The organism is Acinetobacter sp. TY1 (genome assembly GCF_048551395.1).
Lineage (GTDB): Bacteria > Pseudomonadota > Gammaproteobacteria > Pseudomonadales > Moraxellaceae > Acinetobacter.
The window spans coordinates 1-51558 of sequence record NZ_JBLYZK010000022.1; the positions used below are offsets into that span (position 1 = coordinate 1).

A 51558-nucleotide genomic window follows, 5' to 3' on the forward strand; every position below is an offset into this window, starting at 1 on the left:
ACTATGATAAGATTAACCCGTTAGGTCAGGTGGCCTAACTTAAATAAAAAAGTCTCCGACAAACCCGGTACGGTTCATCTTTTAAAATGCCCTCATTGAAAGTACAATCTTGGCATGATCCTGTACAACAAAATCGTTCTAAAGCAACTAAAGTATTTGCATGGCTAAGCATTTTGTTCATGGGCACATTGGCGGGAGGTTATTATACTTGGAATATATTTCAGGATTATCAGGCTGAGCAAAGCTTTAAACTAGATTTATATACACAACAACAAAATGATATCGTGATTGAACAGCGCAAAGCTGTTGGACATGTAAAACAAGTTTATTTTTCACAAAAGTCACGTGAAGCATTGAATGAAACAACTTCTAATCAGACTGAAACAAGGCAAATGACAGCAAAAGTGATTGCGCCTTCACTAGAAAAAAATGAACAAGCATTACAGAAGTCGGAACAGAAAGAAAGACCCGCCGCTGATGTTCGTGTCACAAGTGATTTAATAAAGCGTAGTCAGATCATTGATGAAGGTAGCAATCAAAATTAATAAAAAACGCCATTAAGATGGCGTTTTTTAATTTGATATTGAGAATTCAAGAAAAATTATCTTAAGTCACAGAATTGCATAAAGGCTTTCAGACCTGGTCCTTGATATTTTTGACGATGTACAAGCATGAACAATGGGCGCGCTAATTGCCAAAAAGGCGTATCGAGAATTACCAATTGATTTTTTTCAAGTAAGGGTTCAATCGCAAGTTTCGAAATACATGATATGCCTAAGCCACCAGCAACAATTTTTAAAATAGCTTCATTGTGTCCAAGTGTGAGGCGAATATTGGCATTTTCCAAATCTTTTAAAATAGCAGTATCAAACACTTCTCGTGTACCTGAACCTTCTTCACGTAAAATCCATTCCGCTTGTTGAAAATCTTGAGGTTTTAAAAGACGGTTTAATTGTGCTAAAGGATGATCAGGTGCACAGCACACGGCTAACTCATCATCACGCCAATGGATACACTGTAGTTGTGGTAAATGGCACGAGCCTTCAATGAGGGCTAAATCGAGCTGAAATTGATTGACTGCTTCAATCATCTGGCGGGTATTGCCCACTTGTAGTTGCAAGTGTGCTTTTGGTTGCATTTGCAAAAAATTAGCCATTAAATCAGGCATCAGATAATCACTAATGGTCAGTGTTGCGCCAATGCGTAAATCAATACTTTGCAGTTCACCTTTAGCTGCTTGTTCAAAAGCATCACAACGACCTAAAATTTCCAATGCTTGTGGCAGTAAAAAACGACCAAGATCATTGAGTTGTAAGCGTTTTCCAAGGCGATCAAAGAGTGGAGCACCCAAACCATCTTCGAGGTCTGCCAATGCCATACTTGCTGCACTTTGGGTTAGACGAACAGCATCACTTGCCTTGGTGACGGTACCTTCTTGAGCCACGGCTACAAACACAGCCAATTGGCGTAAAGTCATACGCATGGAGATCGCCTTAACATTTAAAATTATTCATCATTTAGCCTGTCATGCTAACATGAGCTGTATCACTCACGCCACGTAGAAATCATGTCAATTGATAAATTTAGCTTAGAAACGGTTTTATCTGTACATCGTTGGACCAATACTTTATTTAGTTTCACCATGACTAGACCTGCTCATTTTAAATTTACCGCAGGTCAGTTCGCTCGTATTGGTTTAAAAGTAGGTGATGAATTGGTGGTTCGGGCATATTCAGTGGTGTCATCACCCTTTGATGAAACGCTCGAATTTTTCTCAATTGTCGTACCCGATGGTGCTTTCACCTCAAATTTGCAACATTTAAAAGTAGGCGATGAGCTGTATTTGGAAAAAATTCCTTATGGATTTTTAACGTTAGCGCGTTACCAATTGCCTTTGCCACAAGATTTATGGTTACTTGCGACAGGAACTGGTTTAGCCCCATTTATTTCGATGCTACAAGATTTTGAGACATGGACGAAGTATCAGCATATCAATCTTGTATATAGTGTACGTACTGAAGCTGAGTTGGCATATGTAGCGCGAATTCAAGAGATTGCCGAAACTTTTGGCGAAGGGCATCAGGGTTTTAAATTTATTCCAATTATTACACGTGACCCAAATGCGATATTACATGATCGTTTACCAGTGTTGATTGCAAATGGCGAATTAGAAAAAGAGGCAGGTTTGGCTTTTAATCCTGCGACTACGCATGTCATGCTCTGTGGCAATCCACAAATGGTTGATGATACCAAAGATGCACTTAAAGCGCGTGGTTTGACTATGAACCGTCGTGGTGAAGGTAATATTGCAGTCGAAAATTATTGGTAATGTTGGATCAGGGTAAGTGTTAGATCAATGAAAAACTCAGATGTGTGATTCAAAATATTGATGCTCTAAACATAAAATCCTCAGAGTTGAGGATTTTTCTATACCCCATATTTTTATTTTTAAATTAAGCTTTAATGGACAAACATATCCATCATTTCACGTAATTCTTGAATCGCTGTTGCTTGGTCGCAGCTTAACCATGTTGGCTCAAAAATGCCTGAATAATGTTCTAGGCGATCTTGTGGAACGACTAAACGAATTGGACAATCTTCCTCAATTAAGCGCCATGGAATAATAGGAACTTCATTATCCAAAAAGGCAGCGACATCTCGAATATCAATAATCATCGCGTTGATACAATCAGGCAATGGCATAACAGACAATTCTTCAGTACGACGACGAAAAAACTCTAAGTCACCCCATTTTAGAATATAACTCGGTTTCTTAAATTCAACGATACCAATCAAATTTTCATCACGCGTTGTATGTAAAAAACACTGTGCAGTGACATCTGTGTCTAGATCAAGCGAGACACTTTGCCTAAGATAGGTCATACCTGAATTGCCAAAAATTGAGCGGGAACATAGTATAGCCCACTTTCAAACTGAACATGCTAAATCCCCTAATTTACTTTTTTATTTGAGTTGTTTTAAGATTGGATGAATATTATTCTATTTTTGGAATGTGATTGTAAAACATAAGCTTAATAAATAGTCTTGGAGTATTCGCTTCATCGGAAAAAAATGACCCGAATTCACCTGTTCATTAAAATATAAATGAGTACACAATGACCTTTATATTATTTAAAAATATGCATAGTATTTTGAATGAACTTGTATCTATTTGATAAAAAATGAAGGAGAAAATCAATGACCGATAAAAAGCCGAATAAATTCGTTGCACCTATTATTATTGCGGGAATTACGGTAGGTTTTTTGGCAAGTGCTTATAAATTTGTTTTTGCCAATAAAGATACATCTCGTGCTGATATACAGAAAAAACAAGATTCCACGGACAGATCTCAAGTTAAAAAAAATGACCAAAAAGATGAATAATTTTTAATCGTTATAGACTTTTGATGTGAAATAAATTAGATTTAAATTATTAATATATAAAATATTAATTGATAATGTAATTGATTGGGTCTGAAGAAGAAGGAACTTCTATGAAATTTATCACTATTTTTAAAAAGATTGTTTTGGCAAAATTAAGCCAATTGGAAAAACGTATTCAGAGCATTGCACCGCAAGATCCAATGGATCAAGCTATTGCACGTGCCCATACATCTCAAGCGCAGTTATTTCAAATGGATTATTTGGAATAAGTTCTATATTGGATGATATTGATTTAGATGTCACAAAAAAGCAGTTTGAATTAATGACAATTCAAACTGCTTAATTTTTTGTAAGGTATTTTACTTATACATATTCAGATGCTGCATGTGCAGAAGCCCAAGCCCATTGGAAATTAAAGCCCCCTAAATGTCCTGAAACATCCAAAATTTCACCAATGAAAAATAAACCTTTTTGTTTTTTACTTTCCATGGTCTTCGATGAAACTTCAGTGGTATCGACACCGCCTAAAGTCACTTCTGCAGTACGGTAACCTTCAGTACCAGAAGGCTTAACTTCAAATTGATGTAATTTATTGGCAATGCTTTCAAGCTTTTCATCGCTGAGTTGCCCTATTGCTGTTTCAGCCCATTCAGCCCAAATTAAAGTCTGTAATTCAAGCACCACACTTTTTGGTAAATGTTCAGCCAATAATGTACGCAAAAGTACTTTAGGATGGCTTTGTTTTTTTACTTTAAATAATTCAAACAGTTCTACAGCAGGTAAAAAGTTAATGTTAAAACTTTGCCCAACATTCCAATAATTTGAAAGCTGTAATGAACTTGGACCACTCAAACCACGATGGGTAAACAATAAGGCTTCAGTAAAGCTATTGAGTTCATTTGATAAAGTTGCTTCTACTGCATTACCACTGAGTCTTGTTGTGACTTCTTTGAATTGATCGGAAAAAGTAAACGGCACTAATCCTGCACGAGTGGCGTGAATGGAATGTCCAAATTGTTTGGCAATGTCATAACCAATAGCAGAACCACCAAGTGTTGGAATAGATAAACCGCCTGATGCAACAACTACCGATTCAGCTTCAAAATAACCTTGATTTGTGGCTACTTGAAAATTTTTACCATCAACAGTTGAAACCGCTTTGACTTCGCAACTGGTTTTAATATCGACAGATTTTGTTTTTTCACATTCATTCAATAACATGGCTAAAATTTCTTTCGCACCATTGAGTGTGAATAATTGCCCATGTTTCCGCTCTTCGTACTCGATGCCATATTCACAAACCATGCCGATAAAATCCCAATTGGTATAACGGCTGAGTGCCGAAATAACGAAATGTGGATTATGTGAAATGAAGTTTTCAGGCTCAACATAAAGATTGGTAAAGTTACATTTACCACCGCCTGACATGAGAATTTTTTTACCAATTTTATTTGCTTTTTCAACTACTAAAACTTTACGCCCACGGGCAGCAGCTTTGGCAGCAAGCATTAAACCTGAAGCACCAGCGCCGAGAACAATAACATCATAGAGGTTGGAAGACATGACACACTCAAGAGGGGGGAGAAGAAAGCACAGCATTATAGACAATATTGCTTTCGATTTCTTGCGTATCTTTTTAGTTGCAGATTTGACAAAAAATTTCTAGCTGTTACATCATTGATTTGAATCAGAAAAGGGCATTTTTCGTCCCTGTAAACCACCTGAATGAATCACCAATATTCGAGTATTTTTCGCAAAATGATTATTTTCGATTAAATTCAAAAGTCCAAATAGCATTTTGCCTGTATAGATCTGCTCTAAAGGAATTTGATATTGTTGTTCAAAATTTTGTATAAACGTAAATAATTCAACAGTGGTTTTGGCATAGCCTCCAAAACAATAATCATCTGTAATTTTCCAATTAGATTTAGTCGTTTTAAGAGCAATTTCTTTTTGTAAAAATTCACCTTTAAGTGCTGAAAAGCCTAAAATTTTTTGATGAGTCGAACTTGCTTCAATGAGTCCTAAAATTGTTCCACCTGTACCGACGGCACAGCAGATCACATCATAATTTTTACGATCATCATCGGTTAATATTTCCTGACAGCCTAAAATGGCAAGCGCATTACTACCGCCTTCAGGTACGATGTAGGCATCAGGATGTTCTTTTTTGAGTTGTTGTAAAAATGCTTCTGTATCTTTTTGACGATATTTTTCTCGTGAAAAAAATTGCAGTTGCATGCCAAAATGTTGCGCTTTAGATAGGGTATGATTTAAAGGTTTATCTGCTAACTCTTCACCCCTAATAATACCTATACTCTCAAAACCAAACAGATGTGCTGCATAAGCTGCCGCTGCAATATGATTGGAATATGCGCCACCAAAGGTAATGATTTTTTTTGCAGCTTGTTTTTGTGCTTCAAGTAGGTTGTGTTTCAGTTTAAAAAATTTATTGCCCGAAATGTGTGGATGAATTTGATCGAGTCGTTTAATGGTAATTTGAACAGGTGAATCTAAGGTCAATGTTTGATAAGACACAGTTTGGGCAATACGATCAAACATAGACATATAGACAATTCCTTATAAAGTTGAGTACATTGTATATGTAATAAGTTTTACAACGACATTCTTATAATTGATAAAAAGACATTATTTAGTGTGATGCTGTATTTTCAGAATGGTAGTTGTTTCGAGCGAATTTTCCCAAATTTACTCTTCCGTTTGATGATGCTTTCGCATGAGATTGGTTTGAAAGCCGATTCACATATTTAACGGACATTTTTTTGATCAAAACCCTTACTATTTATATCATTCATTTTTAAATTTAAACTTTAGAGAGTTACTTAAAGATCAGATAAGTTAAAGTGAATGATGACGATTAAAATAAAAGCATTTTTTGATATATCTATCTGATTTAACAAATCTAAATAAAAGAGAACCCAAGTGAGTGTAATAAAAACAATTATTTTTATAGTCAGTTTGTTGAGTACATTATTTATTATGGGTTGTGATATGAAAAAAGATCCAACTCAGGAGAAATCAGAAAATAAAAATGAGTTAAAAGAAAAGTTTAATCATTGGAAAGCCGAGCAAGATCCTAAACTTGTAGATGATTATTTTCAATTTATACGCCAATATTTAACACAACCACCAACAAAGCTTGAAATTATGACCAATCGTAATGTCATGGTGAAAGCATGTGAATCAGAGCGTTTTGCTATTCCACCGAAAGCGTATTGGAATAATATTATTGGGAGTTTAAAACTACTCGATCAATTGTATCGTGATGCATATTTTGAACGTTACACCATTACAGCAATGTATCGTAGTCCATCGCTCAATACCTGTGTGAATGGGGCTAAGCAAAGTAAGCTCGTTTATCATTATGCAGTCGATTTTCATGTACTTGATCCGAAAGAAACACATGAGCAAGATCGTAAATTATTGGTCAAAGCCTTATGTCAATTTTGGCAAGCTGAAGGTAAAAAATTGAAGATGGGTTTAGGTATGTATGGAAATAATCGTTTTCATATTGATACTCAAGGCTATCGAACATGGGGTAAAGACTTTAAGTCAAAAAGTTCGCCGTGTTTAAAAGAATCTGTAAATTAAGTTATTCATTTTAAGATGCAAAACATAAAATATTGAAAATAGATTATTACAATAACAATTGAATGATGAGCTGATTTTTTAAGCAGGAGTGCTATGCTGTAAAGAATAAAAATAATGAATGGGAATCTGTGATGAAAAAATTATCGATAGGTTTGAGTGTATTCGTCATATGTATGTTGGCAGGATGTGACCAAAAAGCACCAACACCGACAAAGACTGAGGTTCGTTCAATTCATATTGCAGGTATGCCTGTATATGAAAAAGATTATCGACTTAATGTGGGTGATTTCAATACTGAACTGAATATTGAAAATAAATAACGATTTAATTTAAGCGGATAGATTGAATGATAAATTGCCAGATCTATCCTGAGCTATTGCATATTTGAATGGCTTAAATTAAATCAATTTTCCAATTTGATGCCTGAATTTCTAAATTATACTGATGTAATTGAGTTGTGATCTCATCATAATGTTTCTGTAAGTCATTCATAGAAATAGTATGAATCCATGAAGGATCTTGTTTATATAAATGGTAGTCTTCATTCACCTTATCAATTGCTTGCTGAAGAATCATTTGTTGATGTTTCAATGCTTGTCGATCTGCAAGTACATTTAATATTTTACGATTATGAATCGTTTTTGTAGCGGCATTGGTCGCATTAATACGATGGGTCAATTCGTAAATTTCTTTATTTACTGCAAATGCTTCACGAATTAAACTTTGTGGTGCCACACTGAGTTTAGCACCCGCTTTGATTAATAAGTTGTTATTTATACGTTGCTGTAAAGCATCTCGCTTTGTAATAAGATCAATACGAAGTAAAAGTGCTTCAGCAATTGTCATATTTTTAAAAGTATTCTTTAAATTCATTGAACTTATTTTTAAGTATTTGTTAATTATGTGCACTAGTTTAAGCTTTTTAAATTATAAAATAAAGTAAATAATATATGTTAAAATCAGTATCTTACATGCAATATGAATTAACGGTTTTTTAGGGGTTAAATATTTCATTTTTTTATTTAGAGAATTTAATTTTTAGTTCATTTTTGCAGTAAAATTACGCAAATTTATTCAATGATAAGGTTGGCCACTTGGAATCATTAGTTATATTGGGTTCTATTGCTTTTGCGCTGATGCTCGGTGCAATCAGTCCAGGTCCAACGTTTATTTATGTAGCTAAAAACTCGATTGCGATTTCACGCCGTCATGGTTTGTTTACTGCTTTAGGTACAGGTACAGGTGCAGCTTTTTTTGGCTTACTTGCTGTAATGGGCTTGCAGGCTATTTTATTGGCAGTCCCTTCAGCCTATTTGGTTTTAAAAATTTGTGGTGGTCTATATTTACTTTGGCTTGCCTATAAGATTATTAAACATGCCAATGAACCGATGGAGCAGGCAGATAGTCAGGCTCAGGTGATGAGTTATGCTCAAGCATATCGTTTAGGTTTTATTACTCAGCTCAGTAATCCTAAAATTGCGATTGTTTTGGCGAGTATTTTTACTGCACTATTACCAAAAGAAATTCCAAGTTATTTTTATGTGGTTTTGCCGATGTTGTGTTTTTTTATTGATGCAGGTTGGTATTCACTTGTTGCCGTTGCTTTATCTGCGGAAAAGCCACGCCGTGTGTATTTAAAATTTAAGAAAGTATTTGACCGTATTGCTGGTGGGGTAATGACTTTACTTGGATTAAAGTTAATTTTTGGGATGAAGTGATAAACATTAATACGTTAGTTCCTGTTGGAACTACAATGGTTTGCCCATTTTTGAAAAATTTAGTAATTAGTTTTAGGAGTAGCATTTAAATAAGGAATTATTTCAGTATTTATTTTTCTATTCAAGTTGTGTACAAATAACTGTTGAAGGAACAACTATTATAATTAATTCAATGTAAAGAAAGTTCTTGAAACTATTTCCCATGATCATAATAACAATAAAAATAAAGAGTGCCCACATCAAATTGCGGATACAGCCGTAGAAAAATGCTTTTCAAAAAGTTGTTGGAACTATTTTGGCTTTATAGAAATGCTCAAATAAGAATTGGGTGATTACGGAAGAAAAAAGCCAAATACATAACCTAATGGGGAATTCAAATAAGTGTACCAATCATGGGAACAACAATCGAAGGAGTGATTAAACCTTGTAAAAAATATTGTGGATTTCGTAGAATGGTCGATGCATGGAATGTGAGGGTAACACAAAATGTCCCAATAAAAGGACTAATCGTAACAGAGCATATAATATTTTAATCAACACGAATTAAAGAGCACGAATAATGATTTATAAAGCTTTATTTTTAAGTTTAATGTATGGGGGTGTATGCCAAGCATATGCAAATGAAGAAATATATGAAACACGCTATGGTCAGTTTCAAATCAAAGAATCTAATGAATATCTAGGTGGTGCATTATATTTTAATAATAAACTAGTTAATCCTGTGATAGAAGGTAACAATAGTTTAGATGTTGAGGGGATTTATCAGTTGAAAGGCGATGATGTGCTTCTTGTGGAAGACGTAGGAGGACGTGGTTGCCCAATCACTTTGTATTTCGTAAAAATTGCTCCGACAAAGAAAGTTAGTGTTTCACCCGCTTTTGGTTCTTGTTCTGATCTAATCAACGTGAGTACAACAACGAGTCAAATTGTTGTCAAAATGCCTGATTTTATCGGGGCGCCGGAAAGTGAAGCCCAAGAAAGAGCAGTGGCACAGCATAAAATGATTTATATTTATGATGGTCATGTAGTTAAAGAAAATGGAAAAATAGTGCAGCAAGATAATTAAAATAGTGTGATTATAGATTTAAGTGATAAAAAGCCCCTACATCAGTAGAGGCTTTCATCTTAAAGTATTAAACCTTAAGAAACCTTATCGCCCGCTTTAGCACCAGATTCAGGTGAAATCACCCAAACACCTTCGCCATTGCCCGCAGCTAGAACCATACCGTTTGAAATACCAAAACGCATTTTACGAGGTGCAAGGTTTGCCACCATCACCACCAATTTGCCTTTAAGGTCTTCAGGTTGGTAAAACTCACGGATACCGCTAAATACGTTACGTGGTTCAGCTTCACCAACATTCAAAGTCAATTGAAGAAGTTTGTCAGAACCTTCAACAGTGCTTGCATCTAAAACTTCTGCAACACGAAGGTCAATTTTCATAAAATCTTCGATGCCGATGGTGCTTGTGTTAAGAGCTGCTTCACCGACTTTAGGTTCAGGTTTTTTCTCAACGGCTTTCTTTTCTTTTTTCTTTTCAACTTTTACAGGTTCAGCCGCAGCAGCTAAAGAGTCCTTAGAAGCATCAACCATAGAGGCAACAGCTTTCGGGTCTACACGTTGCATAAGTGGTTGGAACTGCGCAATTTCATGATCAACTAAAATAGTTTTGCCTGATGCAAAGTTGAAGTTGTCCATTTTCAAGAAGTCTTGAACTTGGCTTGCAAGTGTTGGCAATACAGGTGCAAGATAAATTGCCAATTGGCGGAACAAATTAATGCCGACAGAACATACATCATGAACTTGTTGTTCTTCGCCTTCAATTTTCGCCAAAGCCCACGGCTTTTTCTCATCAATATATTGGTTAGCTTTGTCTGCAAGTGCCATGATTTCACGAATTGCAGCAGAAAACTCACGAGCTTCATAAGATTTGGCAATCGAATCGCCTGCATCAATAAAGCTTTGAACCAGTTCAGGCTCTGTACAGGTTGTTGATAATTTATTATCAAACTTGGTGTTAATGAATTTTGCACAACGGCTTGCAATATTCACGACTTTACCGACTAAGTCTGAATTCACTTTTTGTACAAAATCATCCAGATTCAAGTCAGAATCCTCAACTTTATCAGATAGTTTCGAGGCAAAGTAATAACGTAAATATTCAGGATTTAAATGCTCTAAATAGGTTTCTGCTTTAATGAATGTACCACGAGATTTTGACATCTTCTGACCATTCACAGTTAAGAAACCATTGACGAATAGACCTGATGGCGTACGATAATTCGCACCTTCAAGCATTGCAGGCCAGAACAATGCGTGGAAATAAACGATGTCTTTTCCAATGAAGTGATACACCTCATTTTTAGAATCTTTTTTCCAATACTCGTCAAAGCTGAGTTCAGGACGTTTAGTTTTGATGTAGTTTTCAAAACTCGACATATAACCAATTGGCGCATCGACCCAAACGTAGAAATATTTATTTGGCGCATCAGGAATTTCAAAACCGAAATATGGTGCATCACGAGAAATATCCCAATCGTTCAAACCATTTTCAAACCATTCATCAAGTTTGTTTGCGATTGAAACAGGTAAACGACCTTCATCACGTGTCCATTTTTGCAAATATTCTGCAAAGTTTGGCAATTTAAAGAAATAATGATCAGATGATTTTTCAACAGGTGTCGCACCGCTCAAAGTTGAGCGAGGGTTGAGTAATTCTGTTGCATTATAGGTTGTACCGCAAACTTCGCATGAGTCTCCATACTGATCTTCAGCTTTACATTTTGGGCATGTGCCTTTGATAAAACGATCAGACAAGAACATGCTTTTTTCAGGGTCAAAAAGCTGTGTAACAGGGCGAATGGCAATATTGCCTGCATCACGGTTTTTGATATAAATTTCTGAAGAACGGTTTTTATTTTCGTCGCTATGCGTTGAATCATAATGATCAAAAATGACATTAAAGCCATCAAAATCACGGATGTGTTCTTTTTGCACATTCGCAATTTGCGCTTCAGGGCTAATACCATTTGCTTCTGCACGAAGCATAATTGCAGTGCCGTGAGCATCATCTGCGCAGACATAAGTCACGTCATGTCCCATTGCACGCATGGCACGAACCCAAATATCTGCTTGGATGTAACCGAGTAAATGTCCCATATGAATTGGGCCATTTGCGTATGGAAGGGCATTAGTCACTAAAATATTACGCACGGATAGACGCTCTCATTCGTATTTTATATAAGGTCATCGATTTTAACGTAATTGCTGTGAAGATGCACAATAGAATCGGTGAAATGTTTTCAAAATAATGTTTCTGTATATTGTTTGCCAAAGAATAGCGATAATGTCGCTTTGATGCCGTCCGATTTGAGTGCCTATAGATGATTAATCATGATTTTAATGACATTGACCATGATGATTTTGATCGTGAAGTAACACGGATTCCCCAAAATTTGAAAGCCAAACAGCAGTTAGAAAATAACATTCTCAAACAGGCTGAAAATTATCTTGAAGATATTTCAGAAGATGAGCATTCATTTTTAATCAAAACATTGCAGAACCTTGCTGTCGATGAATCGTATTTCAATGTAATTGCAGAAAATTTAGAACAGCCAATTGGTACAAAATTTGCCAATGATGCCTTGAACTTGTTACATTTTTGGAAATTAATCAATGATGTAGATGATGTTAAAACTTTTGATTTATTGGATGTTGTGAATGGCACATTCTTCCAGTCTGAAATGCTCAAAGCCTTTGATACATTGGAAATAGGTGAGCAAAAAGAACAATTTAAAACGGTTTTGGTGCAAAGTTTTAAACTTTATCAATCTGAATTTTATGTGGGTTGTGTTCCTGTGCTTTATGCGCTTTTGGAAGGATTACTTACGGCTGTACTGGTTCAACATGGCTATTTAAAACAACAAGACAGTAAATTTATTGATGTGTATAAAATTGTTCCTGGCTTAAAAGGGCATGAAATTAAGAGTTTATGGCATAAGGCTAAAATTGCTCATGAATTAAATCCGTACTTTTCAGAATTACCCGCTTATAAAATGGATAGTAGCTCGACTGTGAGTGCAACACGTCATAATATTTTGCATGGTTCTGAACTGAATTGTTTTACCCAAGGTCGTTGTTTTGTGTTGTTTATTTGGTTGTTTGGTACAGTGAGCTTTATGGGGAATGTTCGTTCGTAAAGTATATTGGTCAAAATAGATAATAAATGTATGGAAATGATAGGTGTGGTTTGGCATAAAACTTCACCTAAATTTCACACAGCATTCAAATAAAATACAATTCAAAATTAGATGCTAAAGCCAAGATTAGAAGAGGAGTAGCTCATGCGATCTTGGTCATTATTTTTATCATCCATGTTTGCGAGTGTAGGTTCTGTACTCAGTTTGGTGATTCCATTTTGTCTATTTTTAAATTTTTATCATGGCGATTTATTTGTATCAGCTTCTGATCGAAGCGCGAAGCGGGGCATAGAAGTCATCGTTTATCTCACTCCAATGTTGATATTGATTGGATTTGTGTGTTTTAGCTGTATTTTTCGATTATTCACCTCACCACTTAAAATTTTTGAGCCTCAAAAAATATTTAAATTATTTTATAAATTAGGCTTTATTTGGTTCGGCTTAATATTTTTCTTTCAGTTTTTAGATGGCAGAATGGCTGAATTAAGCGAGAGTTTGTACTTTGGTTTGATTGGCTTCATTATTTTAATCATTCCACTATTTATAGGTGTTATAACTGGTCATTTCCTATATTTATATATAGGCAAAGGGATATTTAAAATGAGGGACAATAAAAAAGTAATTGCAAATTATAAAGCGTTACAAATTCCGCCCTTATAATAAACTATGCTAAATATAGAGCATCTCAAACGGAAAATTTTTCAAATGTTGAAATTGATCGCAGAAGACTTTATCCAAATTGATAAGATTGACATCGTTTTGCCTTTATATAAAGAATTGGTAGAGAAAACCAAGTTAGAGCAGGGCTGTATTTCTTATGATCTTTACCATGATCTTAAAAATAAGGGGCATTTTGTTTTTATTGAAGAATGGCAAGATAGAAATGCTTTAGACGTACATGTAAATTCTGAACATTTTCAACGTTTAGTGCCACAAATAGATCAATACAAACGCCAAGATGGGATTTTTACTCATATGCAAAATTTTACAGAACTATTTTAAAAGTAAACTTTTTTTAAAGTTCACTTTCAACGAGATGTTTAACTTTTAAAGCTTTTTCAAAATGATCGAGTCGATGTGTTTGAATCCACCATGTTGCCACTTGCATAAGTGTTGCGGGATCATCATTTTTATTGGCGAAAAAAGCATAAAAGGAAAGTCCGACATTTTCACCTTTAGAGACAATTTTTTGTTCACATATTTTGATCATTTTGGTTTTGATTTCAGCGTTCATTCAAATCTCTATTCTGTAAGTAAAATTAAAAATTGAAGTTGAGTGTATAATTTATTCGTAACATTGTGTAGGACAATAATTGCAAATTGCATTTTTTTTACTTTTATAGATGCTCAGTTGTTATAAAAGAGAAGACATAAAACCATTGGAGCAAATAACATGACAACATTTGATGATTTAAAAAATAAAGCGTCTGAAGTTGCTGATGATCTAAAACTTAAAGCAAAAGAAGCAAAATTAGGTGCTGAAAAAGTCGCAGATGATTTAAAGCATAAAGCGCAAGAAGCTTTACTTAAAGGGGAAAAAGTCCTCAATGATTTAAAACACAAATCTGATGATTCTACGGATGAAAGTAAAGATTCAGAGTCAACAACAGCAGAAAATGTTTCTAAAAAAGACGATACGGCACCGAAAGCATAAGGTTAGGTGTTAAAGACTTGAGTGTTTCTACCATCGCTATTTGTCGTGAATAGAAAAATAAAACCACTGTTTTAAATATAAAAGCGGTGGTTTTATCTTTTGGAATTCTATTGTTTTAGAATGAAGATGAGTTTTGAAAATATAGTAATATCTTAGTTTCTAGACCATACAATTTTACGTACTTGGTTATTAATGATTGTCAAGGTATAGGTGATACCTGAAATTTCATACACATAATCAGAAACAGTTTTTACCACATTGTCCTCTTTAATTTCATAAGTATTCATAGATTTAGGTGATTGGTTTAGCCGAGTTACCACATCACTAAAACTGTCACCAATAGAGACGATTTGACCTGTGACAGTACGAATTGAAGTTGTTTCACTTGCTGCAAAAGTTAAAGTTGAAGCCGACATAGTCAATGCGATGATGCATGCAAATATAGATTTCATGAACACTCTCTGATTATTGTTGTGGTTCTTTCAAGAAAACCACTTAAAATGATGGACTAAACTAGACCATAGCTCAAAAAACAATTTGATTTTGTATATGAAATATTAATTTTGTCTAAATAATGTACTTTTTATCTCGTTAAAATCATTAAAAGCTTTGTTATTAACGTCATTAAAAAAATATTAATACATCTATAAATGCAGTTTTAAATTATTTACCCAAATGAACCCTATTTATTAACTTAACCTGAGTGCAATTTATCGTTAAACTATAGCTTCATGTTTACCTTAGTACGTTTTGTACTTCTTGTTGTATTTTGCCTTGGAGCATCGTATGTCGTGGCTTTCTTCTCTTAAATCAGTCTTTTCACCTGCTCCGGAGGTGAATGAAGAAGGCGTTCAGCACGTATTACAAAACTATATTTTGCCTGAATCGAGTAATGCGCTAAAAGATCGTATTACACAGGTTAATGTGGAAGGTAAAATTTTACAGATCACCATCAATACCTTTCCAGAAGAAGCTGATCATTTACAAAAAATTCATGATGATTTAGCAAGTGCTTTAGAGGCACATGGTATTCAAGAGTTGAATATGCATGTAATTCAGCAAAAAATTCAACATGGTGAAGGCTGTTCAAGTCATTCACATGGTCAAGAAGGGCATAGTTGTTCAAGCAAGCCTCAGACCGAAACTCAGACTCAAGCAGAACCGACCAAATTACCACCTGTGATGGATGCATCTGCGAAAACTGAAGAAGATCCAAATAATCCACCGATTCAAAAAGCTGCACCACAACAACGTGATATTGCAAAACATCCGCGTATTCAAAATGTGATTTTGGTGTCTTCGGGCAAAGGTGGTGTGGGTAAATCGACTACTACAGTAAACCTTGCTTTGGCATTACAGCAACTTGGTTTAAAAGTCGGTGTATTAGATGCTGATATTTATGGTCCAAGTATCCCAACCATGTTGGGTAACTCAGGTATGACACCAAAAATTGAAGGTGAAAATTTCGTACCGCTTGAAGCACATGGTTTGGCTGTATTATCCATTGGACACTTGATTGGTAAGGAAAATACACCAGTGGCTTGGAGAGGACCAAAAGCAACGGGTGCGCTTATGCAACTGTTCAATCAAACGCTTTGGCCTGATTTAGATGTATTGATGATTGATATGCCACCAGGTACAGGTGATATTCAATTGACTCTTGCACAACGTATTCCTGTAACGGGCGCAATCATTGTGACGACACCGCAAAACGTTGCACTTATGGATGCTGTTAAAGGTATTGAATTGTTTAATAAGGTCAACATTCCAGTGATGGGTGTCGTTGAAAATATGTCTACACACATTTGCTCGAACTGTGGACATGAAGAACAAATTTTCGGTACAGGTGGTGGCGATCAATTATCTGCTCAGTACGATATTCCACTGCTTGGGCGTTTACCTTTAAACGTACAAATTCGTGAAAATGCTGACGCAGGTAAGCCTTCTGTCATTGTAGGTGATGCTGTAGCTGATAATTATTTAGAGATTGCACAAAAAATTGCCGATAAATTACCTAAAGTTGAAAAGAATAAAAGCAGAATTTTCTAATATTTCACTAAAAAAATTTAATAAGCCCACTTTAAACAGTGGGTTTTTTATTGTAGAAGAAACAGATGGCGTAGTTTGTATATAAAAAACACACTTAAATGTTTTGATTACAAACCAGTTACATTTTTTTCATAAGCTGTCCTCAGTTAAGGTGCCTAATCATAACCAATACATAATACGATATAGATCGAGTTTAGTGATGAAAGCTTTAATTCAAACTGTTGTTCTTGCTGTTTCTACTGCAATTATTGCTGTACCTGTGATGGCGAACTCAACAACAGCAACACCAACGTTAAAACAAATTACAACTGCTGTTGCTCAACCACATGTTGATAAGCAAAAACAGGCATTAAATGTGAAAGAAATGAAAGCGAAAAAAGAAGCTGATGAAAAAGTTGGCAAAGCGAAAGCCAAAGCAGATAAAGAGGCTACTCGTGCAAAAGCTAAAAATGATAAAGCCTTAAAAGTTACTTCAGAGAAACAAGCTAAGCTTGTGAATGAAAAAGCCAAAGCAGATCAGAACGTATAATTTGCAAGAGATATGAAAAAAACATTTACGGGTCACTAAAACTTCGAGCTGTATCGCATTAATTTTGCGTAGAAAAGCCTGATATTGTTCAGGCTTTTCTACTTTTAGAGAATTTAAAAGTAAATTTTATTGTTTTATAAAAGAGAAAAATTTTGAGGAAATTATAAATGAAAAATTTAAATATATTGAATAATAAAGTTTTTATGAGTGTACCCAACACAGCTAATGGTGATGTAAATAGCGCCACACGTTTTTATTACAACCAAAAAGGGAGTGTAATCACTGCACATTATGAAGGAGGCGTGGTTCAGCTTGGCTCTATTATTGGGAAAATGTTAGATGCAGAAAGCTTTCAGATTTGTTATCAGCATTTGACCGTAACAGGTGAGCTAAGAGCAGGGCAGTGTACAACTCATATTGAGTTGCTCGATAATGATGTGATTAAGTTAGTGGAAAATTGGCAATGGCTCAATGGTGATTTATCGACGGGGCACTCAGAACTCATAGAAGTCGTTTTGAACTAATTGATTATAAATATTATTTGAAGTACGAAAACTGAGTTTACTGATGACGATTACGCCATTTTTTTATGACTGTCCAACGCCAATAAATACGTGTAAGCGTAAATAAAACTACTGCAAATAGTAGGGCTTCAATCAATAATCCTGTAGCTAAAATTTTGGCTAGACTAAAATCGATATGTCCATGTCCAAAATTTTGAATCCAATGGACAATTTGATGAAAAACGCCAAGGAGCATATCTTTATTAATCATGTGTACACCATAAATTTGTGTACCAATCCAAAATGCAAAAATTAAAATTGGCACAATGGTGAATGGATTCATGATCCAAGCCAACAATAAACTAATGGGTAAATTGGCTTCAAATAATAAAACAGTGATAATAATCAATGCACTATGTAGTGGAATAGGTAAAATTCCCCAAAATGTACCAATAAATACTGCTTTAGAAATAGATTTACGATTGACATACCAAAGCTGAGGATTTGAGGCATATTTACCAAAAATCTTGATGATTTTCAAACTGTTGACTCTTTCAGGCGAAGGGAGCCAGGACTGAAAAAAATGCTTTGCCATAAATAATGATTAAAATAAGAAAAAGATGATTGTGCATGATTACATTTAAAAACGACAGTGATTTGCTGTAGTTATAGATAAATTGTAAATGCGAGATGTTAAAGATTAACTCATCAGACTGAATATAACCTTAAATATGTAAATAGATGTATTTAATGTTGTATTAAAAACTATGTAATTAACTGATTTATATTAATTTAGTGTGATATTTGTCACATTTTCATTCTATGGTGACCTTTAGGTCAATATATTTTGAATAATAGTTAAATATATGTTTTTAAATAACAAATATTTTAAATTAATCAAAAAAATATCTCATCTTACAATTAATTTTTTGCTAAGTGACACAAACTGATTTAATCTGCGCTCAATTGAATAGTGAGGTCATTTAATGATTTCATGGTTTTTTGTTGGCTTAGTCATCACCATTTTATTGACACCTGGTCCAACTAATACACTTTTAGCATCTTCTGGTATTCAGTCAGGTATTCGTAAATCTTTACGTTTAATTCCTGCTGAAGCACTGGGCTACCTCATTGCAATCTCAATTTGGGGATTGATCATTGGCACAGTATCAAAAAAATTTCCAATGATTCCTGTCATTTTGAAGCTCTTTAGTGCTGCTTATATTTTTTATTTAGCAGTAAAGTTGTGGCGTACTGCAACAGTACGAGAAGATTTTACTCAACCAAGTATTCGTCCTCGTGAGTTGTTTTTAGCAACACTGTTGAATCCCAAAGCATTATTATTCGCAACGGCTATTTTTCCAGTATTTGTGTGGCAAAGTACTACGGCATATAGTGCACATATGCTGACATTTTTATTGCTGATCGTACCGATTGCTTTTTTTTGGATTATGATTGGTTCGGTCTTGGCATCCAATAAAATTAGTTGGTTGAATCAATGTAATATGCAACGTACAGCTTCTTTAGTATTAATTAGTTTTTCTGTTCCATTGAGTTATTCGGCTTTGGCAACATTATAATGAATATTTTATCTTTATTTTTCAGTGCTAGATTTCCAATCTAGCTTGTGTCTGTTGATTGTTTTAGTTCATGAAAAATACGTACTCATTTCTTTCAGTATCGTTTTACGTTAAAGTACTGCGCAATTAACACTGTTTTTTGGATATCTATAAATGGCGATTAAATCTGATCGTTGGATTCGCGAAATGAGCGAAAAACACGGCATGATCGAACCCTATGCAGCAAACCAAGTTCGTGTAAATGAACAAGGTGAAAAGATTGTTTCTTATGGTGTTTCAAGCTATGGCTACGATGTTCGTTGTGCACCAGAATTCAAAGTGTTCACCAATGTACATTCTGCTATTGTTGATCCTAAAAACTTTGATGAAAGAAGTTTCATTAATATTGAATCGGATGTCTGTATTATTCCGCCGAATTCATTTGCTTTGGCTCGTACAGTTGAGTACTTCCGTATACCACGTAATGTTTTGACCATTTGTTTGGGCAAATCGACTTATGCGCGTTGCGGTATTATTGTAAACGTCACCCCACTTGAGCCTGAGTGGGAAGGTCACGTCACTTTAGAATTCTCTAATACAACCAATTTGCCCGCACGTATTTATGCAGGTGAAGGCGTTGCACAAATGTTGTTCTTTGAATCTGATGAAGTTTGTGAAACTTCATATAAAGATCGTGGTGGTAAATACCAAGGTCAAACAGGTGTGACCCTACCTAAAGCTTAAAATATCACGCTAATTTTAAAAGCAAGCTTCGGCTTGCTTTTTTGTTTTTTAAATCAAGTAATATAATTGTTATTAAATATATTTAATAATATTTGTAATTTTAACTTAACATATTGGTTTTTATCGGATAAAAAATATACTTTTTGAGCGTCATTTAAAATTATGCTATAAATAATTTAAAGAATTTAATGTGATTTGTATCGCATAAAAAGAAATACTGAATATAAAAATAATTCAGGTACCCACTAAAGTTGTTCGAGCATTTGCAATGGATGGAGAGTGTTCATGTACAAATTAAAATATTTAAGCCTTGCGTTACTAATAGTTGGAAGTATGGAATTAAATTCAACATATGCAGCAACGGGTTTGACGACATTGTCCGATGAGCAAATGTCTGAAACAATTGGGCAAGCATTGATGAGCTTAACTTACCTTGCTCCTACAGATTCAAAAAATTTAATGGGTAAATATAGTACAGATAAAAATATTGGTTTTTATAAATTAGGTATGGAAGCCGAAATGGAGATGAACACTAATATTAAAAATTTACAATTAGGCTGTGGTGGAACAAATGGGGCTGGGGCTTGCGATGTTGAGATTAAAAATTTATCTTTGAGTGGATTACCTGCTGGATATAACTCTTCAAGTGCAGATTCTCCGAATTATGGAACTCAAAATAGGGCTGAAACAAGTGCAAAACTAACAAATCCTTTTATGGAGTTTGCAATTAGTAATCCTGATTCAGCATCAAAAAGAGAGGTTGTTGGCCTTAGATTTAGTGCAGAAAAGATTACAGGATTATTAACAGCAGGGTTAGAAAATTTAGCACAACCTAGTAGTACAGATGGAATACAAACACTTAGCGGTTTTATGCGTATTGCATCTACAACAGGTGAAGTAAATACTGCACCTGGAAAATTTGGTACTGTTCAGAATCAGTCAATTGGTGCATATATTGATGCGTTAGGAAAGCATTGGATTCAAAGTTATCCAAACTCTGTAAATACAGGATTGGGTCAGACGACAGGTATTACAATACCAGAAATGCAAGGCGTTGGTTTTACAATGCCAAGTTTTCAAGTTAATGGAAATCGCTTAACAACAGCCATTGCTCAAAATGTTTCTGTATTTTTGGATAATATTCCTTTGGCAAGACCAGAAAATTGTTCGGGTGCATCATGTTCTCAATGGGATAATGATAAGTTGTATGTCAATATTAGAGATCCTGATAACCATAATAATCAACAATGTATTGTATGGGTATGTAATTCTACATTTAAGATGGGAGAGGGGTCGACATTATCAAATTTAAATATGAATGTAACTTTTAAGCAAGCACTAAGTATGTTTCATAATATTCCTTTAGAAGGAAATGGTGGATATTTGAGTTTGCAACAAATAGCTTTATTGTGGCCAGGAAGTTATGTGGATTCAGCAGATACTACTGGTAAAACTTTGAATCAAATGATGAGTACAGATGTAGCACAAAAAGGATGGTGGATGTCGTTTGCAGAGCCAGTTAATTTAGGTTATTTAAAAGGGGCAACCGCTGTTGATATTTCATCAGTATTACCTCAAGTTGCTACTTTAATTACTCAAGATTTAACGGCAAATCCTATTTCATTAGGTGGAGGAGATATTTTGAATGCCTTATTTAGTCAGCCTATTACAAAAAAAATGAATATAGATATTGGTGCTTATACAAAGGTGAATCCAGCAACTTTAACTTTGGAGAATTTAAAATTGGTCAATCAAAATGTAGTAACTAACTGTTATGGTAGTTTGAAATTTTGTTAAACAATTGAATTTTTGAATTTAAAAAGCGACTTTAGTCGCTTTTTTTGTGGATCAATGCGATAAAAATACACTGATTAGTATCACTTTTTTTGTTATGATTAATTTTTAAACATATAAAAATTAATGGTTTTTGTCGCGTAGAAAAGCTGATGTGATTGTTAGTTTTTATTTGTTTGGTGGTGAAATTAATAGATTATTTTAATAACTTAAAAATAATCTATCTTGTAAGAAAAAAAATAGAACTAGGAATAGGAAAATGCATAAAGGAATAGTCATGGCATTGGCTTCAATGGGACTCACAGGATTGGTGAATGCTCAAGGAATGGTGCCATTAACAGATGTACAGCTCTCAGAGACAACAGGTCAGGCGTTGATGAGTTTAAATTATATCGATCCTGCAGCGACAAAAAATCCAATGAAGGGGATTGTGACTAATGGTCAGTCAAATAAAATTGGCTTTTATAAGTTAGGCATGGAAGCAGAAATTGAACTAAATGCCAATATTAAGAATCTACAATTAGGATGTGGAGGAGTAAATGGTGCAGGTGGTTGTGATATTGACATTAAGAATCTGTCGTTAAGTGGCTTACCTAGTTCTTATGATGCAGTAGGAAATCCTGTTTATAGTGAAGGTCGAGCATCGACGAGTGGTAAAATGACAAATCCATTTATGGAATTTGCGATTAGTAATCCAGAAAGTTCTTCAACAAGAGAGCTTAAGGGGATTCGTTTTAGTGCTGAAAAAATTGATGCCTTATTGTCTGCAGGTGTGAATAATGGAGCAACGGCTTCAACGACAGATGGGATTCAAAGTTTAAGTGGGTTTATGCAAATTGCAGCAACTTCGGGGACGGTGAATACTGCTGTAGGCACATTTGGTAAAAAAGCAGATGAGATTGTTAAAGGAAATATTAAAGTTGTGGGGATTCTTGGTTCGTCATTTACGAGTTTGCCAAATGATGCACAAACACACGGTATTACATTGCCATCTATGAAAGTTGATTTTGTTACCCCAGCATTCCAGGTGAATGGCTCACGACAAGCGAGTGCGCTGATTGATGGTATTAATATTACTTTAGACCATATTCCATTGGATGCAGGACCGAATAATCAATTGGCTGTTTCATTAAATCCATCAATTCTTGGAGTAGATTATGCTCGGGTGAAATTAAAAGCAGGTTCTGCTGTTAAAAATTTGAATGTAGGTGTAAGTTTTTCTCAAAGTTTAAGTATGATTCATAATATTCCTTTGAAGGGAACAGGGGGCTATTTAGCAATGCAAAGTACTTCATTGCTTTGGCCTGGAGCAAATATTGCTGATGAAGATCGTAATAAAACAAATCTTTTGGATATGTCGGGTGCAACCGATGTTGCAAAAACAGGCTGGTGGATGTCATTTGCTGATCCAGTACAACTTGGCAAATTAGAGGCAACAAATCCTGTGGATATTAGTTCGGTTTATGCTCAAGTTGCATCGTTGATGAATGACCAATTAAAAAATAGTAATCAAACAATTAACTTAGGATTTGGTGAGGCAGTAGAAGCGCTGCAAAATAAGGTTATTGAAACACCAGAAGCTTTGGTTGTTGATTTAAATAAAGCAACGAATCCATCACTTGGCGGTAAACCTGCTTCAATCTTATTGCAAAATTTACAATTGAAAAATCAAAATGTAGTTTCAAACTGCTATGGTGCTCTCAAATTTTGTTGAGTTATTCTTATTTGAAAAAGCAGCTTAAGCTGCTTTTTTTATGTCCGAAGATATTGATTTAAAATTAAAAATAATGGGAGTCACTATATTGTATTTTGCTTTACTAGGTGTGACATAAAACGATTAAATACAATATATTAATAAAATATTCTTAATGATATGGTTTTTAATTAGTATTCGAACAACATATGAGTTTTGTAAGATTACATTAAATGTGCTTGAAATTTTAACTAAATTGCTTGTATTGTGATTTTTATCACAAGTAAATCTTGAAAAATACTTACATACTAAAAAAATATAAACAATAAAAAATACAAATTGTTTAGATATCTTGAAATATTTTGTTTGGGGTAGTTTAGATAGGAAATCCAAATTTTTCTAAGGAATAGAGCGATGTTTAATTTACAAAAAATAGGCTTAAAGCCTTTAACATGGGCAATCTTTGCGCTGAGTTGTGGGAGTGTGCCATTGGTTTACGCAAACTCGAATTTAAGTGTTATGACCGATGAACAAATGTCAGAAACAACGGGTCAGGCGCTGATGAGCTTGTCTTACATATCACCTACAGATTCAGCAAATTTGCAGAGTAAAAATGCACCAGGGAGTAATATTGGATTTTACAAATTAGGTATGGAAGCTGAGCTTGAACTCAATGCAAATATTAAAAAATTACAGTTAGGTTGCGGTGGGGTAAATGGTGCAGGTGCATGTGATATTGATATTGATAATCTAAGCATTAGTGGGCAGGGTGCTACGTCAGCAGAGCGTGCATCTTCATCGGCTAAACTTACTAATCCATTTTTAGAGTTCGCAATTAGGAACCCGCAGTCAGCGTCAACACGTGAGGTGGTAGGGTTAAGGGTAAGTTCAGAAAAGGCCCAAGGTTTGTTAACCGTAGGTACCAATAACGATCAGCCAAATGGTATTAATACACTGTCAGGATATATGGTGGTAGATGGTTATGGAAATGCAACAACTAAAGAAGGAACATTTGGTTTAAAACCAGGTGAAACAGTAAACACAACAGCAGATATCGGAATTCTTTTATGTACTTCTGGTTGTGGGAGCAATCAAGGACTAACCGCTGGATATGGAGCAGGAAGTAGTGGTTCCAATAAAGGAATTAAAATTCCTTCTATGGTTGCCCCATTTACCGTAAATAATGCTGTAGTTAGTGGTAATCGTTTGACCTCTGCCAATGTAAATGCTTCTGCACTTATTCCAGATATTCCAATTAACCAGAATTCAGGACAGTTGGGGGCAAGTTTGAATCAGCAGGCATGTGTTGCTTTGTTTATTTGCGTACAAAATACTTTTATTAAATTAAATACGACAGTAACAGGGTTAAAAGCGGATATTAATTTTAGTGAAGATCTTGGATATATTCATAATTTACCAATTAATAGTTCTGTCTATTTGGCATTGCAGCAACAAGCATTACAATGGCCTGGTGCAAAAGAAGTTGCGCTTAAGGGTTGGTGGTTATCAATGCAAGACCCAGTTAATTTAGGTGATATTACTCCAACAGATCAGATTGATATTTCATCTGTTTATGGTCAATTTGCAACAATTTTAGGTCAAAAATTGCAAGAACCTGCATATAAAATTAGCGTAAATACGGGTGATGGCTTGCAAGCATTATTTGGGTCAGGAATTACTAAAACTGTATCACCTGTCAATTTGAGTGATCGTTCGGTATCAATAGGTTTAAAAGACTTAAAATTATCTACACAAAATGTAGTGCCTAACTGTTATGGTTCACTAAAATTTTGCTAAGAAATCTATCGAATTATAAATAACGTAGAATCATTTTTGTGCACTTAAAGTGATGTTTATTTAAGTAATTATCCAAGCTGATTGTATATATTTTAATATTATATATTTTGTAAGAACGCATTCATTCATCGGAAAATAATATGTGCAGTCGCTAAAGTTTTGCGATAATCAGATAAGTTCTATATTATAAATATGTGAATTGGCTAACATAATACTCAGTGACACGGAATGTCAGGCGTGTAAAAACGCATGAAAGAGTAGGAATATCAAATAATAATATGGTGCGGAGCATCGTATAACAAAGGAAAGTCATAGATGACTACACTCAATTATACGGTATATTTTAAAAAAACCGTTTTAGCGAGTTTCATTGGTTTATGTTTAAGCCAGTCTTGTTTTGCACTTGAAACTTTGTCAGATGAAAGCCTTAGTGATACGACAGGTGAAGGTATTGCACTTTTACCAACAGATGCATATATGGTTTTTCGCGAGGCAGGTGCAAATGAATCCGCTACGAACGTTTTGACTGACCGTACCAAAGACACAGGATATATTCATTACATTCCGGTGGGGCCATTGTCTAGCGAGGCTAAGGCAAGTGGTGCTGGAAAAGCTGATCTTTATATGTATGGCTTGGCGCTTTCTAAGTCGGATGATGATTCGAACTCTCGTTTAGCAAATACAGCTGCAAAAGCAGCAATTTCAAGTTGGGGAACTGCAACCAATCCTTGGATTTTAAAAGTAGATACTGCGAAAAACATACCGACTTTTACACAAGATGTAGGCTCATCCAAAAATACTGAAACTGGTGATGTAACTTATATGGCACTAGAAGCTCCGCTTTATGAAGTGGGAGCTAAAGATGCAATAGGTGCTGATGCGTATAAGTTAAAATTAGCCATGTGGGCAGATGCTTTTCAACGAAATCCTAACGTAGTAGAAGGGACGACAACTGCTGTAGCTGGTCAAAATCCATTAGATTCGGGGATGATCGCTCGTATTCGTTTACAGGCAATTTGGAATAACTTTAGTATTAATGGAAGTAAAATTCAGTTATTCCAAACACTTGGTGGTGCAACTGGGCAGACAGGTTTAAGTCCTTTTTATGATAAAACTTTAGGTCTGTCAGGTGTTCTTCGTTTTAATAGTGGAGAGGCAGATAGATTACGATTAACAGGCAATGCGGGTGTGGTTACAGAAAGTTCAAGTCTAACTACTTGGGATACAATACATTCTGGACAGAATTCTACTTTAAGTGCGACAGCGACAGCTTCATCTGGAAACTGTGGTAATGCAGGAACTGGCGCTATTGGGAGTGGTGTAGGATGTCAATATATAGTGCAAAAAGGCACAAGAACGGATACTAAAACCTTGTCTGGTTCAACCTGGGGTGTCACAGACGAGTATAAGAATAATGTTTTACGTTTAAGTACACGTGAAACAGCTACTTCAGCCAATGGAACACAAAATTTATATACACCTGCAATTAATGGTGGATTAGCACCAAGCTTTGACGCAAATGAAGGTATTTCAATTTATAATCTAAATACGAACTTGGTTTTAGGTAATTTATATCAGCCACTCATTGTAGGTTCAGATGGTAAGAACTTCAGTTTGGAATTGGCACGAATTCCAAACAAAGAAAGTATTTATAAGCAAATTTATACAGACTATGGTTATAACGGTGTAATTGATGCTTCTTATAAAGGTTCAACGTGTAACGTTTATAGTTGTGGATCAAGTATTACACTAGGCGGAAAGACATACCAAGGCTCAAATGCAACCCATAGTAGTATTAGTATTGGTAGTGTGTATGGTATAGATGGAAATAAAAACTTAAAAGCATACGATGGTGCAGATGCAATTGGTATTGTATTTGGAAGTATTCAAAATACTGGGCCAGTGACTACAACAGGTACGAGTATTGGTTATCAATATGCTCAACGCCAGATAGCAACTTCAAATTGGCAACAAAATAGTAAATGTACTAATTCTATATTTGGTAATTGTACTTCAGTAAGTAATACACAAGGTACTTTGACTCAGTGGCAATACTCTAAAGATGGTAATTGGGTAAACTCATTAATTGGATGGCAAAATACTCCGACTAATGCAGCTACTTGTAGTACAAGTTTTGGAAATGGGCAAGGTGGCTGTAATAACACTTCTGGGTCAACACCAATGAATGGTTCTATAGATAATAAAACTTGGTCAAGCAGCAATTTAAATGGAGCTACGTGGCAAGCTGGTCTGAATGCTGGTGCCGCTGGATTAGTTGGTGTAGGGGCTCAGAGTGGGATGTCATCAACGAATATGGCTCCAAATCCTACAGTACCTACTGCATCATTTACAAACTTAGGTTCAGCTGTTATTGACGGTATGTTAATTCAGCATATGAAAATTACAACAAAAGGCTTATAAGGAGATTTATCGTGAAAAAAACAGTTCTTTTCCTTATGACAAGCCTTATAAGTGTTGGGGGTTTTGCGATGGAACCAATGTCTGATACCGACTTACAATTGGTAGAAGGACAGGCAGGTGCTGATCTTTCATTGAAATTATCTTTAAATCACACGAGTGATTTCAAATTTGACACGACAGATGGAGCATGTAAAAACCTTGCTTTCTGTCATATGGCAATATCGGTAAATAAGAGATTTGTAAAACCTGATGCATCTAAGCCAGGTAGTTTTCTTGAAGATAGTATAAGTGGAAATAAGTTATGGGTTGTCTTCAAAGGCATACAGGGAACGCTTGATATACAAAAACTAGGTTTAGATGGAGTTGACCTTGTTTTAAAGGGTAAAGATGGCGTTGAGCGTATTAAGCCTGCAATTCAATTGAGTTTTGATCCAAATAAGCCATTACTTATTCGTAACTATGGTTTTAATTCTGTTGCAATTGAACAAGACAATTTTACAAGTGCGATGTCAGGTGACAATTTGGTTACAGATGGTTCAACATCATCTACGCCTATTGGTGATTATGGTTATCTAAAAACAGATACTTATACTTCAGCGAATGCACCAAATTCTGCGTATGACCATGGGCGTGAAAAAGGCTTTATGGGTATGAAAATGAATGGTAATTTGGTCATGCAAGGTAAAATTATGATGTTTAGCTGTGATGCAAATCATCCACGTTGTTAGTTTGCTGTCAAAAGTTAATAGGGAATGAGTGATGAAAAATAAAAAGCAAAGTCACAAAAATGGATTTATTCTAAATACGCTTACATTTAGCATGATGTTGTTGAGTGGTTCTGTTCATGCATTACAAGCGTTAGATGACGGTGATATGCGTGCTGTGAATGGGCAGGATGGCGTACACATAGTGACAAGCTTTGATGAAGCTAATGTGGATACATTATATTGGACGGATCAAGCAGGTCGTGGAACATTTGCAACGAGTCAAAAGCAAGAATTAACAGCAACAGCAGATAAAGTTAAAATTACTAAAAGTAATGTTGCAACTGTTACACCGGGTATAGATTTAAAGCTTGATATGGGGAGTCAAGCAGGAAAATCAGGTGTGGATTTACAGTTGGCGCTGAATCCAATGTTATTAACTGTTGATTCATTTAGAATTTGTAATACTGATAATAATACGACAGGATGTAGCCCTTCAATTGGAAGTTTAGCTGTACAGACAACTTCACCTTTAAATTTTGCCTTGAAAACACGTGATGGTTTATTTAGTTCAACAAGTCAGTCAGATTTAGTTTTAGGGCTTAAAAATGCCAATATATATCTTGGACAAACTGATACCAATAATGAGCTGAATCAACTCATTCTAAAAAATATGAACTTTAACTTCATTGGTAAAGGTCATATGTATGTTGACTCAAAAAATGGTTTTATCATGAAAACCAATAGTGGGGCAGATGCAAATTCCACGGCGCAACCCGATGCGAATAATGGTTACGTTGATTTTACACGCGTTGAGGATTCCGCATCAGGAAAGGCTGGATTTATTAACACAGGAACATATGGAAATGGGAGTGTAACAACAGGGTCAGGTCTAAATCTTGAGTTTATGCTCAATAAAAATGTTGATAAAAATGCTCCTTATGCTTTAGATACAACAACCAATACACCTCCAAATGCAAAAGGTTTAATCCGTGTGGGTGCAAGTGGTCGTATGGTGAATGGTCAGTTACAATTACGAGGATTAACGACAACTGGTGATAATGATCTATTAGGTAAGGCAACGAGTTCTAGTGGTACGAGTGGTAACAATATTATGGGAGGCTCTGGTATAGCCTTTCGTATGAAAGCAGATTTTACCAAAGATGGTGACTCAATGTTGGGCACCGATGGCAAGGCAACAACTTTAGAAATTGGCGGCGCAGGTCTGAACTCTTATGGATTCGAGTTTGGTAACTTAACAGGATTACAGCCGAATACACGTGGTACCTTTGACAGTGGTAATATTTATCTTAACTTAATAGATACGAAAACAGTTGCACTGCCTGAAAACGAGACATTTCAAACTTCTCGGTTTGGAAATAATAGTTTTTTAACCTCTCAAGCAGATTATAGTCAAAATATTCATAATTTAGTCAATAATCCATATGCTGTGATGATGTCGATTCGTGGTGGGGAATTCCAAGCAATTTCACGCCGAGGTCGTTTTACCACAACAGCAGGTGTAACTGATCCAACAAAACTATTTGCAGATAATGGTTCAAATAATGATTGGGGATTGGCACTTCCTTTTTATAATTTGAACACCAATATGGCAATGTATGGAGCAACAGTACCAGGAAATACTGCTTACTATTATACGATTGATGGTAAGAAAAATCAGGTCAGTGCAACGGCTAATCAAACCGCTCGTCTTGGGTTTTCTTTAGCGATGAGCACGCAAGGTATAGATCGTGATGCGAATAAGATCAAACTTGGGAATAAGACGACCTCTATTCTTGTGATTGATGGTGGTAAGTATGGTGCAGGGAAAACAACTGATTACTACATGGGGCTTAGAAATGTTGATATGTTACTCAAGGGTGACGGTAATATCGGTATTGAGAAAGGTAGTGTAAATATTAGTTTGAGAAACATGCTAATTGTCATGGCTGCAGAAGTTGCCGCAGGTTATTTGCCAGGTACAACGTATAAGTCATGTGCAACAGGTGTTGCTGCTGCCAGTCTTGCGTGTGGGGTGAAGAGTAGTGCTTCTCTCAATAACTTTGCTTTAGCTGATGATGTCTTGGTGGGTGCTAAATTACGATTAGGCGGTGATATAAACCTATCATTAATTCCAAATAATAATATTGATGACGGCGGAAAAATGTCAATTGTAGGTGATCTTACTTTGGCAAATACAGGTAATACCATTCAAATTAGTGATCCGATTAATGGCTCAACCATTGGTTTAGATAATTTAACGGGTAAAATTAGCTTTAATAACGCAATTGTGATTAGTAAAGATCAAGAATCAGGAAAAGGTAAGGTTGGCTTTAACTCAACATTTAATTTTAATCCTGATCAAACTGCAGCAGGCGTATTTAAAGCAAAAGATTTAAACTTTTATCCACCAAATACAGGTATGGGAGCACGTTTAGGTGAGATTGCAATTACAGGTGGAAGATTGAAGACGGAGTTAGGTATTATTCCTCGTTAATTAATCTAAAAATGTATACTGTTTATCGGTTTGCGATTGGATGGAATTCGAAAAGACATTACACTGAATGCGACTCGAAATAACTAAAATATTTCCTAAGGATTAGGATGATGAGAAAAAATATAATGCTAGGGTGTATATCAATCTTGTTATACAGTCCGCTAACTATGGCAATGCAGCCATTAGATGATGAGATCCTGTCTAATACAACTGGACAAGATGGAATCAACATTGGTCTAGGCGTAAGTAAAATAGAATTGAAACAAGCTTCGATCATTGATAATGATGGCATATCAACAGGTAGTGATTATAAAGGTCGAGCATCTCTAGTGCTTGCAGGGCAAACAAATACGCCTGTTTCTATTAATTTAGTTGGTGCAAATGCAAACCCAAGTATTTCTACAATTATAGATACGGATGGTGGTGGTGGAAAACCATTTGCAAATATTGGTATAAGTATTGCTCAAAATATTACGGGTATCAAAATTTCGCCATTTTCAATTTATGTAGCGAGTGCGACTTCAACGTCTGATGCAGTGAATAATAAGTCAATTTATGCAACAACAGGCACATTGAATGCTGATGTTAAAAAAATTCTAAACATTGGTAGTGCATCAAATAATTTTGAAATTGCTTTTCATAATACTAATAAACCTGGATTAAATGTACAGCTTGGTAATGTACCACAAAGCCATATGTTGGCATTTAGTGGTGCAATTCAGTCCATTTGTGGTACAGGTTCAGGTTGTCCGATCAGTATTGTATCCGATACCACATCGGCTTCTTTTAACTTTCAGCTTCAAGCAAACAATCCAACAACAGGATTTAGACTAGATCAGTTTCATGCGGGCATTGAAAAGGGTGGTGTCGTTTTTGGTAATTATGGTTTGAATGCTACAGATAAAATTACTTCAGATAAAGTTGATGTTGCATTAAATAACGTGATGTTAGGTGATGCAGGTGTTTCTGATCCAAATATTTTTAATGGTATTAAAAATGGTTCGATGGGGAATATTGGAGCAGTTGGTGCTTCTATAACCAATCTTAAAGTCAGAATTTCAGGTTTATAGTTTGATTATGGCATACGATGCTTGATGATATTCATAAAAAATCCCGCATTAAGCGGGGTTTTTTATTTTGAATGGCAAATTATTTTGCAATTTTTGCCAATAACTCTTCTTTAGAAATATTTATAGATTCAGCATCTTTACGACCTTTGTATTCAAAAGTACCAGCATCCAAACCTTTTTCACCAATCACAATACGATGTGGAATACCTGTCAATTCTAAATCAGAGAATTTAACACCTGGGCGTTCGTTACGATCGTCAAGGATTACATCATAACCTGCTGCTTGAAGTTCTGCATATAGTGCTTCTGCAGCTTCAACTGTGCGTGGTGATTTGTGTGCATTCATTGGAACAATTGCAACTTCAAAAGGTGCAATCGCCATTGGCCAAATAATGCCTTTATCATCAAAATTTTGTTCAATTGAAGATGCAATTACACGTGTTACACCAATGCCATAGCAACCCATTGTCACTGTGAATGGTTTGCCATCTTCACCAAGTACTTTACAACCAAGTGCTTCGGAATATTTTTTACCGAGTTGGAAAATATGACCTACTTCAATACCGCGTTTAATCAGGATTGTACCTTTGCCATCAGGCGATGGGTCACCTTCAACGACATTACGTAAATCGAAAATTTCAGTGAATTGAGCATCACGTTCCCAGTTTACACCTGTTGCATGTTTATCTGCTTCATTTGCTCCAGCAACAAAATCAGAAAGCACAGATGCAGAGCGGTCAATAATAACAGTTAAGCCTTTTTCAACTAAATCTTGAGGGCCGCAGAAACCTGGTGTTAAACCATTGGCTTGAATTTGTTCCTCTGTTGCAAATGTAAGTGGTGATGCAATCTCAGCATGCTTTTCTGCTTTAATTTCATTAAGCTCATGATCACCACGTAAAAATAGTGCAACAACCGGCGTATTGCCTTTGTCATCTACTACGCCTTGTACCAAGAGGGCTTTTACTGATTTTGCAGGATCTGTTTGTAAAAATGCAGACACTTCTTCAATCGTTTTTTGTGCAGGAGTATCGACAACTTTAAGTTCTTGTGTTGGTGCAGCGCGTTCGCCAACAAGCAGTGCTTCAGCCATCTCAACGTTTGCAGCATAATCAGATTCAGTTGAAAATGCGATGTCATCTTCACCACTTGATGCCAAAACATGAAATTCATGTGAACCTGAACCGCCAATTGAGCCTGTATCTGCTTGAACGGGGCGGAAGTTTAAGCCTAGACGTGTGAAAATACGGCAATAAGCTGCATACATTTCATCATAAGTTTCTTGTAATGATGCTTGATCTACGTGGAAAGAATACGCATCTTTCATAGTAAATTCACGTGAACGCATTACACCAAAACGTGGACGAATTTCGTCACGGAATTTGGTTTGAATTTGGTAGAAGTTGATTGGCAATTGTTTGTAACTTTTCAACTCGTTACGTGCAAGATCTGTGATTACTTCTTCATGCGTAGGACCAAGAACAAAGTCATTGTTGTGGCGGTCTTTGAAGCGTAAGAGTTCAGGACCATATTGAACATAACGACCAGATTCTTCCCATAAACTTGCAGGTTGAGTTACGGGCATCAATGTTTCGAGTGAGCCTGCACGGTTCATTTCTTCACGGACAATTGCTTCAACTTTATTTAGTACACGAACACCCATTGGCAACCAGCTATACAAGCCTGAAGCCAATTTACGAATCATCCCTGCACGAAGCATAAGCTGATGTGAGATCACTTCAGCATCGTTTGGGGTTTCTCTTAGCGTTGCAAATAAAAAGCGACTCGCGCGCATGAAGATTGTCCTGAAATAGTTAATTATTAAGAGCTGAAGTATACAATAAAAATGCTGAGGACTTCTGAGAGTTTCAGCAAGGTTGAGCAAAAGTCAGCAATATTTTAAGATCGTTTAGCTCAATTTTTTAAATAGCCGAATACTAAAATTTTTAACATCATCTAATAATGTGAAAATCACTGGAACCACGACTAAAGTGAGTAAGGTGGAAGTGATGACACCGCCAATGACTGCATGTGCCATAGGGGCACTTTGTTCGCCACCTTCACCAAGCCCTAAAGCAAGCGGAATCATACCCATCACCATTGCACTAGTGGTCATTAAAATTGGACGCAGACGCGTTGTGCCTGCTTGAAGAATTGCATCGTAACGATTCTGTCCATTTTCCATGGCTTTTTTAATAAAATCGATGAGAAGAATAGCATTTTTGGTGACCAAACCCATGAGCATGATAATGCCAATAATTGAAAATAGGTTCATGGTACTTTTAAACAAGAACAATGCAAGGAAAACACCAATCAGCGATAAAGGGAGTGATGCCATAATTGCAGCAGGGTGAATAAAGCTGTTGAACTGCGAACCTAAAACAATATAAATAAACACAATCGATAGCGTTACAGCTGTGAGTGCATAACCTGCCGACTCCGCCATGTCTGCATTGGCACCTTGTGTATCAAAGCTATAACCTACAGGTAGCTTAAAATTATCTTGAATTTTTTGAATATCTTTACCAATATCACCCGCAGGTCGACCTGAAGTATTGGCTTCAATCAAAATTTCACGAGACAAATCACGTCGATTAATTTGTGAAGCACCATAGCTTTGATCTAATGTTGTGACACTTGATAGTGGGATGAGAATGCTTTGCCCATTAGTATCTGTCTTATTTGAGTTGATATATAGGCGCTGAATATCTTGCGGAATGGTTCGTTGATGATCATTTAAACGTAGATTAACATCATAAGTTTCGCCACGCTCATCTTCCCAAGTAGTGACATTATCTCCTGCTATAAGAGGGCGCAATACATTACCAATTTGATTGACTGAAAGTCCAAGGTCACTCGCCATAGCGCGATTGACCGTCATTGATAAAGTCGGTTTCGGATCTTTGAGGGAGCTTTCTAGATCGACAATCCCTTTGACTTGTGCCATTTGTTGCATAAAACGATCGGAAATTTTTTGCAATTCTTCTAGGTCTTGTCCTTTGATAGAAATCATAATTGGCTTTTGTCCACCAGACACAGTTTCATCGGCCGATGCCACGGAGGTAATGCTGATTCCTGCAATATTTTCTAATCTTGAACGAAATTCATTGTTAATGTCGGTCAATGTTTCAGTACGTTGTTGTCTGGGAATGACTGAAACTTTCAACGAAACATGGTTGTTACCACGATCTGTTGCGCCATTAATTACACCATAAGTTGAAATGACCAATGGATTTTGTCGCACGATTTGATCAACTTGTTTGAGTTTTGCTTCGGTATACTCAAGTGAAGCATCGACAGGCGTTTCAAATTTAATGCGAATTTCGCCCTTATCGGGAATAGGAACGAATTCTGTTCCAATCATTTTTGATAAAGCCAATGCACCAAACAATGATGCGATTGCCACTGCGATAGTGATGAAACGGAAACGTAGCGCAAGTTTCAGTAAGTGTGCATAAACATGGTTGAGCTTATCGAGTTGAGCTGAAATCCAATCGAAAAATCTTTTGACAATAGATGGCTTTTGTTTACTTTTCGGTTTTTCAGCCCAATGTGCAGACAGCATTGGATCGAGAGTGAAACTGACAAACATGGAAATCAGTACCGCAATACTGACCGTGACACCAAATTGATAAAAGAATCGTCCAATAATTCCGCCCATAAAGGCAACAGGTAAAAACACAGCCACGATCGTCAAAGTTGTCGCTAAGACAGCGAGTCCAATTTCTTTGGTGCCTTCAAGTGCCGCCGTGATATGATCTTTGCCCATTTCAGCATGGCGAACAATATTTTCTCGTACCACAATTGCATCATCAATCAAAAGCCCAATACACAGTGACAAAGCAAGCAAAGTCATCATGTTAATCGTAAAACCAAATGCCCAAATAAAGGTAAGTGTTCCAAGTAGGGCAATAGGTAACGTTAAACCAGTGATGATTGTTGAGCGGAAAGAACCTAAAAATAATAAGACGATAATGACGGCAAGCACTGCACCTTCAATAATCGTTCGAGCGACATCTTTAATGGTAGCGCGAATAGATTTGGAGCTATCAGCTACAACTTGCAGGCTTGTTCCTTCAGGCAGTTGCGTTTTGATTTGATCTAAAACTTTATAGCTGCCATCGACGATATTAATGACGTTGGTATCTGCACTGCGTAAAATATCAATGGAAACAGCAGACTTACCTTTGAGAAAAGCACCTGTCGTTTGCTCGGCTTGGGTATCTTCAACTTGAGCAAGTTGTTTTAAATAAATTGGTGCACCATTTTTTTGAGCGACAATTAAATTTCCAAAATCAATGGGATTGATGATTTTAGACTGAATTTCGACAACCACTTCTTTACTAGATTGTTTTAATGTTCCTGTTGGAATTTGTGTATTTTCAGTTTTTAAGGTGTTAATGACTTGGTCAATACCAATGCCAAAACTTTGTAATTTAATGGGATCAATATGAATACGAATTTGTCGTTTTGAATCACCTAATAAATTAACTGAACCAATGCCTGGAACGGTGCGGAGTTGTGGTACAAGACGTTGATCAATATAAGTGCTGAGTTCTCGTAAACTCATATTTTGTGATTCAAAAACTACAGACATGATTGGGCTTGAGGTCGGGTCATATCGTTCAACAACAGGTTGATCAATTTCATCGCGGAATTTGGCGCTCACAGTCGCAATCTTTTCACGCACATCTTGAGCGGCTGTTGCAGAACTAATATCGAGATTGAACTGCGCCACAATGGTCGACAAACCCTCACTTGATTGGGAGGTGAGTTGTTTTAAACCTGAAATAGTATTGATTTGATCTTCAAGTTTTTTGGTGATTTCAGACTCAACCGATTCAGGTGAAGCACCTGCATAGGTGGTATGGATCACAATAAAAGGGAAGTCGACATCGGGGAATTCTTCAACACTCATTCGTTGCCATGAAGCAAGACCAAGTACCATCAGACACAACATCATCATGATGGTAAATACAGGATATTTGACACTAATCCGAGTAAGCCACATCGTAAAATCCTGTTATTGTACTTGCGTAATAATCGCAGTTTTGTTGACATCCTGTGTTGAGAGTTTGATGCGACTAATCAAATCACCCAATTGTAAACCTTTCACGATAGCAAGATTATTTTCAGGTTGTTGACCTAGTACATTAACGGCTTCTTTATGCACTTTTTGATTGCGAATGAGCCAAACGTAAGGTTTGGTTTTTAAGTCTTGAATGCTGTCGAGTGGAATTTGAAAACCATCAATCTGTTGATTACCGAGAATATTACCTTCAATAAAGGCACCAATACTCAATGACGGAATGTTTTGTTCAGGTTGTGCATAGAAATCAATTTGACGACTCGTTTGATCTGCAATCGGAGAAATACGACTGAGCTGAGCAGTAAAAACTTGTGGATTACCCTGAATTTTATATTCAATTTTATGTCCAATTTTAAGTGCAGTTTGTTGCTCTACAGGTAACTTGGCTTGAATTTCTAAATGATCTGGATCAACTATTTCAAATAGCGTTTGCCCTATTGTAACCGTTTGACCTAGTTCAACTTGGCGTTTGGTAATTACACCTGAAATAGGACTTTTGATTACACCATCTTGGTTGGCTTTTTGTGCAATATCGACATTGGCTTGTTGAGCTTTGACATTTTCAAGTTGTGCTTTGTAATCCACTTGGCTTTGTTCATACTCAACTTTTGAAATAAAGCCTTGATCATATAATCGTTTTTTACGCTGAACCATAAGTTCTGCTTGATTAGCTTGTGCTTTTGTTGACATTAAGTTTGCGTGGCTTTGTGCGAGTCGGGCAGCATTATCATGATTGTTGAGCTGCACAAGTACTTGTCCAATTATAACTTTTTCTCCAACTTGCATCGTGACTTGCGTAGCTGTAGCAGAAACTTGCGCTTGAATTGAACTTTGATTGATTGCACGAATAGTACCACTAAAAGGTGTTTTTGAAATCGCAAGTCCTGTTTGGGGGGCGACTAAATCTTGTTGAATTAATTCGATTGTATTGTTATTAGTTGCTTGTGTAGGCGCTTTTTCTTTTGGTAACTCAGGTTGGCTACAAGCCACTAACATCAAGCACACGCTCAGCAGGCTAAGTTGTTTGAGAGAGTATAAATATTTAAACTTCCAAAAGGCATTGCCCATGCATAAATCCCTGTACGTGAATGGCGTAGAATTTACTCCATTGCCCTTAATCGATTGATAATATCTTCATAATTTGTTTGGGTGTTCCTGTATGTAGTTTGTAATGATTCAATCGATTTTTTTGTTGTGTTGATGTTTTGTTCATTATAATTCAGGCGATCATTTAACACCGCAGGCACAGGTTTACCTTTACGATAATATTCAGTTTCTTGACGCTTGTAAGCGATACGATCAGTTTGAAGTTGGCGTAACTGTTGTTGTTGCAGAGAAATTTGTTTTTGGATGTTTTTGAGTTGCTCATCACGTTTGAGAGTTGCGACTTTACTATTACCATAAGCACGTTTTAAACGTAGATCATTGTCCTGTTTTTTAGCTTGTGCTGCACGATTTGAAGATTGTCTCTGATCTTGTTCAGCATTGTAGGACTGGTTACGTTTAATGACTTGCATATTACGATCAAGTGCTTCATATCCATAGCGAATATGGGCAGGGGTGACAGAAGTGCTGATATTGGCTACACCTTTGCTGTCATAGTAACGATACCATACAGCTTTGGGTTGTGCATTAGCGCCATGAGATAATGTTGCACTCAAAAATAAAATGACCAATGCGAGTGATTTGAGCATTCTTTTTAATGAAGTGCTGTTTTGGATTGCATTCGAATCAATGAGATACAACATTGTTCCCCCGAAAATTGTAATTTACTTATAGATTAGTAATAATGTCCTCATTTTATGACTTCTAATTAGATTTAGAAACAGATAAGTACTAAAATACAGCATAATAATTTTATTTGTGTGAGCATTTTATAGGGTTCTCATTAAAGTGAGAGCTGTGCCAATAAATGTTCATTGATAAAGTAAGTGAATATATGTTAAAAAATACTGATTAATTGTAAAAATAAATTAGTTCAGCTCTATTAAATCCAGATCAATGGGAAGGGTCATTAAATGGACGATAAATTTCAAAACCTAAAAGTCATGGTAATTGATGATTCAAAAACCATTCGTCGTACTGCAGAAACACTATTGCAACGTGAAGGTTGTAATGTTGTTACAGCGGTTGATGGCTTTGAGGCGTTGTCAAAAATTGCTGAGGCAAATCCTGATATCGTTTTTGTTGATATTATGATGCCAAGGCTTGATGGTTACCAAACGTGTGCTTTGATTAAAAACTCGCAAAATTATCAGAATATTCCAGTAATTATGCTATCGAGTAAGGATGGTCTTTTTGACCAAGCCAAAGGTCGTGTTGTCGGTTCAGATGAGTATTTAACAAAACCATTTAGTAAAGACGAATTGCTAAATGCGATTAGAAATCATGTAAGTGCTTAATTTTTTGTTGTTGCGTAATTAAAATAAAGTAATTGGGGAAAAAAATGGCACGTATTCTTATTGTGGATGATTCACCGACGGAAATGTTCCGTTTTCGGGAAATTTTAAGCAAACACGGTTACGAAGTACTAGAAGCAACAAATGGGGCAGATGGTGTCACACTTGCTCAGGCTGAATTGCCTGACTTAGTGTTGATGGATGTGGTCATGCCTGGTGTTAATGGTTTTCAGGCAACACGTCAAATTGCACGTGGCGCAGTTACAAAGCATATTCCAATTGTGATTGTTAGTACTAAAGATCAAGATACAGACCGTGTTTGGGGTAAAAGACAAGGTGCTTGTGATTACCTGACAAAGCCTATTGATGAAACCCAATTAATAAATGTAATTAAGCAATATCTCAGTGCGGGATAAATTATGGCAGCGAATGGGTTTATCGAATTACTCCGTTTGTCTAAGCGTGGCAATAAAAGCTATGCGCAAGGCGAACAGGAAGTAAACCGATGGTCAGGCATTGCATTTGAGATGATGGGGCAATATTTTGTTGCTCCATTGGGTGAGGTGGCAGAAGTCATTTATCCCCCGAAGTACACTTCAGTTCCGAACGTTCAGGATTGGGTGCGGGGGGTTGCCAATATTCGAGGTAGGTTATTATCTGTTTCAGATTTACCTTGTTTTATTGCTGGACAAAGAAGCCAATTTTCCCCAACTCAAAAAGTTTTGTGCATTAGCCAAAATGATCATTATGTTGGTTTGATTGTAGATCAGGTTTTGGGTATTCAACATTTTAATAAAAAAGGTTTCTTTTCAAAAAATAATGATTTGACAGAGAAGCTTGAACCGTACTGTCAGGGATATTTTCATCAGCATAATCAAGCTTGGAATATATTTTTGTTTAGTCGTTTGTTGAATGATCCGAAGTATATGAATGCATCGGAAAAATTTATAAATTAGTCTTGACGCGGAATTTAGATATCAAGCGTATCGGGGAGAAGCTGAATGGGCTTTAAACTTAAGAAAAAAAATACAGGGGATGCTGCTCCAAATAAAAGCAACTCTGGAGTAGGATTTAAACTGAAAGCTCGTATTGACCAGTTTGCAAAACTGTTCGGTGATAGCGATAAATCAAAACCGTATATTCAAATGGCTCTCGTCAGCCTTGTTGCGGCAGTAGTGCTGTTACTCATTTTGATTTATACCGTTCCTCGAAGCAATGATTTAACCCGCAGTTTGGGTGAATTACGGTTACTTTCTCAAACCATGTCTCGTCAGTCAACAGAGGCGATGGCAACAGGTTCACCTGAAGCAATCAAAGCATTGGTTGATTCTCAGAAAAAATTTGCCGATAACTTGGCTGTTGTAAAAGATACACATTCTTCTGGTAAAGGTGTGGCAGAAGTTGAAAAAATTTGGTCTCAAGTGTCTGAAGACATTAACTTGATCGCATCACAACAAAAAGTTATTAACCATCTTTATGACACAAACATTGCCATTGGTGAAGCGATTCCTGGTATTCAGGCAGAGTACAATCTAATGGTTGACCAAATGGCGCGTGAAAACATGCCAAGTAGTCAGGTGGTTATTGCGAAAAACCAAGTATTTATTGCAGAACGTATTTTACGTTCAATTGGTTCAGTTTTAGGTGGTTCTGATAACTCTCGTGCCTCTGCTGACGACTTTAATGCCGATACTGAAACTTTTGGTGCGTATCTTGATGCTCAGTTAAATGGTAATGCAGAGTTGGGGGTAATGAAGATTACTGAACCTTCTATGCGTGAATCACTTGAAAGTATTAAAGTGGACTATGATGAAGTATTGAAATCAGCATCGAGTTCTGTACTGAAAAACTCGACTCAAATTATCAATGTACGTCAAGCATCGTCTGATATTTTTGCGCAGTCAGATAAGTTACTTCAAGCATTAAATGCATTAACAACCAATACAGGTGTAGCAACAGTACTTCCTGCTTTGATTTTAATTATTGCATTGGGCTTCTTATTATTTAGTACATTTAAGTTGCTTACGCTTCGTAGTGATTCGGATAAAGTTCGTGTAACTCGCTTACAGGATGAGTATGACCGTAATCAGAATGCAATTTTACGTTTACTTGATGAGATTGCCGATCTTGCAGATGGTGATTTACGTTCGTATGCGACAGTATCTGAAGATTTTACAGGTGCAATTGCCGATTCGATTAACTTCGCAATTGACCAATTACGTGACCTTGTATCTCAGATCAATGACACATCACAAGAAGTTGCGCAATATACACAAACAACACAGCAAATTACCAACCAGTTGGCTGAAGCATCTGAGCATCAGGCACAGGAAATTGCGGGTGCATCCTCTGCGATTAACGAAATTGCACAATCAATTGACGATGTATCTGCAAATGCATCAGAGTCTGCGGAAGTAGCACAGCGTTCAGTACAAATTGCATCAAATGGTGCGGAAGTGGTAAACCGTTCAATCGAAGGTATGGATACAATTCGTGAGCAGATTCAAGAAACCTCGAAACGTATTAAACGTTTAGGTGAGTCGTCTCAGGAAATTGGTAACATTGTATCTTTGATTAACGATATTGCCGATCAAACGAACATTTTGGCACTAAATGCAGCAATTCAGGCATCTATGGCAGGTGAAGCAGGTCGTGGTTTCGCCGTGGTTGCGGATGAAGTACAGCGTCTTGCAGAACGTTCAGCATCTGCAACAAAGCAGATTGAAACACTGGTTAAAACGATTCAGACCGATACAAACGAAGCTGTAATTTCAATGGAACAAACGACATCTGAGGTTGTGCGTGGTGCGAACCTTGCAAAAGATGCGGGTGTTGCACTAGATGAAATTCAGTTGGTATCTGGCAACCTTGCAACCTTAATTGGAAGCATTTCTGAGTCTGCAAAACTTCAGTCTGCATCTGCAGGTCATATTGCAAATACGATGAACGTTGTACAGGAAATTACATCACAGACCACAACAGCGACTTTCGATACAGCACGTTCAGTTTCTGAACTTGCAAATATGGCAGAGTCACTGCGTCAATCTGTATCAGACTTTAAATTACCTGAATAACAGGATTGCTTCGTTTCGGGGGAGGATATGTTTCAAGTTTTTGAACGTATCCTGAATAAAATAAGATCTTGGCTGTGCTATCGGACATAGTCAGTCAAAGATCAGATCCCGATGATGGGAATTAGACATAGAAGCCTGAACTATGAAAGAAGTATTAAAACATTTGGTTGAAAATACCACTTTGCCTGAAGATAGTTATCTAGAACAGGACGAAGAAATTCTTGAGATTTTTGTAGAAGAACTCGAAGAAATTTTTGAAACACTTGATCCTTTGCTTCAACAGTGGATGCAAAACAATAGCCAAGATGATGTCTTGGTGAATATTCGACGCTACTACCACACCTTGAAGGGTTCGGGTCGTATGGTGGGTGCGAAAAGCTCTAGTGAATTGGCATGGACGGTTGAGGATACGCTTAATCGTGTGATTGCTAAAAATTTGATGTTGACTGCAGATGTTCAACGATACGTAAATACTGTATTTAATATTTATAAATATAAGTTGTACGATGAGTTTAAAGAGAAGAAAGAACATCATCTTGATTTACGCCCATTAGTTTTACTTGGTTTACAAATTCAGCAAAATCAGGGCGTAGAACCTGCATTAGAAAATTTATTACAATTGTCTGAAAAACTAAACAGCTCTCATATTATTACAGGTCTAGAAGTAGGCGGTGTTGATGAGCTTGTTGAAGACGTGGCTGAGTCTGAAGTCGTAGATGCTGTACCTGTAGAAATGGCAGTAGAAGAGGTTGTTGAGCCTGCTACTGAGGAAATTACAGAGCAAGCATCCGTTGAAAGATTCACACGTGAGAAGCAGTTGCAGGCCGAGGTGCCTGCAAATACATTTCAAGATGAAGAAAAAGACGATGGGTTACTATCTGAAACGATTGCTATCTTCATTGAGGAATCTGAAGAACATCTTCAAACGATAGCTGACTTTCTACAACAGGAAGAGCACACTGCTGATCAATATAATCGTTTGATTCGTGCCTTACATACCTTGCGTGGCAGTTCATCGATGGCACATATCGATGATATTTTTGAAGCAAGCGGAAAGATTGAGCATTTATTTAAAATGTTGGTTCAAGAGGATACTGAATCTAGTTTTAATGAGAGTGCATTGTTGACGCATTATGCTGAATTTGTTCGTGATTATTTACATGAGTTGAAATCTAATAAGATTTCAAAAGAGCATGCGGCAGAAATTACGCAAAAATTCAATGATGCTTGGGATCGCTACGGTTTTCAAATCGAGCAATTGCATGATCAAATTCATGCACAAGATCTTGTTTCTCATTTGGTTAATTTAAATATTGATCAGTTGCTTGACGCTGAGTTTGAGTTTGATAAGCGTGCACATGCTGAACATTCAAGCTACTTTGAGCAGCTTATTCAGCAAGCAGATTTATTGATTCAAAATACTAATAATCGCGCATCGCAAGGAATTTTTGAATTTACAAGTGGATTAAAATCCGCTTATGAAGCTGTGCTTGAAAAACCTGAATTACTCAATACAGATTATGCTTTTGAGTTGTTTACTCGCGTACATCAAGAATTCATTCATTTATTCGATACACTTGCATCAGGACAGCGTGTCAGTCTGAGTGCTGAAGCACATCAAGTGATACAAGACTTGAGTGATTATGTGCATCAAGAACTGCAACCTGTAGAGAATGTACAGGAAACGCTTGAAGTACAAAGCCATGATGATGTTAAAGCTGTTTCAGAGGTTTTATCTGTTGCAAATAATACAGCGTCTTTAACACAGGTTGTTGCGCAGCGTATTCGTGATGATAAGAAAAAGTTCGATTCAGCTGAAAGTTTCCGCAATTTTGATGAAACCATTATGGAAATTTTCATTGAAGAAGCGGATGAATTACTCGCTGAGATGGATACAGACCTCAATACATGGTCTAAAGATCTAAGTAGTACTAAAGCATTGAATAATTTGATGCGTCATTTGCATACCCTGAAAGGGGGAGCAAATATGGCACAAGCTGAACATGTGGGTTGGATTGCACATGAGCTTGAAACCATTTATGAACGTATTATTAAGAATCAAATGCAACCAACACAACAATTGGTTCAGAGTATTCGTTTGGTACAGGATGATATTGCAGATCGCTTGCAGATTATTCGTGATCAAAGTGTTGATTATCCATCTGAAAATATTGTTGATCTACTTCGTAATATTGAAAAACAACCTGCTGAACTTGTAACAACAGAGTCAACTGAACAAGCTAAATCTGATCAACCCGTTGCTGATCAAATGCTTGATCATCCAGATACGAATGCAGATGATGTGGCGTCACCGATTCTTGATGAGGTTGAAAGTTCACATACAGATAATTCAATTGATGAGCAAGAGATTGATCATGTTGAACTGATTGCACGAGAAACATTCTTTGAGGAAGCAGAAGAATTATTGAGCGAAGCAGAACCATTATTAAAACAGTGGTTTGATGAACGTGGTAACCGAAGCTTACTTCTACAATTACAGCGTATTTTTCATAGTTTGAAAGGTGGGGCAAAGATGATCCATCTGGATCTCGTTGCTTCAATTGCGTATGAACTGGAAAATGCTTTTGAGCAATTTGCTGTTAGTAACTTTAACTCAAATGCATACGATGCATTGCTACAAACTGCTGAAAAATGGCTCAAAGAAGCGATTCAAAAGCAGAATTATCAGCACTACGATAGTTTAAAACATAATCTGAGCAATATTCAGTATGTCGATGTTAGTGTACAACTGCCGAATAAGCTGACACGTACAGATTTATTGCTCGATCATAGTCCGATTGAGTTTATTCAAGGTGATGGCGCAGAACCACCATCAATGTTTGGTGACTGGGATCAATCAACTCAGTCTGATCAGAATAGCGAGATGATTCGTATCTCAGCTGATTTGATTGAAAAAATGATTGATCTTTCAGGTGAGAATGCAATCAACCGTTCACGTATCGAGATGGACTTAGGTCAGCTTGGTAATACATTGGTTGATATGGAGCTTGCAATTAAGCGTCTAGCCGATCAGTTACGTCGAATGGAGGGTGAGCTTGAATCACAAATTATTGCAAAACATGGGGATTTAGGTTCACGTTATGCAGACTTTGACCCCTTAGAAATGGACCAATATTCATCACTGAATCAATTGTCTAAATCTTTGGCAGAGTCTGCATCGGATTTGGTTGACTTCAAAACCACTATTGCAGAAAAGATTCGCGATACAGAAAGTTTGTTATTACAACAATCACGTATTCAAGCTGAAATTCAAGAAAGTTTGATGCGGACACGTTTGGTTCCATTCTCAAGATTATTGCCACGTTTACAACGTTTAGTTCGTCAAACAGCAACAACATTGAATCGTCCAACTGATTTGATTGTTAATAATACCGAAGGCGAGCTTGACCGCACAATTTTGGAAAAATTGGTTTCGCCACTTGAACATATGTTACGAAATGCGATTGACCATGGTATTGAAGAGCAAGACGTTCGTCAGCAAGTACAAAAGCCAGAAACTGGTCGGATTGAATTGAACATTAGCCGTCAAGGTACAGATGTTATTGTTGAATTTAGTGATGATGGTAAAGGCATAGATGCTGAAATAATTAAAGCTAAAGCTATTGAAAAAGGCTTGATTCAAAAAGATCAAAAGCTGAGCCAAGAAGATATTTTACAATATATCTTCCACCCAGGTTTCAGTACAGCAAAACAAGTCACACAGATTTCTGGTCGTGGTGTTGGACTTGATGTTGTGCAAAGTGAAATTAAGTCGATGGGTGGGCAAGTCACCGTCCAATCCACACTAGGTCAAGGTTCGATATTTACCATTCGTGTACCGACAACGGTAGCGGTAAGTGACGCTTTGATGGTGAAAGTTGGTGATCAGCAGTTTGCGGTTCCATTATCACAAATTGATCGTATTGTGCGTATTTCACCTGTGGCATTAGAAGAATTCTTTGATAGTAAAGAAGAGTTCTTTGGTATTGATAACCAATCTTATAAATTACGCTATTTGTCAGAGTTTGTATTGAATCAGCCTGCACCTCGTTTACAAGGAATTGGTCATTCATTACCTGTATTGCTCATTAAAGGCAGTATGGGGCAGAGTATTGCTTTACTTGTTGATCAGTTGGTTGGTTCGCGTTCTCAGATTGTGGTTAAGGCGATTGGGCAGCAATTCTCAAGCATTGGTGCAATTTCAGGTGCGACTATCATGGGTGATGGTCATGTCTGTCTGATCCTAGATGGGCAAAATATTGCGCGCCAAATCCAATCAACACAGCGCGTTAAAGATGGTATTGATCATCGTGATCTAAATCGTAAGCGTGATCAGCGCCGTTTGGTGATGATTGTTGATGACTCCGTAACAGTACGTAAAGTAACATCACGTTTATTGGAACGACATGGTTTTGATGTGATTACGGCAAAAGATGGTGTAGATGCCATTGAGCAACTTGAAAGTGTGAAACCGGACTTGATGTTGCTTGATATTGAAATGCCACGTATGGACGGATTTGAAGTGACGAACTTGGTTCGCCATCATGAAATTCATCGTGAATTGCCAATTATTATGATTACCTCTCGTACAGGTGAAAAACATCGTGAGCGTGCATTTAGCTTGGGAGTAACGAACTATATGGGTAAACCCTTCCAAGAAGCTGAATTGTTGGAAAATATAGAAGATTTATTGACTGACAAGCGGGAGGTATATTGATGGCGAAGAAAGAAATCAGTGCTGCATTTGATCAGGTCAGCAGTCAAGAGTTACAACATTTAATCACGGTTTCGACTGGATTTATTGATGCGTATATTATTGATTGTCATGATAAGGAAGCGATGTTATTACCTCAGAATGTTGTCTTATCTGCACTCGATAGTGCAATTAATGTCGATAAGGTTGAATGGCATGATGTTAAGCTTCCAGTATTCAGTGTGAGTAATCCAAATATAACACTAGGTGTAGCACTAGTTGTTGAAGGGGAACAGGCTAATCAACGATTTGCACTGATGTGTAATGAAATGCCGAAATCAATTCGCTTACGTATTTCGGAGGTGGTTGATGATAATCGTACGATTAAAGACAAAAGTGTTGCGTATTATGTATTGATTGGTCAAACCACTTATCACGTGCCTGATTTAGAGTTTATTCAGAAAAAAATTGGTATTGCGCTTTAAAATTAAGCCAATCTGATTGAAATACAAAAAGGACGTTTTAGAACGTCCTTTTTGTATTTAAAAGGTCTATTGAAATAGATGAGAAATTAGGTAAGTAAATTTACTAAAATTTGTTCATAAATTTCAGCCAATGGCTCTAATTCAGCAATATTAACGTGTTCATTGATTTGATGAATCGTTGCATTTAATACACCTAATTCGAGTACTTGTGCGCCTGTAGGTGCAATAAAACGACCATCTGATGTACCACCACTCGTTGATAGTTCAGTGTCTGTGCCTGTAACATCTTTAATGGCTTTTGTTGCAGCATTCACTAATTCACCAACGGGCGTTAAAAACGGTAAACCTGAAAGTGTCCATTCAATGTCATATTGCACATTATGACGATTTAAAACTTCAAGTACACGTGCTTTAAGCTCTTCAGCCGTTACTTCGGTTGAGTAGCGGAAGTTAAATAAGGTAGTCAGCGTACCTGGAACAACGTTGGTTGCACCTGTACCTGATTGAATATTTGAAATTTGGAATGATGTTGCAGGGAAGTATTCGTTGCCATTATCCCAAACTGTTTCACATAGCTCAGACAGCGCTTTAGATACGGTGTGAATTGGATTGATGGCAAGGTGAGGATATGCCACATGACCTTGTTTGCCTTTTACAGTCAGTTTGGCATTGAGTGAGCCACGGCGACCATTTTTAACAATGTCACCTAAAGTATCAGTGCTAGATGGTTCACCTACTAAGCACCAAGTCATTTTTTCCTTACGTGCTTCAAGGGTCTCTACGACTTTGACTGTGCCGTTAATTGATGGACCTTCTTCATCAGAAGTAATGAGAAAGGCAATGGAACCTTTGTGGTCAGGATGGTTTTTAACGAAACGCTCAGAAGCAACCACCATGGCTGCCAAAGCTGTTTTCATATCGGCACTACCACGACCATACAATTTACCATCACGGATTTCAGGTAAGAACGGGTCTGATTCCCATGAGTCAAGGTGACCTGTTGGTACAACGTCTGTATGACCTGCGAAACAGAATACGGGTTCAGTTGTACCACGGCGTGCCCATAAGTTATCTACATCTTCAAAACGCATATTTTCGATATTGAAACCAATGGCGCTCAAGCGGTCTGCCATAATGGTTTGGCAGGTATGATCTACAGGCGTGACTGAAGGTTGGCGAAGGAGTTGTAAACTGAGTTCCAGCGTTTCAGAGCGATTCATACACAAGCATCGATTAATCAAATTGATGCTTATCATAGAGCAAGATAATTCTGAAATAAAATAAAATACGATATTTTATGTGGTAATAAAAAAATTTATGAATTATGTGCGTGTGAAATGAGTGATGAATAAGGCTAATAGATATTTTTAAAAGAGCAGTTATGAATATTGAGTGATTAGCAAATATAAATCACATAAAAAGCCCTGCATAAATACAGGGTTTCTTATGGGTTTGTTGAAAATTACAATTTCTTTTCAACTTTATCGGCAGAATTCGAAACGGCATCACCCGCTTTAGAGACATCTTTACCGACACCTTTAACGGTATTACAACCTGTTAAAACGAAAACAAAAAGCATTGAAGCAACTAAAATTTTTTTCATCGTTAATCTCCAGATTAAATTATTTTAAATTTCTTGTAGCGTGCAAAATTAACAAGACTTGCCATTACTGTTTTACGCTTCAATTACTTAGTTGTGTATGCCAAAATTCAATAAACTACAATTGTTCAACATTCAAACAAATAAAAGATGCTTGACGAAACATATAAAACTGTTCTTTTTCTGTACTTTTGTATAGGCCATTGCTCCACCAATATGCAGGAGGTGATGAAAGTGTTGCATCATGACAAATCCATTCTTGTCGTTGTAATCGATAGTAATTTGGCTGAGGAATATGATGCCCCCAATAACCAATATTACGTGCTTGGTTGACCCACGTTGGTATATTTAAAGCCAGATAATCATTGTCTAAAATATTTTTGGGGATGGTTGGTAGATAAAGCTGTCCTTTTAAAACAGCAAAACGCTTTTGAATAGAGTGATCTTGAACAGTTTCAAACTGAAATTGCTTTTGTGTGAAATGATTAAGTTTACGCTGTAGGGTGTCGGTTCGATTCAAACCGTACCAGTGGGGTAGGCTTAAATTGGCTTCGGCGAGATAGTATTTTAAAGCCACCTCCCAGTGTTCAACTTGTTGTGTTTGTGTGTTGAATAATAAAAAATCGAGTTCACCTAAGGTTTGTTTCTTTTGAATAATTTGGATGCTATGTCCAATGAGTTTGAAATGATGGTACATATCATCCTGTAGCCAAAACCACATTAAATATTCAAAACGTAAGCCTAAGCGCGTACTCTTTAGCTGTGCAAGAAAGTCAATTAAGGGTTGAGGGTTTTGATCAAGTTCAAGCAAACGAGGATGGTAATTTTCATATTGTTGTTGCCAAAACCCATTTGGATGTAAATCAAAAACATGCTGTAGTGATAACTCTGGTGGGATATTGGATAAAATATTAGGGCTTGCAATGCTAAATGCTAATTGTCGAACAGCAGAATGTTGAAACTGTTTCCATGGTTCAAAAAGCATTGTCATAAAGTATCCATCAATCGTTTTTAGAAATATAAAATCTACAGCAGAAGCACGCTTGAAGCATATATACTTGCAGCATTGTTTTAAATGGGTTGCTGTATGAGAATCGTGTTTTGGCGAAGTCTAGTCATTCTATTTATAATACTCGGATTTATAGGTGCGTTATTGCCGGGTATGCCGACAACGGTTTTCTTGATCTTAGCAGCTTGGGCAGCATCTAAAGGATGGCCTCAGGTGGATACATGGTTAATGAACCATCCCAAGTACGGTGCAACCTTACGTGCATGGCGTGCAAATGGTACAGTCCCTCGTAAAGCGAAGTGGATTGCAAGTATCATGATGTTGATTAGTGGCATCATGATGTTACTTACCAATGCACCGATTGCTGTAAAAGTATTTACGGATCTTATCATGCTCAGTGTGGCTATTTGGCTTTGGATGCGTCCTGAACCAGAAGCAACGACTGAATCCAAATAAAGAACATTTGCCAAATTAAGTTATGAAAATAGTCAGGTAAACGAGATAAACACAATAAAGAGAGAAAATATGTATTCCATAGAGCAAGCCGACATTATTATCGATTTAGCCTCGCAAACGCTTTCATTACCGAAACATAATAAGTTTTACACCGTATCAACGGGACTTAATGGAATTGGTGAAATTGAAAATACTGGTAAAACGCCTAGAGGTTGGCATCGTATAGAACAAAAAATTGGTGCAGATGCGCCATCCAATGCTGTATTTAAAGCGCGTCAAATGACAGGGGAAATTTATTCTGTTGAGTTTGGTGCCGCGAATCCCGAACGAGATTGGATTTTGACTCGTATTTTATGGCTCAGTGGTTTGGAAGAAGGATTTAACAAGGGAGAAGGTTGCGATACATTTAACCGATATATTTACATTCATGGTACACCTGAGAGTGAACCGATGGGTATTCCACGCTCACATGGTTGTATTCGCATGCATACAACACCGCTTGAAGAACTGTTTGAGTGGGTGAAAGAAGGGGATTTAGTATATTTGTCTGAGCATAAAATTGAAAATTGAAATATGGATCGATTAATTCCTTATCTTTAAATAGATAAAAAACATACAAAAAACACCATTTTTAATGAAAATAATCTATTTTTTAATCACTCGAGCGTGAAAACGCAATTTCTTCATGAAAAGCGTTTGACAGGCTGTGAAGTTTCTCTATAATGCACCACACAAGCGATGAAGTCGTAAAGGGCGCTTAGCTCAGTTGGTAGAGCGTCTGCCTTACAAGCAGAATGTCGGCGGTTCGATCCCGTCAGCGCCCACC

The 51558-nt window shown here is 36.6% G+C and carries 48 protein-coding genes and 1 tRNA gene; 33 read left to right on the forward strand and 16 right to left on the reverse strand.

Annotated features, from left to right (window positions below; translation table 11 throughout):
- Positions 1-86 precede the first annotated feature (86 nt).
- A complete protein-coding gene (locus tag ACK2M2_RS12035; protein ID WP_419348771.1) occupies positions 87-545 on the forward strand; it encodes a hypothetical protein in 459 nt (152 codons plus the stop codon).
- A gap of 56 nt (positions 546-601) precedes the next feature.
- On the opposite strand, the gene gigC is transcribed toward ACK2M2_RS12035, so the two are convergent.
- Positions 602-1483, reverse strand: coding sequence for a LysR family transcriptional regulator GigC (gigC, locus tag ACK2M2_RS12040; protein WP_409511171.1), 882 nt, complete (start codon positions 1481-1483; stop codon positions 602-604).
- 84 nt (positions 1484-1567) lie between these two features.
- Between gigC and ACK2M2_RS12045 the strand changes: the two genes are divergently transcribed.
- Complete coding sequence (locus ACK2M2_RS12045; RefSeq protein WP_419348775.1) at positions 1568-2329, forward strand: ferredoxin--NADP reductase; 762 nt, start codon at positions 1568-1570, stop codon at positions 2327-2329.
- A gap of 131 nt (positions 2330-2460) precedes the next feature.
- Here ACK2M2_RS12045 and ACK2M2_RS12050 read toward each other — a convergent pair whose 3' ends face one another.
- A complete protein-coding gene (locus tag ACK2M2_RS12050; RefSeq protein ID WP_409511173.1) occupies positions 2461-2883 on the reverse strand; it encodes a hypothetical protein in 423 nt (140 codons plus the stop codon).
- Between the two features lie 315 nt (positions 2884-3198).
- Between ACK2M2_RS12050 and ACK2M2_RS12055 the strand changes: the two genes are divergently transcribed.
- On the forward strand, positions 3199-3384 hold the full coding sequence (locus ACK2M2_RS12055) for a hypothetical protein (RefSeq protein ID WP_409511174.1): 186 nt from the start codon (positions 3199-3201) through the stop codon (positions 3382-3384).
- 110 nt (positions 3385-3494) lie between these two features.
- Positions 3495-3653: a hypothetical protein gene (locus ACK2M2_RS12060; protein WP_409511175.1), complete on the forward strand. Its 159-nt coding sequence runs from the start codon at positions 3495-3497 to the stop codon at positions 3651-3653.
- 94 nt (positions 3654-3747) lie between these two features.
- Here the strand turns inward: ACK2M2_RS12060 and ACK2M2_RS12065 are convergent, their stop codons facing one another.
- Positions 3748-4947 carry an NAD(P)/FAD-dependent oxidoreductase gene (locus tag ACK2M2_RS12065; RefSeq protein ID WP_409511176.1) on the reverse strand — a complete coding sequence of 400 codons (1200 nt, stop codon included), beginning with the start codon at positions 4945-4947 and terminating at the stop codon, positions 3748-3750.
- Between the two features lie 111 nt (positions 4948-5058).
- Positions 5059-5946 carry a 1-aminocyclopropane-1-carboxylate deaminase/D-cysteine desulfhydrase gene (locus ACK2M2_RS12070; protein WP_419348863.1) on the reverse strand — a complete coding sequence of 296 codons (888 nt, stop codon included), beginning with the start codon at positions 5944-5946 and terminating at the stop codon, positions 5059-5061.
- A 450-nt stretch (positions 5947-6396) separates the two neighbouring features.
- Here ACK2M2_RS12070 and ACK2M2_RS12075 point away from each other — a divergent pair, with 450 nt between their 5' ends.
- Together ACK2M2_RS12075 and ACK2M2_RS12080 are read left to right on the forward strand one after the other, a co-directional pair.
- Positions 6397-6996: a D-Ala-D-Ala carboxypeptidase family metallohydrolase gene (locus ACK2M2_RS12075; protein WP_419348780.1), complete on the forward strand. Its 600-nt coding sequence runs from the start codon at positions 6397-6399 to the stop codon at positions 6994-6996.
- Positions 6997-7127: 131 nt separating this feature from the next.
- Positions 7128-7316 carry an NF038215 family lipoprotein gene (locus ACK2M2_RS12080; RefSeq protein WP_419348782.1) on the forward strand — a complete coding sequence of 63 codons (189 nt, stop codon included), beginning with the start codon at positions 7128-7130 and terminating at the stop codon, positions 7314-7316.
- A gap of 73 nt (positions 7317-7389) precedes the next feature.
- Here the strand turns inward: ACK2M2_RS12080 and ACK2M2_RS12085 are convergent, their stop codons facing one another.
- On the reverse strand, positions 7390-7842 hold the full coding sequence (locus ACK2M2_RS12085) for a DIP1984 family protein (protein WP_419348785.1): 453 nt from the start codon (positions 7840-7842) through the stop codon (positions 7390-7392).
- Between the two features lie 248 nt (positions 7843-8090).
- Here ACK2M2_RS12085 and ACK2M2_RS12090 point away from each other — a divergent pair, with 248 nt between their 5' ends.
- Complete coding sequence (locus ACK2M2_RS12090; protein ID WP_419348788.1) at positions 8091-8714, forward strand: LysE family translocator; 624 nt, start codon at positions 8091-8093, stop codon at positions 8712-8714.
- Positions 8715-9273: 559 nt separating this feature from the next.
- Positions 9274-9780 carry a hypothetical protein gene (locus ACK2M2_RS12095; RefSeq protein ID WP_419348791.1) on the forward strand — a complete coding sequence of 169 codons (507 nt, stop codon included), beginning with the start codon at positions 9274-9276 and terminating at the stop codon, positions 9778-9780.
- A 74-nt stretch (positions 9781-9854) separates the two neighbouring features.
- Here the strand turns inward: ACK2M2_RS12095 and metG are convergent, their stop codons facing one another.
- Positions 9855-11927, reverse strand: coding sequence for a methionine--tRNA ligase (gene metG / locus ACK2M2_RS12100; protein WP_409511182.1), 2073 nt, complete (start codon positions 11925-11927; stop codon positions 9855-9857).
- A gap of 170 nt (positions 11928-12097) precedes the next feature.
- Between metG and ACK2M2_RS12105 the strand changes: the two genes are divergently transcribed.
- The 3 genes from ACK2M2_RS12105 to ACK2M2_RS12115 all read left to right on the forward strand — a co-directional run bounded on the left by ACK2M2_RS12105 (position 12098) and on the right by ACK2M2_RS12115 (position 13915).
- On the forward strand, positions 12098-12913 hold the full coding sequence (locus tag ACK2M2_RS12105; RefSeq protein ID WP_419348794.1) for a hypothetical protein: 816 nt from the start codon (positions 12098-12100) through the stop codon (positions 12911-12913).
- 144 nt (positions 12914-13057) lie between these two features.
- Entirely contained in the window at positions 13058-13573 is a 516-nt protein-coding gene (locus tag ACK2M2_RS12110; protein WP_419348797.1) for a hypothetical protein, read from the forward strand.
- A 45-nt stretch (positions 13574-13618) separates the two neighbouring features.
- Entirely contained in the window at positions 13619-13915 is a 297-nt protein-coding gene (locus ACK2M2_RS12115; RefSeq protein ID WP_419348800.1) for a putative quinol monooxygenase, read from the forward strand.
- Between the two features lie 13 nt (positions 13916-13928).
- On the opposite strand, the gene ACK2M2_RS12120 is transcribed toward ACK2M2_RS12115, so the two are convergent.
- Positions 13929-14147 (reverse strand): DUF6500 family protein, encoded by a 219-nt coding sequence (locus ACK2M2_RS12120; RefSeq protein WP_419348802.1) that lies wholly within the window; start codon positions 14145-14147, stop codon positions 13929-13931.
- A gap of 159 nt (positions 14148-14306) precedes the next feature.
- Between ACK2M2_RS12120 and ACK2M2_RS12125 the strand changes: the two genes are divergently transcribed.
- Positions 14307-14567, forward strand: a complete 261-nt coding sequence (locus ACK2M2_RS12125) for a hypothetical protein (RefSeq protein ID WP_409511187.1) — start codon at positions 14307-14309, stop codon at positions 14565-14567.
- A gap of 152 nt (positions 14568-14719) precedes the next feature.
- Here ACK2M2_RS12125 and ACK2M2_RS12130 read toward each other — a convergent pair whose 3' ends face one another.
- The gene (locus ACK2M2_RS12130) at positions 14720-15019 is read right to left on the reverse strand and encodes a hypothetical protein (protein WP_419348805.1); all 300 of its coding nucleotides are present in this window, start codon (positions 15017-15019) and stop codon (positions 14720-14722) included.
- Positions 15020-15353: 334 nt separating this feature from the next.
- Between ACK2M2_RS12130 and apbC the strand changes: the two genes are divergently transcribed.
- From apbC to ACK2M2_RS12145, 3 genes are all read left to right on the forward strand, one after another.
- Entirely contained in the window at positions 15354-16616 is a 1263-nt protein-coding gene (apbC, locus tag ACK2M2_RS12135; RefSeq protein WP_419348808.1) for an iron-sulfur cluster carrier protein ApbC, read from the forward strand.
- A 199-nt stretch (positions 16617-16815) separates the two neighbouring features.
- On the forward strand, positions 16816-17145 hold the full coding sequence (locus tag ACK2M2_RS12140; protein WP_419348811.1) for a hypothetical protein: 330 nt from the start codon (positions 16816-16818) through the stop codon (positions 17143-17145).
- A gap of 167 nt (positions 17146-17312) precedes the next feature.
- On the forward strand, positions 17313-17669 hold the full coding sequence (locus ACK2M2_RS12145; protein ID WP_419348814.1) for a hypothetical protein: 357 nt from the start codon (positions 17313-17315) through the stop codon (positions 17667-17669).
- 37 nt (positions 17670-17706) lie between these two features.
- Here the strand turns inward: ACK2M2_RS12145 and ACK2M2_RS12150 are convergent, their stop codons facing one another.
- Complete coding sequence (locus tag ACK2M2_RS12150) at positions 17707-18243, reverse strand: DUF2062 domain-containing protein (protein WP_409511192.1); 537 nt, start codon at positions 18241-18243, stop codon at positions 17707-17709.
- Between the two features lie 391 nt (positions 18244-18634).
- On the opposite strand from ACK2M2_RS12150, the gene ACK2M2_RS12155 reads away from it, so the two are divergent.
- The 9 genes from ACK2M2_RS12155 to ACK2M2_RS12195 all read left to right on the forward strand — a co-directional run bounded on the left by ACK2M2_RS12155 (position 18635) and on the right by ACK2M2_RS12195 (position 31927).
- Positions 18635-19228, forward strand: coding sequence for a LysE family translocator (locus ACK2M2_RS12155; RefSeq protein ID WP_419348817.1), 594 nt, complete (start codon positions 18635-18637; stop codon positions 19226-19228).
- Positions 19229-19381: 153 nt separating this feature from the next.
- Entirely contained in the window at positions 19382-19951 is a 570-nt protein-coding gene (gene dcd, locus ACK2M2_RS12160) for a dCTP deaminase (protein ID WP_409511194.1), read from the forward strand.
- Between the two features lie 285 nt (positions 19952-20236).
- Positions 20237-21748, forward strand: coding sequence for a hypothetical protein (locus ACK2M2_RS12165; protein ID WP_419348820.1), 1512 nt, complete (start codon positions 20237-20239; stop codon positions 21746-21748).
- A 256-nt stretch (positions 21749-22004) separates the two neighbouring features.
- Positions 22005-23459 carry a hypothetical protein gene (locus ACK2M2_RS12170; RefSeq protein WP_419348823.1) on the forward strand — a complete coding sequence of 485 codons (1455 nt, stop codon included), beginning with the start codon at positions 22005-22007 and terminating at the stop codon, positions 23457-23459.
- Between the two features lie 393 nt (positions 23460-23852).
- Entirely contained in the window at positions 23853-25235 is a 1383-nt protein-coding gene (locus ACK2M2_RS12175; protein ID WP_409511197.1) for a hypothetical protein, read from the forward strand.
- A gap of 315 nt (positions 25236-25550) precedes the next feature.
- Positions 25551-27656 (forward strand): hypothetical protein, encoded by a 2106-nt coding sequence (locus tag ACK2M2_RS12180; protein WP_419348826.1) that lies wholly within the window; start codon positions 25551-25553, stop codon positions 27654-27656.
- An 11-nt stretch (positions 27657-27667) separates the two neighbouring features.
- On the forward strand, positions 27668-28384 hold the full coding sequence (locus tag ACK2M2_RS12185) for a hypothetical protein (RefSeq protein ID WP_419348829.1): 717 nt from the start codon (positions 27668-27670) through the stop codon (positions 28382-28384).
- A gap of 31 nt (positions 28385-28415) precedes the next feature.
- Positions 28416-30857, forward strand: a complete 2442-nt coding sequence (locus ACK2M2_RS12190) for a DUF6160 family protein (RefSeq protein ID WP_419348832.1) — start codon at positions 28416-28418, stop codon at positions 30855-30857.
- Between the two features lie 110 nt (positions 30858-30967).
- The gene (locus ACK2M2_RS12195; RefSeq protein WP_419348835.1) at positions 30968-31927 is read left to right on the forward strand and encodes a FilA; all 960 of its coding nucleotides are present in this window, start codon (positions 30968-30970) and stop codon (positions 31925-31927) included.
- A 79-nt stretch (positions 31928-32006) separates the two neighbouring features.
- Here ACK2M2_RS12195 and ACK2M2_RS12200 read toward each other — a convergent pair whose 3' ends face one another.
- The 4 genes from ACK2M2_RS12200 to ACK2M2_RS12215 form a co-directional block, all read right to left on the reverse strand.
- Positions 32007-33722, reverse strand: a complete 1716-nt coding sequence (locus tag ACK2M2_RS12200; protein WP_419348837.1) for a proline--tRNA ligase — start codon at positions 33720-33722, stop codon at positions 32007-32009.
- A 114-nt stretch (positions 33723-33836) separates the two neighbouring features.
- Positions 33837-36938: an efflux RND transporter permease subunit gene (locus ACK2M2_RS12205; RefSeq protein ID WP_419348840.1), complete on the reverse strand. Its 3102-nt coding sequence runs from the start codon at positions 36936-36938 to the stop codon at positions 33837-33839.
- Positions 36939-36950: 12 nt separating this feature from the next.
- Positions 36951-38084 carry an efflux RND transporter periplasmic adaptor subunit gene (locus ACK2M2_RS12210; RefSeq protein ID WP_419348842.1) on the reverse strand — a complete coding sequence of 378 codons (1134 nt, stop codon included), beginning with the start codon at positions 38082-38084 and terminating at the stop codon, positions 36951-36953.
- A gap of 32 nt (positions 38085-38116) precedes the next feature.
- Complete coding sequence (locus tag ACK2M2_RS12215) at positions 38117-38710, reverse strand: hypothetical protein (protein WP_419348866.1); 594 nt, start codon at positions 38708-38710, stop codon at positions 38117-38119.
- A gap of 324 nt (positions 38711-39034) precedes the next feature.
- Between ACK2M2_RS12215 and pilG the strand changes: the two genes are divergently transcribed.
- The 6 genes from pilG to ACK2M2_RS12245 all read left to right on the forward strand — a co-directional run bounded on the left by pilG (position 39035) and on the right by ACK2M2_RS12245 (position 47667).
- Entirely contained in the window at positions 39035-39418 is a 384-nt protein-coding gene (pilG, locus tag ACK2M2_RS12220; protein ID WP_409511205.1) for a twitching motility response regulator PilG, read from the forward strand.
- Positions 39419-39462: 44 nt separating this feature from the next.
- Entirely contained in the window at positions 39463-39831 is a 369-nt protein-coding gene (locus ACK2M2_RS12225; protein WP_409511206.1) for a response regulator, read from the forward strand.
- 3 nt (positions 39832-39834) lie between these two features.
- Positions 39835-40371 carry a chemotaxis protein CheW gene (locus ACK2M2_RS12230; RefSeq protein WP_409511207.1) on the forward strand — a complete coding sequence of 179 codons (537 nt, stop codon included), beginning with the start codon at positions 39835-39837 and terminating at the stop codon, positions 40369-40371.
- Positions 40372-40416: 45 nt separating this feature from the next.
- Positions 40417-42489 (forward strand): methyl-accepting chemotaxis protein, encoded by a 2073-nt coding sequence (locus ACK2M2_RS12235; protein ID WP_409511208.1) that lies wholly within the window; start codon positions 40417-40419, stop codon positions 42487-42489.
- 142 nt (positions 42490-42631) lie between these two features.
- Positions 42632-47206: an Hpt domain-containing protein gene (locus tag ACK2M2_RS12240; RefSeq protein ID WP_419348846.1), complete on the forward strand. Its 4575-nt coding sequence runs from the start codon at positions 42632-42634 to the stop codon at positions 47204-47206.
- Complete coding sequence (locus tag ACK2M2_RS12245) at positions 47206-47667, forward strand: hypothetical protein (RefSeq protein WP_419348849.1); 462 nt, start codon at positions 47206-47208, stop codon at positions 47665-47667. Before ACK2M2_RS12240 ends, ACK2M2_RS12245 begins: the two co-directional genes overlap by 1 nt.
- Before the next feature lie 86 nt (positions 47668-47753).
- Here the strand turns inward: ACK2M2_RS12245 and dapE are convergent, their stop codons facing one another.
- From dapE to ACK2M2_RS12260, 3 genes are all read right to left on the reverse strand, one after another.
- The gene (gene dapE / locus ACK2M2_RS12250; protein ID WP_419348852.1) at positions 47754-48887 is read right to left on the reverse strand and encodes a succinyl-diaminopimelate desuccinylase; all 1134 of its coding nucleotides are present in this window, start codon (positions 48885-48887) and stop codon (positions 47754-47756) included.
- Positions 48888-49129: 242 nt separating this feature from the next.
- Complete coding sequence (locus tag ACK2M2_RS12255; RefSeq protein WP_419348855.1) at positions 49130-49270, reverse strand: entericidin A/B family lipoprotein; 141 nt, start codon at positions 49268-49270, stop codon at positions 49130-49132.
- A 115-nt stretch (positions 49271-49385) separates the two neighbouring features.
- Positions 49386-50258, reverse strand: coding sequence for a DUF1853 family protein (locus ACK2M2_RS12260; protein WP_419348858.1), 873 nt, complete (start codon positions 50256-50258; stop codon positions 49386-49388).
- A 96-nt stretch (positions 50259-50354) separates the two neighbouring features.
- On the opposite strand from ACK2M2_RS12260, the gene ACK2M2_RS12265 reads away from it, so the two are divergent.
- From ACK2M2_RS12265 to ACK2M2_RS12275, 3 genes are all read left to right on the forward strand, one after another.
- Positions 50355-50732 (forward strand): YbaN family protein, encoded by a 378-nt coding sequence (locus ACK2M2_RS12265; protein WP_409511214.1) that lies wholly within the window; start codon positions 50355-50357, stop codon positions 50730-50732.
- A 69-nt stretch (positions 50733-50801) separates the two neighbouring features.
- On the forward strand, positions 50802-51302 hold the full coding sequence (elsL, locus tag ACK2M2_RS12270) for a cell wall-recycling L,D-carboxypeptidase ElsL (RefSeq protein ID WP_409511215.1): 501 nt from the start codon (positions 50802-50804) through the stop codon (positions 51300-51302).
- Positions 51303-51483: 181 nt separating this feature from the next.
- A tRNA-Val gene (locus ACK2M2_RS12275) sits at positions 51484-51556 on the forward strand.
- The last annotated feature ends 2 nt before the right edge of the window (positions 51557-51558 follow it).

What these genes read in the sequence shown, in the direction of transcription:
- dapE (WP_419348852.1), bottom strand. Translation starts at nt 48,887, where the DNA reads ATGAATCGCTCTGAAACGCTGGAACTCAGTTTACAACTCCTTCGCCAA.
- ACK2M2_RS12190 (WP_419348832.1), top strand. Translation starts at nt 28,416, where the DNA reads ATGAAAAATAAAAAGCAAAGTCACAAAAATGGATTTATTCTAAATACG.
- ACK2M2_RS12050 (WP_409511173.1), bottom strand. Translation starts at nt 2,883, where the DNA reads ATGACCTATCTTAGGCAAAGTGTCTCGCTTGATCTAGACACAGATGTC.
- ACK2M2_RS12210 (WP_419348842.1), bottom strand. Translation starts at nt 38,084, where the DNA reads ATGGGCAATGCCTTTTGGAAGTTTAAATATTTATACTCTCTCAAACAA.
- ACK2M2_RS12175 (WP_409511197.1), top strand. Translation starts at nt 23,853, where the DNA reads ATGTTTAATTTACAAAAAATAGGCTTAAAGCCTTTAACATGGGCAATC.
- ACK2M2_RS12110 (WP_419348797.1), top strand. Translation starts at nt 13,058, where the DNA reads ATGCGATCTTGGTCATTATTTTTATCATCCATGTTTGCGAGTGTAGGT.
- ACK2M2_RS12130 (WP_419348805.1), bottom strand. Translation starts at nt 15,019, where the DNA reads ATGAAATCTATATTTGCATGCATCATCGCATTGACTATGTCGGCTTCA.
- elsL (WP_409511215.1), top strand. Translation starts at nt 50,802, where the DNA reads ATGTATTCCATAGAGCAAGCCGACATTATTATCGATTTAGCCTCGCAA.
- dcd (WP_409511194.1), top strand. Translation starts at nt 19,382, where the DNA reads ATGGCGATTAAATCTGATCGTTGGATTCGCGAAATGAGCGAAAAACAC.
- ACK2M2_RS12195 (WP_419348835.1), top strand. Translation starts at nt 30,968, where the DNA reads ATGAGAAAAAATATAATGCTAGGGTGTATATCAATCTTGTTATACAGT.
- ACK2M2_RS12255 (WP_419348855.1), bottom strand. Translation starts at nt 49,270, where the DNA reads ATGAAAAAAATTTTAGTTGCTTCAATGCTTTTTGTTTTCGTTTTAACA.
- ACK2M2_RS12065 (WP_409511176.1), bottom strand. Translation starts at nt 4,947, where the DNA reads ATGTCTTCCAACCTCTATGATGTTATTGTTCTCGGCGCTGGTGCTTCA.
- apbC (WP_419348808.1), top strand. Translation starts at nt 15,354, where the DNA reads ATGTCGTGGCTTTCTTCTCTTAAATCAGTCTTTTCACCTGCTCCGGAG.
- ACK2M2_RS12235 (WP_409511208.1), top strand. Translation starts at nt 40,417, where the DNA reads ATGGGCTTTAAACTTAAGAAAAAAAATACAGGGGATGCTGCTCCAAAT.
- ACK2M2_RS12045 (WP_419348775.1), top strand. Translation starts at nt 1,568, where the DNA reads ATGTCAATTGATAAATTTAGCTTAGAAACGGTTTTATCTGTACATCGT.
- gigC (WP_409511171.1), bottom strand. Translation starts at nt 1,483, where the DNA reads ATGCGTATGACTTTACGCCAATTGGCTGTGTTTGTAGCCGTGGCTCAA.
- pilG (WP_409511205.1), top strand. Translation starts at nt 39,035, where the DNA reads ATGGACGATAAATTTCAAAACCTAAAAGTCATGGTAATTGATGATTCA.
- ACK2M2_RS12075 (WP_419348780.1), top strand. Translation starts at nt 6,397, where the DNA reads ATGAAAAAAGATCCAACTCAGGAGAAATCAGAAAATAAAAATGAGTTA.
- ACK2M2_RS12115 (WP_419348800.1), top strand. Translation starts at nt 13,619, where the DNA reads ATGTTGAAATTGATCGCAGAAGACTTTATCCAAATTGATAAGATTGAC.
- ACK2M2_RS12080 (WP_419348782.1), top strand. Translation starts at nt 7,128, where the DNA reads ATGAAAAAATTATCGATAGGTTTGAGTGTATTCGTCATATGTATGTTG.
- ACK2M2_RS12140 (WP_419348811.1), top strand. Translation starts at nt 16,816, where the DNA reads ATGAAAGCTTTAATTCAAACTGTTGTTCTTGCTGTTTCTACTGCAATT.
- ACK2M2_RS12240 (WP_419348846.1), top strand. Translation starts at nt 42,632, where the DNA reads ATGAAAGAAGTATTAAAACATTTGGTTGAAAATACCACTTTGCCTGAA.
- ACK2M2_RS12260 (WP_419348858.1), bottom strand. Translation starts at nt 50,258, where the DNA reads ATGACAATGCTTTTTGAACCATGGAAACAGTTTCAACATTCTGCTGTT.
- ACK2M2_RS12215 (WP_419348866.1), bottom strand. Translation starts at nt 38,710, where the DNA reads ATGCTCAAATCACTCGCATTGGTCATTTTATTTTTGAGTGCAACATTA.
- ACK2M2_RS12085 (WP_419348785.1), bottom strand. Translation starts at nt 7,842, where the DNA reads ATGACAATTGCTGAAGCACTTTTACTTCGTATTGATCTTATTACAAAG.
- ACK2M2_RS12150 (WP_409511192.1), bottom strand. Translation starts at nt 18,243, where the DNA reads ATGGCAAAGCATTTTTTTCAGTCCTGGCTCCCTTCGCCTGAAAGAGTC.
- ACK2M2_RS12170 (WP_419348823.1), top strand. Translation starts at nt 22,005, where the DNA reads ATGCATAAAGGAATAGTCATGGCATTGGCTTCAATGGGACTCACAGGA.
- ACK2M2_RS12225 (WP_409511206.1), top strand. Translation starts at nt 39,463, where the DNA reads ATGGCACGTATTCTTATTGTGGATGATTCACCGACGGAAATGTTCCGT.
- ACK2M2_RS12180 (WP_419348826.1), top strand. Translation starts at nt 25,551, where the DNA reads ATGACTACACTCAATTATACGGTATATTTTAAAAAAACCGTTTTAGCG.
- ACK2M2_RS12105 (WP_419348794.1), top strand. Translation starts at nt 12,098, where the DNA reads ATGATTAATCATGATTTTAATGACATTGACCATGATGATTTTGATCGT.
- ACK2M2_RS12095 (WP_419348791.1), top strand. Translation starts at nt 9,274, where the DNA reads ATGATTTATAAAGCTTTATTTTTAAGTTTAATGTATGGGGGTGTATGC.
- ACK2M2_RS12230 (WP_409511207.1), top strand. Translation starts at nt 39,835, where the DNA reads ATGGCAGCGAATGGGTTTATCGAATTACTCCGTTTGTCTAAGCGTGGC.
- ACK2M2_RS12165 (WP_419348820.1), top strand. Translation starts at nt 20,237, where the DNA reads ATGTACAAATTAAAATATTTAAGCCTTGCGTTACTAATAGTTGGAAGT.
- ACK2M2_RS12060 (WP_409511175.1), top strand. Translation starts at nt 3,495, where the DNA reads ATGAAATTTATCACTATTTTTAAAAAGATTGTTTTGGCAAAATTAAGC.
- ACK2M2_RS12245 (WP_419348849.1), top strand. Translation starts at nt 47,206, where the DNA reads ATGGCGAAGAAAGAAATCAGTGCTGCATTTGATCAGGTCAGCAGTCAA.
- ACK2M2_RS12205 (WP_419348840.1), bottom strand. Translation starts at nt 36,938, where the DNA reads ATGTGGCTTACTCGGATTAGTGTCAAATATCCTGTATTTACCATCATG.
- ACK2M2_RS12145 (WP_419348814.1), top strand. Translation starts at nt 17,313, where the DNA reads ATGAAAAATTTAAATATATTGAATAATAAAGTTTTTATGAGTGTACCC.
- ACK2M2_RS12035 (WP_419348771.1), top strand. Translation starts at nt 87, where the DNA reads ATGCCCTCATTGAAAGTACAATCTTGGCATGATCCTGTACAACAAAAT.
- ACK2M2_RS12155 (WP_419348817.1), top strand. Translation starts at nt 18,635, where the DNA reads ATGATTTCATGGTTTTTTGTTGGCTTAGTCATCACCATTTTATTGACA.
- ACK2M2_RS12265 (WP_409511214.1), top strand. Translation starts at nt 50,355, where the DNA reads ATGAGAATCGTGTTTTGGCGAAGTCTAGTCATTCTATTTATAATACTC.
- ACK2M2_RS12055 (WP_409511174.1), top strand. Translation starts at nt 3,199, where the DNA reads ATGACCGATAAAAAGCCGAATAAATTCGTTGCACCTATTATTATTGCG.
- ACK2M2_RS12125 (WP_409511187.1), top strand. Translation starts at nt 14,307, where the DNA reads ATGACAACATTTGATGATTTAAAAAATAAAGCGTCTGAAGTTGCTGAT.
- ACK2M2_RS12200 (WP_419348837.1), bottom strand. Translation starts at nt 33,722, where the DNA reads ATGCGCGCGAGTCGCTTTTTATTTGCAACGCTAAGAGAAACCCCAAAC.
- ACK2M2_RS12070 (WP_419348863.1), bottom strand. Translation starts at nt 5,946, where the DNA reads ATGTTTGATCGTATTGCCCAAACTGTGTCTTATCAAACATTGACCTTA.
- ACK2M2_RS12120 (WP_419348802.1), bottom strand. Translation starts at nt 14,147, where the DNA reads ATGAACGCTGAAATCAAAACCAAAATGATCAAAATATGTGAACAAAAA.